This window comes from Klebsiella sp. 1SOBk5mer (assembly GCF_046603115.1).
Lineage (GTDB): Bacteria > Pseudomonadota > Gammaproteobacteria > Enterobacterales > Enterobacteriaceae > Klebsiella > Klebsiella quasipneumoniae.
This window is the reverse complement of record NZ_JBKIUU010000003.1, coordinates 113,894-169,768: the sequence shown is the minus strand read 5'-3', so window position 1 is coordinate 169,768 and position 55,875 is coordinate 113,894. Positions and strand designations below refer to the sequence as shown.

The following is a 55,875-nucleotide window of genomic DNA, read 5'->3' as shown; positions in this document are numbered from 1 at the left end:
TCATCGACTTTGACATGAAGCGTTTTGGCCTGGTGCCGAAAGTTGCTGTTGGGATGAATTACAGCCTGCTTGGCAGCCCCGTTTTTCAGCGAGTGTTAGATGTTCAGGAGGCTATTCATGGCAACTCAATTTGAAAACGGATTAACACTGAGTCAGCTTGCAGAACGTAACGCTGAGTTGGTTACGGAAGTCGAAAAATTACGTGCCGAACGCGACGCGTCATTGAATGAAGAGCGCGTATGGGAAAAAACCATGATGGAAGTCTGCGGCGAGGATGGCCCGGCGTCGTTCGCGGCGGTGATTAAGGCGCTGGCTGTTGAGAATGTGGCGCTGAAGAATGTTTTTATCCAGAAGAAAATCCCATCCGAAGCAGTCGATGCATTCTGGGAAACCGCAGTAATGGATCATGACTGGAATGAAACCTCCGAGTGGTCATGGGTTGAAAACGAAACAGAGGTTATCCACGCCGTTCTGGATGCCCTTAAGCCTGAAACCCCCGCCACCGATGCCTACCTGGCCGGGATTAAGGCTGATGCGATTACCGCTTCTTTGGATGCTTGCTCTGACTATCTTGAAACTGACTGTGTTATGGACAGGCTTGATATCAGCTACGAAGAAGCCGAAAAACGTACGTCAGGAGCAATTGAGTTTCATGATGCGATCGTCGCTTTTGTCAATCGGCTGCGCGAGGGTGCCAAATGACCGAGCAAACCATTCTCGACATGTGCTGTGGCTCTCGCATGTTCTGGTTCGACAAACAGGACCCGCGTGCATTGTTCGCCGACATTCGCTCCGAGCAGCACACCCTGTGCGACGGGCGCAGCCTGGTTATCAGCCCGGACATTATCGCCGACTTCCGCGCGCTGCCGTTCGCTGACGCCTCTTTCCCCATAGTCGTGTTTGACCCGCCGCATCTTGAACGAGTGGGCGAAAACGCCTGGATGAGTAAGAAATACGGTCGCCTGAACAAAGACACCTGGCGCGATGACCTGCGCGCAGGTTTTGAAGAGGCTTTTCGCGTGCTGCGGCCTCATGGCGTTTTAATTTTTAAGTGGAACGAAGTTCAGATCCCTGTGCGCGAAATTCTAGCTCTTACCGATGAGAAACCAGCAATTTCTCAGCGCACTGGAAGGAATGACAAAACCCACTGGATATTGTTCGTCAAAAGTGGACGCGAGATAAGAATGGCCGATCCACTTCTGGAATATACAACCAAGAGATTTCTGGAGTTGGAAAGCTTACTGCTGGTGGATATACCTGAAACAGTATGGCCAGCGGAAGTCAGTATGGTCTTCTCTCAGATCGAAAACGCCGGGACACTTCCGGCGCACCACCAGCGCCGACTGCAGCACCATATCAATCGTATGTGGCTGGAAAAAATGCCGGTACCGTCAATTATCGCCGCGGCTGGTTCGCTGGCCTGCGCCATGGAGAAATATGCGTGAGAGAGAGCGAAATCATCGTTGATAACTTTGCTGGCGGCGGCGGCGCCTCAACGGGCATCGAGCTGGCGATTGGGCGCAGTGTGGATATTGCGATTAATCATGACCCGAACGCTGTAGCGATGCATACTACTAATCACCCGGACACGCTGCACTATTGCGAGTCGGTTTACGAAGTCAGGCCAAAGGTCGCGACCGCTGGCCGCCGTGTTGGTTTGGCCTGGTTCTCACCGGACTGCCGCCACTTTTCCAAAGCGAAAGGGTCTAAACCAGTTGAAAAGGCGATTCGTGGGCTGGCGTGGATCGTTATCCGCTGGGCGCTGGATGTTGGTCCGCGGGTAATGATGCTGGAGAACGTTGAAGAGTTTAAAACGTGGGGTCCACTACTGGCATCGGAAATGCGTCCGGATCCGGACCGTGTTGGCGAAACGTTCCTGGCATTCGTCGGCATGCTGACATCCGGAGTTCCTGCGGATCACCCTGCGTTGTTGGAATGCTGCGAGTTTCTGGAGTTGTCGCCGGATAGCGAACAGGCGAGGCGCTTGATTACCGGGCTGGGCTATGACGTCGATTATCGCGAGCTGCGCGCCTGCGACTATGGTGCACCAACTATTCGTAAGCGCTTTTTCATGGTGATGCGAAGGGACGGGAAACCGATAGTCTGGCCAGAAGCTACTCACGGGGATCCGAAATCACCGGCGGTGCAGGCTGGAAAATTGACGCCATGGCGGACAGCTGCTGAATGCATCGACTGGTCCATTCCTGCACCATCGATATTTGACCGCAAAAAGCCGCTTGCAGTTAACACGTTGAAGCGTATAGCACGGGGTATCCAGAGATTTGTGGTCGATAGCGATAACCCATTCATCGTTAAATGCAACCACACTACGACACGCGGTAAATATTATTGTTTCCGTGGGCAGGGGTTGTATTCACCAATACAGACAATCACCAAAACTCATGGTTACGCGTTGGCAGTACCTACTCTGGCACCATTTATGGCTGGAAATGGTGGTAGCCAGTATCAAGCTAAACCGCGTCCACTCAACAAACCAGTTCATACCATCCTAAAACACTCCCGAGCATGTGTGGTTGCCCCGGTTATCGCCCGCCAGTTCGGCACCAGCATTGGCCACCGGGCAGATGAGCCTTGCGCCACGATTACCGCTGGTGGTGGGGGTAAGTCTCAGTTAGTCACGGCCACGCTTATTCAGATGGGGTATGGCGAACGGGTGGGGCAATCGCCGCGGGTTCTCAATCTTGGTAAACCGTTGGGTACTGTTACAGCTGGGGGCAATAAGTTTGCCGTAACAACTGCTTTCCTGGCGAAACACTATGGCGGGAACTACACCGGTCCGGGCGTTGCGCTTGATGAGCCAGCTCACTCAGTGACTACAGTAGATCATCACGCTCTTGTGACATCGCATCTGGTAAAACTACGCGGAACCTGCCGCGATGGCCAGCGAACCGATGAACCGATGCCGACAATCACTGCTGGAGGTCAGCATGTTGGAGAAGTTAGCGCGTTATTGGCGGCCAATGATTACGATGAGCTGCGTGCGGATCAAGTTAAAGAGTTCCTAAATTCTTTTGGCGTCAGCGAATTGGTGACGATTAAGGGCATCGTTTACCGCATTGTTGACATCGGAATGCGCATGCTGCAGCCACATGAACTTTATCGCGCTCAGGGATTCCCGGAGTGGTACATCATCGATCAGGATTACCGCGGTGTGAAGTATGCGAAGGATAAGCAGGTTGCACGCTGCGGCAATGCCGTTCCGCCCCCATTCGCTGAGGCGCTGGTGAGGGCTAATTTGCCGGAGATGTGCCTGAAAAAAGACATTGCAGCATGATAAAGCCCGCTTCGGCGGGTTTTATCTTTTATGGCGAAAAATTAATCCAACAGGAGAATGGGGGGGCGAAAAGTGAACTTAAGCCCACAAAAGGACAAATCGGAAAAATTATTTGTAATACAATTATACACTCATTAGTTATGAGGTTTTTGTATGAAGATTTACCAGGCTCAACCACATGATGTGGATACTATCCTTCCCCTGTATCTCGGGTACCGTCGTTTCTACGAGGTTGAAGAAAATGCCTCGCAGGCCAGAGATTTTATTCTCAAGCGCCTTCAGCTTAATGAGTCCGTGATCTTTTACGCCGAGGTTGATGGCAAAGCGGTAGGCTTTACGCAGCTCTATCCTTTATTTTGCTCTCTTGAGATGAAACGTATTTGGTTGCTTTATGACCTTTTCGTTGATGAGTCAGCTCGGAAGCATGGTGTGGCACACAAACTAATCTCACGTGCTGAGCAACTGGCGAAGGAGAGCGATTCGGCATTTATTATGCTTAGTACCGCTACAGATAACATCCGTGCACAGGCGTTGTATGAGCGTAATGGATTTGTGCGAGATACTGAGTTCTTCGTGTATAACAAGTTTCTGAAATAAATGTTCGATGTAGCCATAATAAAGTGGTTAGTTAATGCCTGGCGGGTTAGCTCACTACTTGAGTATGGCGTCAATGTAACTTACCCAGTGGTAGTCGTCTCTTCTAAACTGCCAGACTATACAACTGGATAGCCTTCTACTTTCAATTTTGCCAAAGTTGACAGAGAGAAATGGTAAGGCAGCATGAGAAAACCCGCTTCGGCGGGTTTTCTTTTTTGCACTGGTAAATAGGGGCTTATACGATACACAAAAAATGCCGTCGACAACCGCGCAAAACTTTTCACTCCGTTAGCCATGAAAGTTAAACAAAACTCCCAAACTTTCAATTGTGATAATCTCTTTTGAAAATAGTGGCTTGTAGGGTGATCTTCATCTGCCATCATATCCCTCATACCGTGTAATTTTCACATGTAAGTGATTCAACATTAATTTATACTGTATAAAAACACAGTATATGATTTTGCTTCCGGGAGGTAGGGATGCGCAGTGAGAGTGACGAGTATTACGATCTGGTTAAACGTTCTACAGGTGAAATTGTGGGCAGTATTAGGGCCGCTGGCCGAGCCCTGGTGTACACGGCTAGCGGGATTACTTCTATGCGACCGCTACTTGAGGACGAGGGAATATTTAATCTCAACACAATGACCAGTTTTCTGCATCGCCTCGGCTACCGAGTTATCCCACCTTCTGATAATATGAAATCAACGGCCTGAACAACCGTTAACCTACTGCGCCACGGAGAGAAACCATGGCGCAATTGCACTTAATAAAGCAGTCACAAGGTTTACTGATCCCTGCCACGCAGGAGACCAGCGAATTTCTACAATCAAAATGCAAGCTCGGCGCCGTTCTGGAGGCCGACTTTAAACTTGTCCGTAATCCGGCGTTTCATCGCCGTTACTTTGCTTTACTCAATCTCGGTTTTGAATATTGGGAACCTACCGGCGGGGCGATTTCGTCTAATGAGCGCAGGCTTATCACAGGTTACGCCAAATACCTTGCTGCATATGGCGGGAGTGAATCGGCGTTACTTGATGCCGCCGGGCAATATCTCGACCGAATAGCCGAGAAGCGATCCGGCTATATCAGTATTTGCAAATCTTTCGATGCTTACCGGGCGTGGGTCATCGTTGAAGCCGGCCACTATGACGCCATACAGCTGCCGGACGGCACGCTGAAAAAACACCCTCACAGCATTTCTTTCGCCAGTATGGACGAATGCGAGTTCCAGGAACTGTATAAAGCATCGCTGGATGTTCTCTGGCGGTGGATCCTCTCTCGTTCGTTCAACAGCCTGCAGGAAGCTGAGAACGCCGCCAACCAGCTTTTAAGCTTCGCGGGGGGAGGCCGATGAAACGCTCATGGTTTCACCATCTCGAATGCACAACGCAGCAGGCCGAAGAATTGGTAGCGAGATATCGTCAGCGGGGCGTAAAGGTTGAACGAAGCTTAAACCCTGACTTTATGACATGGACCGTCAGCGCGCAGCTGGTGGAGGACAAAAATCCGCCGCGCCCAGACTCTCGCTGGCGCAACAGGATGTGGGGGTGAGTATGGCGAACCTTCGCAAAGCGGCTCGAGGCCGCGAATGCACAGTGCGGATCCCTGGTTACTGCAACGGCAACCCGGAAACCAGTGTGCTGGCGCATTACCGACTGGCAGGGACGTGCGGTACTGGATGTAAGCCGGACGACACTCAGGGGGCAATTGCCTGCAGTGCTTGCCACGATCTCATCGATGGCAGAAAGAGAACCACCGATTACACACGCGACGAACTGCGCCTGATGCATGCTGAAGGTGTGATCAGAACATTGGCTATATGGAAAAAAGAGGGGTTACTGAAAGCATGAAACTCGAAGCATCCTTAAAACATTTCAGCCCCCAGGGTATGCACATCGGCGAAGATGTGAAAGGCACATCACCTGATCGCCTCAACGGTACGGATGTTATGGCTGGTATTGGTGTGACAAGCAGCAGGGCAAGGTTCGGGCTGGCAGCGTTCTTTGGAAAGACTGGCATTAGTAGGACAGATGAGCAATTGGCCGTCCAGGTGCTAGCGCGGTATGCGATTGAAACTGCACCGAAGAACGTACGCAAAACCGCGGGTAAAGAGCTGGGGCACTGCTGCCTGATTTTGGCGCAGTTTGCTTTTGCGGATTATTCCCGGTCCGCGGAAACAACGGGTGCCTGCCGGGTATGCAATGGCAACGGAAAGATTAAAACCACTACCACGGAACGCAAAGTTTCTAATCCGTGGGGCAAAGCACCATATTGGGCTAAAAAATCCCGTGCTGTCCGTCCTTCCGACTGGGATAAGTGGACTGAAGTAACAGCCAGCATAAGCGCTAAATGTGAAGCCTGTGACGGTAAGGGGAAAATAAATGCTCGCTGCCGCTGTGGTGGTTCTGGCCGGGTTCTGGACCGCAAAGCGACGAAAGAGCAGGGAGCACCGGTATATAAAATCTGTGAACGCTGTTCGGGGAATGGCTTTTCAGCGATGCCGTCTACTGCTGCTTATAAAGCGATTCTGACGCTTATCCCAGACCTGCACATCAGAACATGGACGCGCAACTGGAAACCTTTCTGCGATGCGCTGGTGGACCTATGCTGGAGGGAAGAGAAGAGGGCAGATGAAGAGTTTCAACGAGCAACAGCTGATTGAGTAAATGGGCGCATTATTTTGCATTTTAGGTGCAATGTGCTTGCTTTTGTCCGAAGTTGTCGTGTATATTTTAAATCGTGGAATAAAACGCCTGAACGAAACCATTCATATAAACCCTGCTACTGCAGGGTTTTGTGTTTCTGAAAACAAATGCCTGAAATCGGCTATAAAGTGTGATCTGAATCAAAATGCCATGCGCCAAACTTAAGGAATATTAAGGAACTGTAAATATTCTTTATAAGTGATGGTCTTATGGCGTTAAAAGATATTTTTGTGCGAACCGAACCTCGCAGACGGCATTATGGTGTTGCATTGTTTATCGGGCTTATTTCTGGGGTGGTTTCAGCATTTGTTAAATGGGGTGCTGAAGTACCATTACCACCGCGTAGTCCTGTCGATATGTTTACCAGTGCCTGTGGACCAGAGTCATTAATTCGAGCTGCCGGGCAGATTGATTGCTCCAGAAACTTCCTTAACCCTCCTTATATTTTTCTGCGTGATTGGTTAGGGCTGGCCGATCCAAATGCGGCTGTCTATACCTTCGCCGGACATGTGTTTAACTGGGTAGGCGTAACACATATCATATTCTCCATCGTGTTCGCGGTTGGGTATTGTGTAGTTGCCGAGGTGTTTCCAAAAATTAAGCTGTGGCAGGGTTTGCTTGCTGGTGCACTCGCACAACTGTTTGTCCATATGATTTCGTTTCCGCTTATGGGCCTAACCCCACCGTTGTTCGAACTACCATGGTATGAAAACGTTTCTGAAATATTTGGACACCTGGTGTGGTTCTGGTCCATTGAGATAATTCGCCGGGATCTGAGAAACAGAATTACGCACGAACCGGATGCTGAAGTTTCTCTGAATTCAGCATTCAGATAATCTAAGCTGCGAAGTCATAAACCCGCATAAACTGCGGGTTTTTTATGCCTGTGATTAGTCGCTCTTCGATAGCAATGTATGCAGAGTGTATTGACGCTAGCTACGTTTGCAACATAACGTATTGATGTGGTGAATCCCCCTGTGCGGAGGGGCGACCAGTCAGTTACAGAAACCTGTAAATGCAGCGCGGGCCATGCCGACTGGGGCATGCTCACCGGGAGGCACCCGGCACCACACTGCCACTAAACATATTTAAGATTCATGTTGGGTTTACTGTTTACAGTTACCCTTCTATGTTTAAAGAACGTAACGGTAAAAACAAATGCATCCTGGTAAATCGGTAGCTCGGACAATCAGGCGCGCTCTTACCGTTGCTCCTTGAAATGCCAACTTCAGCCCGCCTCTCTCAGCGGGCTTCTTTTTTTCCTCGTAACAGCTAAAAGAAAAAATCAAAAAAAGCTATACCTTCATCTGGCTGGCGAAGGGGTAAACACTAAGATGTGAATCCTCAGCGCGAGCCATGATGACTGACCGAAGAATTACCTGTCGTTATCTGGCACCCCACATGCAGCATAACCCCTTATGGCCTTCCATTACGGTAGGCCTGCTGTCTTCTGGGGCCCTGCACGTCAAAAGTTCAGTCTGTAGGCCTATACCAGTCTTGGCGGAATTTAGCTAACGGACTCACTTTTCTAATCAAGACGGGCACAACAGTGGATGGTTTACCGATACTATGATTACGTAAAGCCTAAGCTAGAGGGAGTTTGTCTTGAGTGAAAATCTTACTGCAGTGGGGGCACATCAGCGCAGAACCTTTTTGGACTCGGGTGTAACTATGTTCTGATTGGTTGATGCAGTTAGGGCAGGTACATTTGATGAGGTAGTTGCGATTGTTTTTTGAGTTTTTGCGTTGTTGCATATGACATTTCCTGATGAATGGTCCGCAACCATACACTATCCACTGATACATAGCTCGTATTGAATTTCCCAACCACCTCGCACAGGTGGTTTTTTTCTTTCAGGTACCCGGAATCACCATTGATGAGTATTCCTCCCGCCGGTCCTGATCCTTATCAAACTCACAGCACCCCGTTAACCCGGAGGTGAACCTATGGCAAAGCATATGCAAGACAAAGAGAGCATGGCCGGAATCACCTGGCTGGCTCTGCTGATCATTGCTGGTTGGGGCGGCCTTGTCCGATTCCTGATGGATGTAAAGCAGGGCAAAGCAAAATGGAGCTGGATAAATGCTTTTGCGCAGATTGTGGTTTCGGCTTTTACCGGGGTTATTGGTGGGCTCATCAGCATTGAAGGTGGCCTGAGTATTTACATGATATTGGCCACTGCCGGTATCAGTGGTGCTATGGGTTCCGTAGCGCTCACGTATTTCTGGGAACGAATCACCGGAGTGAAAGCATAATGACAGCAGACAAGACTATCGAGGGGATCCTCGGCAAAGAGGGTGGTTATGTCGATCATCCGTCGGATAAAGGCGGGCCGACCCGCTGGGGCATCACGCAGACCACAGCTCGAGCACATGGTTACACCGGTGATATGAGAAACCTGCCCAGGGAAACAGCAAAGCAAATTCTGCTCAGCGATTACTGGACCGGCCCCCGATTCGATCAGGTGGCAAGTTTATCTACGTTACTGGCAGATGAGCTTTGCGACACTGGCGTGAACATGGGGCCATCGGTTGCAAGTAAGTTTTTCCAGCGCTGGCTCACTGCCCTTAACATGCGTGGGAAGTTGTATCCCGATCTGATCCCGGATGGCGCAATTGGCCCCCGAACCATCACTGCGCTTAAGGGATATCTTTCAGCCCGCGGGAGAGAGGGGGAACAGGTTCTGTTACGTGCGCTGAACTGCAGCCAGGGCGCCAGATACCTCGAACTGGCGGAGGGCCGCGAAGCCAACGAGGATTTCCTCTACGGCTGGGTTAAGGAGCGCGTGCTATGAATATGATCATCTTCGCTTTGCTCGTGGTGGTGGCTGTGCTCGTTCTGTTACTGCTGCGCAAATATACCCGGCTGGAGTTCGTTGCCCATGCCAGCCTGCTGCTGAAAACGTGGTCTGTAAAGCTGGGGGCTATCGGTGCGCTGGTTGGCATGTGGGCGCAGTCGTTCCCGGATGCTGCGCTGCACGCCTGGGCGATGCTGCCGCCGGATATCAAAAACATTCTGCCTCCAAACATTGTTGCGTTGATTAGCCCTGCGCTGGTGGTGCTGGCGGTGCTTTCGCAATACGTACGCCAGCCAGCATTGAAAGCTAAGGCCGAAGAACTGAAGGAGCCGCAGCAGTGAGCTTCGAAATTATTGCTGGGCTGGTGGTCGTCATCCTGGGCGCTATAGCTGGCGCGTTCGGTATTGGTCATGCTCGCGGTACCAGTAAGGCAGAAGCCAAAGCCGATCTGCAGCGTACCGAAGAGAATGCCGCCGCCACCGTCGCCGCGGCAGAACGTAAGGCGGAAGTTGTGAAAGGGGCCATTGATGTACAGCAGACTGTTAGCCATATGCCTGATAACAATGTTGATCGGGAGCTGCGCGAGCACTTCACCCGCCCCGGTAGTCGTTGATACGGCGTGCAACTGGGTGAGGGTCATCTACTTGACCGACCACGATATCGACGTGCTGGATATGCAGACCAAGCGCGACATTCTGGCGCACAACAAAGCAGTGCAAGCCAACTGCCGTAGCATTACCTCTGCTCATTGAGTTAAATAAATGGCTTCATCCTTGAGGTCCACGGGTAAGTAAACGCAAGGTCTTTTATGTAATTTATCAGAGATAACACGGTTGGGCGCACTATTTATGGGGTTAGGAGCTCACCTGTGGAAATGGTGATTCCGGTAAATCCTCTCCTGTGTTTTGCTCATTGTGCGAGGGGCAGATACTCATAATCGAATGCCAAAAGGCTTTTATAAGAAAACCATTAAGGCTTGATGAACTCACCTTTGAATAGAACTACTTACGATACATTTCTCATATGTTCGAAGGATATAACATCTCTCAGGTATCCTGCTTCTGGATGCCGGGAATGTGTACCGCTGGTGGGCTGGATTCTTGGAGCCTTTGCCCAGCAGCTTCAGGTGATAAAAAAAACCGTGGAGTAAATCCGACAAATTGACGGGGCGCTGCAGGGGCAGCCAATGTCGGAGTTTAGTCAGATTTCGAGGTGTTTTTCTACTGGTTTTGAGAAAAAATGGATGGTCTGACACTATAGGAAGTGGCTCATCCCTGAGCTCACGGGTAGAACAGTGGACTTTGTCATGGCAGAGCAAAGTCATAAGTTAGTTTAGATAACATTTCGGATATAACAAGCGTAGCGAGTGTATGCTTCATGGATTGTACGTCTGTAACTTTCATAATATTTCTACCATTTCAAAATTAAGATATTAGGTAAAACCTTAGGGAATTTAGAGGGTAAGAGAAGCTGTGAACAAAAAAATCTCCTCGCGAAGCAATGTTTTTCACTTTAACGAAATATATTGTTTGCAATGTGGGTTTTTTAGTTCATCATGTATGCTACATTGAGTTCTTATAAAATGAGCTGCTAATTATGACTGAGTGCAAACTTCCACAACTTCCAGAGTATTATCGATATGGTACTGAACAAATTAACAAGTTGCCTGGGAGTGGGGATGTTTTTCCTCCTGCGGGTAGTATAATAAAGTCAGTAAGTTTAAATGAAGGTGTATTTGTTTGTGTTCCGGTGCAGCGTTATATACACGGCTTGAATATTTGGGTTGTAGTTGAATCTTCTTGGTAATGATTTTTTTGGGGAAGAGTGATTTTTCGTTGGTTTGATGGTTTCTATTTATTATAAATTCGCTGTCGGAATTTAAAATTAGCATCATTGCAATGCTTTCAAACACCGTAGAAGGATTATGATGCTAGTGCAAAATAATATTTATAATAATTCAGAGTCATATGCTATTCTTTTGTTTAGTATGTGGCCTGTCCTTATTGTACTTCTTGTCGTGATATCTTGCGCCTTTTACGGTGTATTGATGCATAAAACTGCAATTTGTTGTTTTCTGTCAGCTATGTTCCTTGGTGTCGCAGGCTGGTTTTATGGATGATCACCATTAGCTCTAATATGAGTCACTTTTTAGTATAAAGTCAGGGTGTCATTACTTTACCTGGCTTGTAGCGTTGGTTCCCTAAAGTTTGACGATAAAAGGCCCTGTTAATACAGGGTCTTTCTGTATGTATTATTTATCAAAGAGGTAAGACATGTCAGAGATCACCGCATCCGAGCAAATCCGCCTGGATATCATCAAGAAAGTGAATTACGACACCGCAGCGGCCAAGCTGGCCATTGACTGGGTAGGCGACAGTTATCTTAAGTCTGAGCTTTTCGCAGACTCCTTTGATCGTGTTTTCACAGAAAGTGAGATTGTCTCGAAGACCCGCAAGGCCATCCAGGAAGCGACCGAAGCGCTGGCGCTGTTTGATACCAGCGCTGAACAGGCAAGCTAAGGCATTACAGCAGGCATTCACGTAGTGCCTGTGATAATGTTAATGCTCCTGTATAAGGGGCAGTTGTATGATGTCATGCAACGAAGCAACCAAGCTATGGAAAGTCCGGGTAATAGTTTTGGAGTGAATGTGACGTTTAGCAGCGGTGGTATAGATGGCTACTTTTTCCTGTTGCTTAGTATGTGGCCAGTGCTAATGGTTTTATTCCTGGGATTGTCTCCTGCATTTTACGGTGTGTTAATGCCTAAAACGGCAATTGCTTGTCTGGTGATCGCTGCAGCCTTTGGCATTGGTGGGTGGTTCTATGGATTGTGATCTAAGTAACATTGGTCAGGTTTTAAGCTGGTCTCTGACCCCCATTATCACAGGCATTCACAGAGTGCCTATGCTAATGACCATCAGACAAATCGTCTTAGCTGACAGTTCAATTAATCACCAATTACCAGTTGCACGGGGTAACTGACATTATTGTCTGTTTATCTCGGTGAATTTTAAAATACTCACTACTCTCATAACGTCTCTGCCTGCCACACCAGAACGGCAGAGGTCAGTTAGCCGTATAGATGAACCTCTCCCGGGTGGCTCCTGAGAGATTCTTTATACGCTAGTTGGTAGTGACCAAAGGCCGCATAATTTTGCGGCCTTTTTCATCTTTGTAAAATTAAAGCCCTCAGGCGGTTAATGATGCTCTGGACCATGGTAGTGATCTCCACCAAGTCCGCTGCCATGTGGACCCGGGGGAAGGATACATCCTGAAAGAGACAGTGCACCACAGATCACAAAAACAGCAAGCATAATTCTTTTCATAATAACTCCTGAACTGAAGAGCCTTAATTCCAAAACATAAAAGTGAATATTTTATGGAGAATCAGTAATTCCTTTTTCTCCCTCACGTTAAATAGGAATAATCCATGGCAAAACCGGACTGGGGCGAGCTTCAGCAACGGTTCCTGTCCGATCATGCCGCAACCGGCGTATCACCGAAGGATTGGTGTGAAGCGCAGGGACTGAATTACGCTACAGCCCGCCGATACATCAAGAAACCCACTGCGCAGACTGCGCAAAAACCAGCGCAGAAGAAACTGCGCACTGCGCAAAAGGGAAAGTGCGCTGAAGAGCTGGTGGATAATGATGGCCTCACCGATCAACAACGTTTATTTGTCGCGGAATACCTGAAGGACAACAACGCCACGCAGGCCGCTATCCGTGCCGGGTACAGCAAGAAGACAGCGAATGAGCAGGGAGCAAGGCTGTTAGCAAAAGTTAGTATTGCGCAGGCCATTGCGCAGCAGCAGAAAGCATCCATTGTGCGCACGCTTGGCAGCGCTGATGAAGTGCTTGAGCAGATGTGGTGCCTGGCAACGTTCGACGCCAACCAGCTATCACAGTATCGCCGCGGGAGTTGTCGTTACTGCTGGGGCTTTGGTCATCAGTATCAATGGCGTGATGCCGTGGAGTACGAAGAGAAGCGACTCGAAGCGCTTGAGCGAAAACGTCGCGAGCCCGTCGATGTTGGTGGCTACGGTTACGACCATAACAGCGCGCCTAACCCGGAATGCCCTCGCTGTAATGGTGATGGCGTCGGCCAGCCATACTTCGCTGATACACGTAAGCTGGCACCGGATGCTGCGCTTGCCTATTCCGGTGTGAAGCTTGGGAAGAATGGCGTTGAGATAACCGCTATCAGCCGCGAGCGCATGTACGAGGCGGTGATGAAACGTCTCGGCCTGGCTGATAGTGAATTCGCCCAGCGTCTGCAGCAGATTGAAATTGAGCGCCGGCAGCTGGAGGTTGAAAAATTACGTAAAGAGCTGGCTGCTGACCCGGAGGATGACGAACCAACGCCAGTTGCAATCAATATCAACGTAGTCGATGCACGAGTGAGGGAAGAGGATGGCGATAGCACCGACGCTTAACATCCCTCAGGCCAAATTCCTTGCGATGCAGTACAAGTTTAAGGCCTACGTCGCCGGCTTCGGTTCTGGCAAGACGTGGGTCGGCTGCGGTGGTATCTGCAAAGGGATGTGGGAACACCCCAAAATCAACCAGGGTTACTTTGCGCCAACGTATCCGCAGATCCGAGACATCTTTTATCCCACTGTTGAGGAGGTAGCCTACGACTGGGGGCTGAATGTCAAAATCAACGAGGGGAACAAAGAGGTTCACTTCTACGCCGGGCGCCAGTATCGCGGAACGACGATCTGCCGCTCAATGGAAAAACCGCAAACCATCGTTGGTTTTAAAATCGGTAATGCGCTGATTGATGAGCTCGACATAATGCCCGCCAAAAAGGCGCAGTTAGCCTGGCGAAAAATCATTGCCCGTATGCGTTACAACGTGGACGGTCTTCGTAACGGGATCGACGTCACCACGACGCCGGAAGGGTTTAAATTCGTTTATCAGCAGTTCGCAAAGGCTGTACGCGATAAGCCTTCGCTCTCAACGCTCTACGGCCTGGTGCAGGCCTCGACGTTCGACAACGAAAAGAATCTGCCGCCGGACTATATCCCGTCGCTGATGGAGTCATACCCGCCGGAGCTGATCAAGGCTTATCTCCGTGGCCAGTTCACCAACCTGACCAGCGGGACGATTTACCATCAGTTTGACCGTAAGCTGAATAACTGCCGGGAGGAAGAACAACCCGGTGAGCCGCTGTATATCGGTATGGATTTCAACGTCGGGAAGATGGCCGGGGTTGTTCATGTGTTACGTCTGGGGCTTCCGTTTGCGGTGAATGAAATTGTGAAGGCTTACGACACCCCTGACATGATCCGCATCATCAAAGAACGGTTCTGGCTGTACGACGGGAACGATTATCGCAAGGTAAGGGAAATCTATATTTACCCGGACGCTTCCGGCGATTCCCGCAAATCCAGCAATGCCAGTGCCACTGATATCGCTCAGCTTAAGCAGGCTGGCTTCAATGTGGTAGTTAATGCATCAAACCCGCCAGTGAAAGACCGCATCAACGCGATGAATGCCATGTTCTGCAATGGTAACGGTGAACGTCGCTACAAAGTGAATGTAAAGCGGTGCCCGGTGTACACCGAGTCGCTTGAGCAACAGGTTTGGGGTGAAAACGGTGAGCCGGATAAAACGGCGGATAACGATCATCCCAACGATGCTGGTGGGTATTTCATTGTGAAGCAATTCCCGATCATTAAACCGACTGGAAAAGTCACCCAACTGCGGATGTAAAACCATGCCTGATATTTCAACGCCCAACCTCGACTATAACGACATGGTTGAGGCATGGGATATTAATGATGCGCTGATGGGCGGCACGCTGGAAATGCGCCGGCAGGGCAAGAAGTATCTCCCGAAATGGCCGAACGAAGATCCTGAAAGTTATAAGGAGCGTTTGGCTTCGGCAACGTTACTCCCTGCTTATGAAGAGGCCATTAAACAAAACATCGGGCGAGTGTTTGCGGAGCCGACGGTATTGAGTGAGGATTCTCCTGAACAAATACAGGAGCTGTCGCCAGATATTGATATGGAAGGAAACCGGCTCGATGTCTGGGCACAGCAATTTTTCAGCATCGGATTCCAGTATGGTCTGGTACATGCGCTGGTGGATTTCCCGAAAATTGACCCGGAGGCAGTAAAAACTAAAGCCGACGAAAAAGCCGCGGGATCCCGCCCATATGCCACGATGCTTAATCCTCGCCAGGTCATCGGCTGGAAATCGAAAGTGGTTAAAGGGAAAGTGGTGCTGACCGATCTGCGTATCAGAGAGGTCATCATTATTGATGGCGACGATTACGGGCAAACAAAAGTTGAGCAAATACGCCATATCATGCCGGGTAAGGTTGAAATTTATCGCCGAAATAAAGGTGATAACGGCGAAAGCCAGTGGCAGATTCACGACGAGTGGGAAACCAGTCGCGATGACATTCCCTTGGTGACGCTTTACACGAAACGCACAGGCTTTATGCGCGGTTCACCGCCACTGCTTAATCTCGCCTTACTGAATATCAAGCACTGGCAGAGTCAGAGTGAGCAGGACAATATCCTGCATGTCGCTCGCGTGCCGTTGCTGGTGGCTTACGGTCTGGCTGATGGCGAAACGTTGACGATAGGTTCTTCCTCTGCGACTCGTTTCGATGACCGCCAGCGGCAGGGACTGGAATATGTCGAGCATACCGGGGCTGCGATTGAAGCCGGTAAGATTTCCCTTGAGGATCTGGAAAACCAGATGCGTCAGGCCGGCGCAAAACTGCTGCGCGCGGAAAACACATCGACTAAATCCTTAGAGCAGACTCACGAAGAGCGGATGCAGGAGAATTCACCTCTCTACACCATGGCAAGCTCGCTTGAGGATGCGCTCGATAATATCCTGCAGATTATGGCGGAATGGCTGGGTGAGAAAGAAGGCGGCAATGTCGATGTACGCACCGAACTGGATGTTTCAGCCCAGACGTTTGATGCCGCAGCTGCAACAGCTGTTCAGTCGCTCCGTCAGGGTGGTGATATACGTCAGGTCGATGCTGTTCGCGTTTTGCAGGCCCTCAAATTTATCGATCCGGACGCGAAGCCCGAAGAGGTAATCGACGAGTTGCGGAATCAGCAGGTCACGCTGGCCGGCGGACTGAGTAACCCGGGTGGTGCAAATGGCAACGGCGAATGACAAGCTTCAGGATGAATCGATAGCGCATGCGATATGGATAGCGCGGTACAGCACCAGCGTTGCAAACAGGATGATAAAAATCCTGAATGACAGCGATGCGGAACTGATAGCCAGATTGCTGGTGGCGATGGATAGCCTGGATGCTGACAGCTTTACCGTGTCGCGACTGGAAGCGCTGCTCGTTAGTGTCAGAGCTCTCAATCGCGAGGCTGTACAGTCAATGTACGCGGGGCTATCTGATGAGCTGCAGCAACTCGCTCAGCACGAAGCAGGCTTTCAGCTGAGCCTGTTCCAGTTTGCGATCCCCGATGATGTGCTATCGCTGCACCCGCTGGTGGGCATTTCACCGGATGCCGTTTACGCAACTGCGATGGCACAGCCGTTTCAGGGGCGCCTGCTTTCGGAGTGGGCAGATAACCTTGAAGCTGACAGGATGGCAAGAATATCCAATACAGTGCGGCAGGGTTTTCTCCTGGGCGATACGCATGAGCAAATCGCCAGAAAGGTTCGTGGTCATGCTAACCGTGGTTATCAGGATGGCGCGTTGCAGATGAGCCGCACCAATGCCGGCAGTATTGCAAAAACGGCTGTGGGCCATCTTGCTTCGACGGCCAGGAAAAGCTTCGCAGATGCGAACGATGACATTTTGAAGGGTAAGCAGTGGTTATCTACATTGGATAACCGGACATCAAAAGACTGTCGTATTCGCGATCGTCTCAAGTACACCCTGGATAACAAGCCTATCGGCCATAAGGTGCCGTATCTGCAGGGACCCGGGAAAATCCACTTTTGCTGTCGGAGCACCGAAACTTACATCCTGAAATCGTCCGAGGAATTGGGTATCAAAGTCGGCGAAATCAAGGACAGCTCGCGTGCCAGCATGGATGGACAGGTTCCGGCTGACACAAATTACCAGGACTGGTTCTCCCGGCAGTCGTTCACGCGACAAGCTGAGATTGTCGGAGAAACGCGCGCCAGGCTGATTCGTGATGGCGGCATGTCTCCCGATGAGTTCTACAACGACAGGGGCGAGTGGCTGACGCTTGACCAATTGAGCAGCCGCGACGCGCAGGCGTTTAAGGATGCCAGAGTGTGATAGAGTAAATTCGTGGTGAATGCAGGATGCTGACCTGCGCGCCAAAGCGTCCCGTGAGAAACGGGCAAGCCGGAAACCAGACTCACCTCGGTGAGTCCCCGCCGTTCTCAAGAATCAGAATGCCGTGGCAGCACCGGCCACCACACTTGCTTATGATCGCTCAGGAGACCTTTAGCATGAAGATTTTCTTAAAAGGTGGGCCTCGAGATGGTGAGTCCGTATCCCTTCACACGGATGACTACGGAGTGCCATTAGAACGAGTGCAATTTCCTCAGCCTGTTTCTGATGCATCCCCATTGTTTAATAACGGATTTGATGCCTGTGATCTCGAACAGGATATTCTGATATATACGCTAGAAAGGATAGTAATAGACGGGAAACTGCATCACTACGAATACCACTATCAAGGTCGCTAAGGCGGCCTTTTTTATTATCTAAATTTCACAACAGGCTGCCTCCGGGCGGCTTTTTTTATTGCCGTGATCCGGATGGTGAGCGGCGCAACGGTCGGATGGCCCACAAAAAGGTAACCACATGAAACTGAAAACAGTCGAAGTTAACGGCAAAAGCTATGCAGAAGTCGATTCCAGCGGTTTACCCGTCTACGTCCACGATGACGGCCAGGAAGTTGGGTTTGATGCTGTGCAGGCCGTTGGAAAAATCTCTTCTCTGAACGGTGAGGCGAAATCTCATCGTGAAGCCAAAGAAGCAGCTGAAGCCAGCCTGGCTAAGTTTGCCAAAATCGGTGATCCGGCTAAGGCGCTCGAAGCGCTGGAGATGATGACTAAAATCGACCGGAAAAAACTGATCGACGCAGGCGCGGTTGATCAGGTTAAAGCGGATATCACCAAATCCTTCCAGGCGCAGCTTGATGAAGCTACTCAGCGTGCGACGACTCTTGAAGGCCAGCTTTATCAGGAAATGATCGGCGGCCGTTTCTCTGGCTCGAAATTCATCGCAGATAAAGTGGCAATCCCGGCAGATATGCTTCAGGCGCGGTTCGGTCAGTCCTTCAAAGTCGAGGACGGGAAAGTCGTTGCCTATGACGGCTCCGGCAACAAAATTTATTCCCGCTCTAAACCGGGCGAGCTAGCGGCCTTTGATGAGGCGCTGGAGTTCCTGGTGGAGCAGTACCCACAGAAAGACCACATTCTGAAGGCCAGCGGCAACCAGGGAGGCGGCTCACGGCAGTCTCAGCATTCACTCGGGCAGAAAACGATGAAACGCGATGCGTTTACCAGTTTGAGTCCAACAGATCAGCAATCAACTCTCAAAGACGGTATCACCATCGTCGATTAATTCTTTGCCCGCCGCCGGATGGCTGCTGGTGCCAGAGCTGGATAGCTCAACCAACCCTATATTTTAATCTCCAAGGAATCTATACACATGGCTAATACGCTTACCGGGTTGATCCCGACTATCTTCACGGCTCTGGATACCGTATCTCGCGAACAGGTCGGTTTTATCCCGGCTGTATCGCGCAATGCTAAAGCTGATGCGGCGGCGAAAGACCAGACTGTTACTGCGCCGGTTGCGCCACCGGCAACCACTGTTGATATTACCCCGGGGGCTACTGCGCCAAATGACGGCGACCAAACGATCGGCACCGTTGATGTCAAAATCACCAAATCCAAAATGGCCCCGGTCAAATGGAACGGTGAGGAACAACTGGCGCTGGGGCCCGCAGGGACATACAACACCATCCTTGCCGATCAGTTTAAACAGGCTTTTCGCGCGCTGGCTAATGAGATGGATGCAGATCTCGCGGCTTTGTATTTCGCATCCTCTCGTGCTGTTGGTACGGCCGGCACCGCTCCTTTCGGAATTGCAGGTGATTTGTCGGATGCGGCAAATGCGCGCCAGGTTCTCTCTGACAATGGTTCGCCAACAACTGATCTGCAGATGGTTCTCGGTTCTTCGGCTATCGCAAACCTCCGCGGTAAACAGTCTGTTCTGTTCAAAGTAAACGAATCCGGTACTGATGCGCTTCTGCGCGAAGGTATCGTGGGGCGACTGGAAGGTTTCAATATCCACGAATCCGCACATGTTAAGAAACGCGCTGCATCTCCGGCTGCCGGATACCTGGTGAATGGAGCAAAAGCTGAAGGCGATATTCTGATTGCCATTGATACCGGCACAGGTGCTTTTGCAGCAGGTGACATCGTGACGTTTGACGGGGACAGCAATAAATACCTTGTTGCTGCTGCGACGGCCACAGCAATCACCCTGGCTGCTCCTGGCTTACGTCAGGCACTGGCCGACAACACCGCTATTACCGCTGGTGGCGCCTACACCGCAAACATGGCGTTTGATCGCAATGCATTCCTGCTTGCATCCCGAACCCCGGCAATGCCGCAGGGCGGCGATACAGCGGATGATGTGATGAACGTTACTGACCCGGTATCTGGCATCACTTATCAGGTAGCACTGTACCGCCAGTATCGCCAGGTGCGTTACGAAGTCGGTTTGTCCTGGGGCGTAGCGGCAGTTAAGTCGGCGCACTCAGCGTTGTTGCTGGGCTGATAAACAGGGGCTTCGGCCCCTTTTTTTAGTGGAGGGCTTATGGCCGGATTAACCAAAGAGCAGCGTGCTGAACGTGCTGCAGCAAAACTTGCGACCGCGCAGGTTGATGCCAATGCTCCTGAACAGCAGGAACAGCAGGAACAGCAGGAACAGCAGGAACAGCAGGAACAGCAGGAACAGCAGGAACAGCAGGAACAGCAGGAACAGCAGGAACAGCAGGAACAGCAGGAACAGCAGCTGGTGGCGATGATTACCGATTTCCCGGCATTCCCCGGCGGCCCCAATACCGCCAACGTTCACCCTGATGAAGTGGAGAACTGGAAGGCGCACGGCTGGAAAGAAATGGAGTGATGCATGATCACTTACATCACCGTTGAAGATGTCAATTCGATTCTCGGTGCCACCTGGACAGATGAAAGCAAAAAAGCCAAATCTGTGCTGATGGCTAATACCTGGATGAATGGACTTAACCTGAAAATGCCGTGCGATAAGGCAACTCACGAAATCATCATTCCTGACGATGTGAAGCAGGCTGGCGCCTATGCAGCGCTAGCGGCCTCGAATGGTGGCCTTTATCAGCAGAAAACCGATTCTGGTGTGTTGCTGAGTAAGACGGTAGATGCCGATGATGTCAGCGTTTCAAAGACCTTCGCGGAACTCGCTACCAACAGCTCGGCATTGCTTGATTCTGATCTGCAGCTGGCGCTTGCAATGCTAAAGCCCTATGGCGTTAGTCAGTCTCAGGTACGCCTGGTAAGGGGGTGATATGCAAAACACTGATGTGCATTATGCCGGTGACGGGCTCGGCCCTCGCGATGTGTTTGTGAATGGAAACCCGATCAATTATGTCGTTTACGCAAACCCGGCAAAGGACGTTGTTGAGTTTGCTCCGCTCCCGCTGCGGGTTAAGCGCAACGGCGAAATTTATACCCGCAAACTCCACGGTACTGTGATCGTTAAACCTCAGCAGCCTATTGGTGGGTGCAATGGGCATTCGTGACGAACTCCAAACTGAAGTCGCCGCAGCCTTCGATACAGACCTGCAGGATGCCGTTAAGGATTTCACTGGGTCATACACCGTTCGGGGTGCATGGGACCCGGTAACGGAAACCGGCACTGAAACACAGGTGACTTACTCGGGGCGCGGAGTGCTGGCGCGCTATAAGCTCCGCCGTATCGATGGCGTTAGTATTCTGCATGGTGATGTGAAGCTAACCGCCCTGGTTAACGAGGTGACTGATAAGCCGGCAGTCGGGCATATCATCATCGCACCGGATCCGATTACGGGTGAGCTTCAGCGGTACGAGGTCATCACCGCTTCTGCTGACTCTGCTGGCGCTGCGTACTCCATTCAACTGCGGAGGGCGTGATATGGCTAAGGGCTGGAACATTGACCCGGCGGCATTCGCCGGACTGGTGGCCGAAGATGTCAAACTACGCCAGCGGACAATCGCCATTCAACTGCTGAATGAAATCGTTCAGCGATCGCCTGTAGGTAACCCGGAGTTATGGGCCATAAACGCCACCGCGGTTCAGTACAACAAAGCGGTAGGTGAGTGGAACGAATCTCTTTATGCCGATCCCGCTAACCTGACCAAAACCGGAAGGCTCAGGAAGAAAGTCCGTGTTAATGACAGCATGGATATCAGGCGGCCGGCTGAGTATCGCGCAGGAACCTTCAGGGCATCGCATTTTGTCAGCATCGGCGAACCCGATCACTCCGTCCCGACCGAACCGGATCCGCGTGGAACAATGACGTTTCTTAATGGCAAAAATATCATTGACCAGGCGCCAGCCTACTCGGTGATTTACATCCAGTCGAACCTGCCTTACTCCGTGCCTCTGGAGAATGGTCACTCAACGCAGGCGCCAACAGGCGTCTATGCCGTCTCGTTTAATGGTGTGATTCAGGCCTACAAATGACCCTTACAGAAATCAGAAACGCTGTCATTTCCCGAATGGCGGCACAGACCGCTATTGCCTCTGATGCGGTGGATTATCCCAATGGTCCGGTATTTGACCCCAGTAACCGCGATATCTGGGCCCGCCTCACCAACATTGCAGGGCAGGCAGGCGCAACCGAGATCGGGAATGGGCCGATCGTGCACAGGACAGGTTTACTCATCATTCAGCTGTTTGTTCCGGTCGGCGCCGGGACGCTGCTTATCTCCCGGACGGCCGATCAGCTAACGGAGCTATTTGAGTTCAAGGACGACGGAAAACTGAGTTATTTCGCCGTTTCTGCTGTGCCGGCAGGCGAGACCGATGGCTGGTTACAGCTCAATCTTCAAATTCCTTATCGCGCTCTGTAGCGCACATAAAAACAGGAGGCTCCTGTGAGCTCAGGTGCAAAAGTAGTAGCCGCGTTTATTCGCGAGACAACGCCAGGAATCACGCCAACAGCAGGGGCGTGGAACCTGCTGCGTCGTTCTTCATTTGGTCTGAAACCAACGCAGAACACCAATGATAATGACGAAATCGCTGGTGACCGCATGGCGCAGGGCGTTTCACGTGGCACAGTGGATGTCGGCGGCGATGTCGGCACACGGTTTCGCTGGAATCAGCATGACGATTTTCTTGCCAGCTGTTTCGGTGCCGAATGGATAAATAACGTGCTGACGATGGGTAACGGTCGTATTACGTTCTCCGTGGCGACCTTTGCCAGTGATGTGGGGATTGCCCAGATTGCCCGCGGTTGCCAGGTTGGCACCTTCCAGATGGAAATCCCGGCCGATGGTGATATCACTGCAACCATTACGTTTGCAGGGCTGGACTGGGAGACGAAGGGGGACGATACCAGCTATTTCACCACGCCGGTGGATTTGGCGGGGGCGCTGCGTTACTCCTTTAAGGAGGTCACCAATATCCGGCTAAATGGTGTTGATGGCGGGACAGGCTTCTGCGTCGACACCTTCAACATCCAGTTCAACAACAATATGCAGACCCAGCGCTGCATCGGTACCGGTTCGGCATTCGCCGGCGCAAACATTCCGACAACCTTTACCCCGTCAGGTCAAATCACGCTGTCATGGTCAAAGGCTGCCTGGGAGGTTTACAAAAAAACGTTCACAGGCGAAACGGTGCCGCTTAGCTTCACGCTGGAGAATGCTGAAGGCGCCTATACCTTCGATTTCCCGGAAGTGCAGATCTCCGGCGACTGGCCGGATGCGGGGAGCACTGACATTGTTCAGGTTCAGCTGGATATCACCGCGGCCAATACTCCGCCAACTATTACCCGCGTTCCTGCCACTACTGGCGGTGGTGATTAACATTGGCCCTCTTTGGAGGGTTTTTTTATGGAGTTTTTATGCTGATTGTTACCCCGAAAATTGATTTAAATGGCGAGCGCTGGTTTTATCCTTACAAAAAGCCAGCAGGCAGCAAAAAGGAATTCTCGCCGGAGGAAGAATCGCTGTTCAAACTTCGCCTGCTGGTGGCCAGCAGCGAGAATCCGCAATATCGCTCACGTAACGCGCTGGTGCGCCGCCACATCGATAAGATGGACGCAGGTTATAAGGTGGGGACAACGGATTTTAATCTCGCCAGTGTGGACGATATCGACTCTGTTGATGACCTGCTGATCGATAACGCCGCTCGGTTCCTGCTGAAAGGCTGGGAGGGAGTAGGTCAGTTAGTCGACGGCATAGAGGTTGCACTCGACTATACCCCAGAGCTCGGGATCGCCATGCTGAAACAGTACCCTGATTTGTACTGGCGGGTACTGGCCGAGGCCGCAAGCATTGCTCAGGGTAAGGAGCAGCAGACTCAGGAAACCGTAAAAAAGCCATAGAGGCCCAAAAGTGGCTAAAGGAATTCGCCGGCGAACAGGGCGAGAAAGCAAAGTGGCGCAGGGAGAAACTAAATCTCCCGCCCATTCCAGAGCCTGAAATAGATGCAGTCACTGGGGAGATCCTCAACGCTTACGCTATGATATCGCGCGGCAGGAAGTATGCCGGCATGGCCGGCGTACCGCTCCCTCTATCCCTGAACGATATTGAGCGTTACCTGGCATCGCGCACCATCCTGATCGACCGCATTGAGTTTGACGCGGCGATACTGGCTCTCGATGATGCCTGGAGGGCTGAGTGGGCAGAAGCACTGAAACGTGCAGCGGATAAGAAAGGAAGTAACTGACCTACCATTAATAGTGGTCCATGCTCCTGAAAGTCGATGATAGGATGTTTCCGATTGCAATCAAAGGAAACATATAATGAAAAAAGTCATCGCTTTGGCGCTTGGAGCGCTGTTACTTTCTGGTTGTACAGTACGTGTTGCAGATTTGACTGTGGCAAGTACTAAAAATTACAACCTCAATGGGGGTAAGTTCTACAAAGGGAAACGTGTAATAGCAGAAGATAGCTATCCGGTTATCATCTTCCCTCTTGGCATCCCGAACGTTAAAACAGCCGCTGATCGAGCGATTGAAAAAGATCGCTGTGCAGTTGGTCTGTCTGACGTAGTTGTCACTCAACTTAACCACTCCTTCCTGTTCGGTAAGATTGGTCTGCGTGTTGAGGGTAATCTTGTGATTGACCGCAGCCTGCCGGGTTGTGAGAACGCAAGCTGATTGATAAAGCCACCATCGGGTGGCTTTTTAATTGATGGGGTAGACAAGTGAAGATTATTGGATACTTAGCGATTGTAATAGGGGTGATCTTTGCTGTATCGGCGCTATTTATGGATGTGACAGTAGCGACAAGCGGTGGCTATAGGTTAACAATCTTGGATTAATGTCATCGCGCCAAAATTACATGGTATTTGGAGGTTTCGTAGCCATCGCAGGTATCATTATTGCTCTGGTGGGAGATAAGCTAAAAGCGTCCGGAACTTCAGTCAAATGCCCTTACTGCGCAGAATTAATAAACTCCGAAGCGGTGAAGTGCAAGCATTGCGGGAGTGATGTAACTCCTTCGAAGATAATAGCTAACACTGACAATACTGGAGCTAGTGATAGGCTGGCTGATGTCAATGTAAAGTTAATCGCTGGAATTGCAATTACTGTCTTTGCGGTGATTATCGTAGCAATAATGTTTTACCGCCAATGAAGTAAAGACCCGACAGTTTCAAAAAGTTCCAACCTCGCTTTGGCGGGGTTTTTTATTGCCCGGAGAAAAGCACGTGACAGAACAAACCTCCCGCCTGGCCATTATTATTGACAGCTCTGGGGCAGAAAAGCAGGCTGACAATCTCGCAACTGCACTTGTAAAAATGACGCAGGCAGGTGAACGTGCTGCCACCAGTGCAGGGAAAGTGACAAAGGCTACTGATGAAGGAAAACAGTCTCTTTCTGAACTCTTAGATCGAATTGACCCGGTAAACGCAGCTCTGAATAAACTGGATAAACAACAGCAAGATCTTGCGAAATTCAAATCAAAGGGGATGCTAGATACCGATACATTTGAGCTTTATTCAAAGAAAATCGAGGAAACACGAAACAGGCTAACTGGATTTCGCGACGACCTTGGCAAAACCGGACAATCTGCCGCACAGACTGCCTTTGCCATGCGCATGATCCCGGCGCAGATGACTGACATTATCGTCGGCTTATCTACGGGTCAGTCGCCGTTTATGGTGCTTATGCAGCAGGGCGGGCAGTTGAAAGATATGTTCGGCGGTATTGGCCCCGCGATTAAAGGTGTTGGCGGGTATGTGCTGGGGTTGATTAATCCTGTCACTCTGGCTGCCGCGGCTGTCGGTGTTCTTGGGCTGGCCTATTACAAAGGCTCTCAGGAGCAGGACGAGTTCTATAAGTCATTGACCCTTAGCGGTAATCTGGTTGGTAAAACCACCGGGCAACTAGCAGATATTGCCGCTCGGGTTTCAGTAGTTGCCAACTCAACTACTGGCGTGACCGCAGCCACACTTAACCAGATAGTTTCATCCGGGAAAGTGGCTGCAGAGTCATTGGAACGAGTAACAACTGCCGTGGTTGAAATCAGTGAAGCCACAGGCATCGCCACTGAAAAGCTGGTGGGTGATTTCAACGACATTGCTGCTGACCCGGTTGCGGCCATTACCAAACTTAACGACCAGTACCACTTTCTGACACTGGCAACCTACAACCAGATTAAAGCACTACAGGATGAAGGTAATCAGCAGGATGCTGCACGGGTGGCTACTGATGCTTACGCCAATGCCATGCAGCAGCGTGCGAACGATATTCATCAGAATTTGGGTATTCTTGAAAGTGCATGGAAATCGCTGGGTAAAACGGCCAAAGGCGCCTGGGATGCGATGCTCAATATTGGGCGTGAACAAACACTAACGGATAAACTTGCCACCTTAAACGAAAATATTGCTGAAGCCCAAAGAGGGCAAAAAGATGGTGGGTTCTGGAACAGTTTTAGCGCGAGGTTTACCAACCTCCCAGAGATGATAAAACAGAGAGATTTGCTTGAATCAGTTGCCAATCTTCAGGGGGATGTAACCAAAGGACAGGCGAAGGCTAAGGAAGCCGAACAGCAAAGAATTAAAACGCAGCAGGAAGCAGATCGCGTTAACCAGCAATATCTGAGCAATGCGGATAAGCGCAATAAAGCTATTAAGCAGCAAAGCGAGTTCCTGAAGGCTGGTGCAATTACTGCAGAGCAATACGCAAAAAACGTCTCACGTATTAACGAGATGTATAAGGACCCAAAGGCACCTAAGCAAAAGGCCTATACAGAGGACGCAGCAACCCGGCTGCTTGATCAGATAAACCAGCAGACTGCTGCCATGCAGTCCCAGCTGGATGCCAGTGACAAGCTTAACAGCGCAACCCAGGCGCGGGTTAAGTTCGAACAGCAAATTGCTGACCTCAAGTCTAAAACGCAGCTCACAGCGGACCAGAAGTCGATTCTTTCCCGTTCAGATGAAATCCTCCAGGCGTATAAGCAGCAGGAGGCACTGCAAAATTCCGTAAAAATCCTGGACGATTATCGGAAGATGCAGGAACAGGTAAAGACGAAGGATGAGCGGACCAACGATCTGCTTAAAACCCGTCTTGAACTGCTGGAGAAGGCCAAAGCAACCGGGCAACTAAAACCCGGTGAATATGAAAAAACGCGGGCAGATATTTATCAAAACACCGATATGCAACTGCCCTCGACGGTTCGTAATGTTGTAGGAAACCTGACACCCACAGGAGGGCGACTCTCAGGAACTTTTGAGGGGATGCAGGGGCAAATCAACGAATATGACCAGGCTCAGCAAGAGCTCCAGCGCTGGCTGGCAGCTCAGGAGGAAGCTTATGCGAAGGCCGGTGAAATAACTGCCGAGGGTGAGGCCAGAATGACCTCTATTCGTCAACGTGCGGCGGATGCAAATCAGGTCATAGAGGCTCAGAAAAACACCATCATATCTGCGGCCACGCAGTCCTTGTTTGATAGCACCGCCGAAATCATGCGAACGGGGTTTGGTGAGCAATCGGCAATCTACAAGGTCGCTTTTGCTGCGAGCAAGGCATTCGCTATCGCGGACTCGATGGTGAAAATCCAGCAGGCTATAGCAAGCGGTGCAGTAAGCGCGCCTTATCCGGCCAACATCATCGCTATGGCCTCAATCGCTGCGCAGACTGCCAGTATCGTCTCAAATATCCAGGCTGTTTCAGGAGTTGGCTTCGCCTCCGGCGGTTACACCGGCCCCGGTGGTAAGTATCAGCCCGCGGGTATTGTTCACAAAGGTGAGTACGTCTTCGACCAGGCTTCAACGAACCGGATCGGCGTGTCTCAGCTTGAGGCACTTCGAAATGGCCAACCGCTTGATGCAACTCTGGGGCGTACAGGGTTTGGTACTGGTGTTCAGAACGTTAACAGCGATAACCGTAGGCAAACAACTGTACACGCGCCGATTAATCAGGAGTTTCATCTCCAGGGTATTACTCCGGAGCAGTTGAGCGCTACACTCAATCAGAATAATCGACTGCTTTCCAGGCAGTTAAAAGGTGAACTCACAAAGGAGGTTACCATGCCACAAGGGGCTTTTGGCAACGCTCTAAAAGGAAACTATACACGACACGGTCCTAGGTAAGCTAAACTGCATTAGCTGAGACTTGATTAGGTAGGTAAGTCTAACAATCTGAGTAGGTGCAAGAAAACACAAGGATCTTATTAATGGAAGCGTTGTTAATATTTACATTTAAAGACTTTATAGCTTTTATAATTCCTCTTTTTATTGGCGGACTTATCTTCAATAGGAGACGTAAACGTAAGGAGGTCCGAGTGAAGTTTTCATTTCTTTGGCTTGTTTTGATAGTCGGTGGAATTCTTGAAATATGCGATGATATCTACACAACTTATTCCTATAGGCATAATCACTTATATAATAATGATACGCTTACAACCGTGTTTAACTATGATTTTGCAAAAATTGTTTTTTGTGGGGTTTTGATTTTTGTTTCTATTGCGCTTCTTCTTCAGGAGTTGCTTTTAAATAAGCAGTCACATTGACGAATATTGCCTGTCGGCACATTGCCCTTTTTTATTTTGATATGGGGCTGTGCCGAAACAATGTAAGCTCAAATTAAAGTCAATAAAATTAGTGTATTGATAATGCTGTGTTTTTGATTTCTTTTAGCTCTTGAGATGAGTTGATAAATATATCGCCTTGTGTGTTTGTGTCGGTTTAAAAAGATTTTTATCTTCGTTAATCTGAACCAAAAAATCAGAGTTTTCTTCGATTCCATAGTGCTTTATTCTGAAATGAATACCCTCCTGAGGTTAATGGTGAAATTTTATTCGAGATACTTTACCGGGAGACTGCATGACTGATATCTACTACCCACATGACAGCCTCCCTATGCCATTACAGGAAGGATACGGATTTCAGCCTGTAAGCCCGTTAAAACGAACCCAGTTAACCACCGGTCGCGCGAGGCAAAGGCGAGCTTTTACGTCCACGCCGACGCAGGCCAGCATCACCTGGTTTATGGAAACCGATGCGCAGGGCCTGGCGTTTGAGTCCTGGTTCCGTGATGCGTTATCTGACGGGGCTGCATGGTTCATGATGAAGTTGCAGACGCCGTCAGACATTAAGTTTTACAAATGCCGCTTCACAGATATTTATCAGGGACCGGTGCTAGTGGCCCCGATTTACTGGAAGTACACGGCGACGCTTGAATTATGGGAACGCCCCCTTGCTCCTGCCCCATGGGGTAACTACCCGGAATGGATCGTCGGCAGCTCACTGCTGGATATTGCGCTGAATAAGGAGTGGCCAAAGCATGACGCAGATTAAACGCCTCTACGCCAGCAGCGGGCCGGAGGTGATCATTGAGACGCTGCAGATCACCATTGGTTCTAATGTCCATTACCTGTGCCAGGGTTACGAGGATATTACGGCAATGACGGAGAACGGCGATACCGTAACGTTTACCGCCTGTGCGATAGACATTGCTCTGCCGGCGCGCAATGCGGACGGCACGCAGGACCTCAAATTTGCCTTGTGCAATATCGATGGTGTTGTGTCCACGGCGATCCGCTATGCGCTGGCTAACCGTCTGTCTGCATTGCTGACGTACCGGCGTTATATCTCCACGGATTTAGCGGCCCCTGCGGAAGTGCCGTATACGCTGAAAATCAAGTCTGGTTACTGGACGGCGACAGAGGCGCAGATTACCGCGGGTTATATGAATATCCTTGATACAGCCTGGCCACGTTACCGCTACACGCTACCTGTATTCCCCGGACTGCGTTATATCAGCTAAGGAATCCCAATGTTCAACCCTGATAAATACCGTTCAGTCACCTGGCTGAAGGGCGGGCGCGTATACCCGCAACTCGACTGTTTCGGCATTGTGAACGAGATACGCCGCGATCTGAATTTACCCGTCTGGCCCGATTTTGCAGGGGTCACCAAAGACGACGGCGGCCTCGACCGGGAAGCGCGCAGGATGATGCTTACCCTTGAGCGCTGCGGACCCTGCGAAGGGGCCGGGGTGGCCTGTTATTCCGGATCAACCGTCACCCACGTTGGGATCGTGGTCAGTATCGGTGGCCTGCTGCACGTGGCGGAATGCAATCCGGGAACGAACGTCACCTTTCTGCCGTTGCCGCGGTTTAAGCGCCGATTTGTCAAAGTGGAGTTCTGGCAATGACCATTCGTTTTTACCCGTCCCGGCTTCCCGGTGAACCACTCGAAACGCATGTGCATGGTGTAACCAGTATTCGCAGCTGGCTGGTGGAAAATGTTGAAGGCTACGAGGATCGGGATGTCCCACCGCTGACCGTTGAGGTTGAGGGGCTGTTAATTCCGCCAGGCGAGTGGGCTAAGTGTGTGATTCACCCTGATAGTGATGTCAGGCTTTATCCGGTTCCCTTCGGGCTTGAGGCCGCTACGATTGCCTGGATAGGAGTGGGTATCGCCGTCGCATCAGCGGCTTATTCACTGTTCATGATGAGTAACATTGATGCCGGCGGCTACACGTCATCCACAGGGCGAAGCCTCGACCTGAACCCGGCAAAGGCGAATACCGCAAAACTCGGGGATGCCATACGTGAGGTGTTTGGCCGGGTGCGTATCTACCCTGATTATGTGGTGCAGCCGGTTACCCGGTTTGATGCCGCCGATCCTACGAAAATGCGCGTCAAGATGCTCTTATGCCTCGGTGTCGGTGATCTGATTTATACCAATGGCGATATCCGGGTTGGCAGTACGCCAGCTTCAACGCTACCGGGATTCAGCAGCACCCATTACCCGCCAGGCGCGGACGTTTCCGGTGATGAGCGCAGTGAAAACTGGGTCAACAGTACAGAGGTCGGCGGGACGTCATCCGGCACCGGGCTGGATATGGCCCAGACGTCGCCGGATGCCGACGACATTATCGCAGACAGCATGACCGTATTCGGTTCGAGCGTAACGTTTACCGGGCTGGATACGGATTATGATGACGATAATGACGAGAACGATAACGCACTGCCGCCCAGCTGGGTCGCTGGCGCCGTGGTCGAACTGAAAGCCCCGGCGAACTACCAGATCACCACGGCGGCCGGATACAGCGTTATCGCAAGCCCGCTGCTGACGGAGATCGCGCCGGTAGTAGGTATGCCGGTGACGCTGGGGTTTAACTCTGTCGATTACGATCTGTTTATCGCGTCATATACCCCCGGTCAGGCTGCAGTGCCCGGCACCGGGGGGAGTGCGGCAAAACTCCAGTCCAGTGCGGCCCCGACCACCTACGATTTTTCGACCAGCTCCAGCACGTTCACGATCACCTGGCAGGGGATTACCTACCCGGTGTCGCTGGTGGCTAACTACGTCTCGATGTCGGGACTGCTGGCGGCAATCACCGAAGGACTCACTGGCTCCGGTCTGGTTGCACAGGACAACGGCGGCACCGTACTGATAACGGAGTCGGCCAGTCCATTCGCGGGTGGGGCGATCACATCTTCTGCGCTGCCTGCAGCTGTTTTCGGTGATGCCCCGGTTTACACCTCCGGCACGGCATCAACCGGCGGCAGCCCGGCGGTAACGGCGAATGTGACACTCGCCTATAACTCTGCCACGGGAACGGCCTTTTCCGGCATGCCGGAGGGGGTGCAACGGCTTTCACTTGCTCACCGCGGGAATGAGTACCGCATTGTCTCTGCCGACGGCACGACGGCGACGGTGGCGCGCCTGGTTTCCGGTGCCGTTGATGAGTCATGGCCGGGATTCTCCGCCCGGACGATGATCGACTATGAGGCCACTGGTCTTAACGACACGCTGAGCTGGCTGGGGCCGTTCCTGGTTTGCCCTGAGAATGAAGTGGTGGATGCATTCGAGGTGAATTTCTCCTTCCCGAACGGCATCTGTGGCTTTGACAGTAAGGGCAAAAAACGGATCCGCCACGTGGAGTGGGAGATACAGTATCGCGTCTACGGTTCCGGATCGGGGTGGGTGAGTCACCAGGGCGAGTATGCGCTGAAAAACGTCAACGGGTTAGGTTTCACTGAGCGGATCACTCTCAGCTCTCCGGGGCTGGTAGAAGTTCGCTGCCGTCGGCGCAATGAGCAGGGAAGTAATAACGCGCGCGATTCGATGTACTGGCAGGCACTGCGCGGGCGACTGCTGACGCGCCCTTCATCCTATCCCGGCGTGTCGCTGATGGCGGTGACCGTCGAGACTGGCGGGAAGCTGGCGGCGCAGTCGGACCGCCGTGTAAACGTTGTGGCCACCCGCGCCTATGAAACCGGAACGGCCAGAACTATCTCGGGTGCTCTGCTGCATGTCGGAAACTCGCTGGGGCTGGAGATGGATGTCGACACCATCAACGTGCTGGAGTCTGCATACTGGACGCCACGCAGCGAGTATTTCGACTTTGCTACCGACGACAGTATCTCAGCGCTGGAAATGCTGCAGAAGATAGCCAACGCCGGGAAGTCACGTTTTCTGCTGAGCGATGGCCTGGCGACGGTAAACAGGGATGGGATTAAGCCCTGGACTGGCGTGATCACTCCGCATGAGATGGTGGAGGAGCTGCAGAGCGGATTTACCGTACCGTCCGACGATGATTTTGATGGTGTCGACGTGACGTACATCAACGGGACTACCTGGGCAGAGGAGACCGTTAAATGCCGGACGCCGGACAATCCCACGCCGGTGAAAATCGAGAACTACAAAATTGATGGGGTACTGAATCAGGATCACGCCTACCAAATCGGGATGCGCCGCCTGATGAAATACCTGCAGCAGCGGGTGACATTCCAGACCACTACCGAGCTGGACGCGCTGTGCTACAACCTGGGCGATCGCATTGTGCTCACGGATGATATTCCGGGTAACAACACGATTTCCTGTCTGGTGGAGGCGATGACAACGGCTGGTGGCGTGACAACGTTCACCGTCACGGAGCCGCTGGACTGGTCGTTTGAAAACCCCCGCGCGCTGATCCGCTATCAGGATGGCTCTGCATCCGGGCTGATGGTGGCAAGCAGGGTGGGTGATTTTCAGCTGTCAGTCCCGCACCTGAGCGAGTTTGATGACCCGATGAAGGTTGACCTGTCGTCAGCCACCATCGAGCCGATCCGCATGGTGTTCTGCGGCTCAACGCGCCATATCTACGACGCCATTGTAGAGGAGATCGCCCCGCAGTCTGACGGCACCTGTCAGGTCACCGCAAAAGAATACCTCGAATCGTTCTACCAGTACGACGACGCCACATACCCCGGCGACGCTGCTTAATACCAAAAAAATCCCTTTCAACTTTTCTTTCGCTCAAACCCTCGTTTGGGCGAAGCCTCGTTTTGGAGCAAAAAAATGGCCGAACTTAACCCGCCACTGGGCACGACGACGCCTGAAATTTTCCTGGATAACGTCAAGCGCGCTGACGAACTGGTGAACGGTCCGGCCGGAACGGTTAGCGACCGCGGCGGTGAACCGCTCGATACCTGGCGCCAGATGATGGCAAAAAACGATGAGATACGGCAGAACCTGATCCCCCTCAGTAAGCAGTACCAGACGCTGGCAGCGGCGCAGGCGGATATCGCTAATATTCCGCCAGGCTCGACGACGTATTACCGCAGCCCGGATGACAGCGCGCTCGCAGTAGAGGTTATCAATAACGCCGGGACACTGGAGCCTACCGGGCGCCGCATGCCATCGCAGGAATACACCGATGATATTTTCGAAGGAATGAAAACCTCCGGCTTGATCCCTGACGTTATGAATCCGGAAACCGGTTATGTACTGGCATTCCGGGATCCTGTCACGAAGCGAGCCTGCATTCTCGTGACCGTAACGGGTCAAGTTGAAATCCCTCTTCTGCAGTACAGAAATGGCTCGGTTGGTCGCGAGGCTCTGGATCAGGAAGTTCAGCAGTTAGTCCCGGTCAGCCTCGATCCTGCTACAGGTTATGTCATGGCATGGATTGACCCGGTAACACGTCGCATGGCGCTTCGGGTTTCCGTAACCGGCCAGGTCGACATTCCCCTGCTGAAAATCGCAGATGGGGCTGTTGAAAAAAATATGCTGTCAGAAAACCTTCAGGGATTAATTCCGGTCACACTGTCACCGGAAAGCGGCTATGTGCTTGCATGGGTGGATCCTGTCACGCGTCGATGTGCATTGCGGGTCAGTGTATCCGGGCAGGTTGAAATACCGATGCTGACCATCGGGAAAAATATCATTACGGTTGAAAATCTGACGGATGAATTACAGGGTGCAATCCTGCCTGTAGCACAGGATGTTGTCAGCGTTTATCCGGATGCTGTCCGCTCCCGAATAGCGGATATTACCGCCAGAACAAACGATAAAGACGGGTCCGCCTGGTCGCCGTTATCATCCCATATCTGTCGGGCGCTGTACGGCGTGAATAACACCGGGACACCGCTTGAATATCGGCGCTCGTTCGGGCTCAAAATTGCCGGCAAGGCGCAGGGCGTTCCATTTTCACCCGGTTCCGTAGCCTCCATTACCCGCCGTGGAAGGCTGACCAGCCCGACTATTTCTACGCCATCTGGTTCTTTTTCTGCCGGCGACTATTACAGCTATGAGGCATATAACACCAACTCCAGCGTTTCGGAAACTGCACCGGGTACCTGGAACGGACAGCCCGTCTATCTTGGCGATCTGCTGGTCTATGATGGCACCAGCTGGAGTATTCAGCGCTCCCCTGGCTCAGGAGCAGCCCGCAAGAATGGTACCTGGCATCTGGTCACTTCATCAGGAACATTTGCCGGAATGACGCTTGTTCCTGGTGACGCGGTGTTATTCCTGACGTTGCAAACCGCTGGAGGTGGGTTCCTGCAGCCACAGTTTGCCGTTCTGAACACCACCAGTGATCTCCTGCTGTATGGAGGCGAATTTTCACCTACAGCAGGCTATCCGGCTTCAGACCGTTCGAATGTGGTTTACCAGGCATCTTCCAGCGGGAATACAGGCGGTGAAAGTTATATGGCTGGTGACTACGCCATGTTTGACGGCATCAGTTGGGTACGAATCGCGAATGATGAAGCGGTGACGGTACCAGTCGGGCAGAGTATCAGCTTACGGTGTACAGCTAACTCAGACGAATGGGAGTTCCGGCGCGCGGATAAATCAGCAACCATGGTCGGCATACGCCTCAAAACACAGGCTGCCTCGGCGATGCGTAAGGGACTGTGCAAGAAATTGCTGCTGATCGGTGATTCGATGTTTGGGAGCGGTTCTTCCGGAGCAACGATAATCGCTGCTACAGGCAGAAGTGGAGAAGTCAGGTCGTATGGTGGATCAACGACCGATCAGGTCGTCGGCATGCTGAAACAGGAAATTCTTTCCTGGGGGGATCGATGGGCAGGCCAGATGATGGCCGCATGGCATGGACAGAACAACCAACCGAAAACCGATGCTCAGGCCGCGCAGATCCGTGAAGGCTCACTGGAGATACACAGGCTTGCCGGCGCGCTGTTCATTCGTGTTCTGTTTCTGACAATTATGGGTCAGCGTGAGGCGACATGGAACGGGGTCAGGCTGGTTTACTCACAGCACGAAAATCAATTTGCGAAGACCGGCTATCTCTATGAGCTCACCGAATGGTATCGCCGGGTCTTTCCGGGGCAGCACGCTGTTGTGTATGAAATCATGCTGTCAGCAGCCACAGACGCTATCGATCCGACATTCCCTGGAATGACGGAGAAACAGGTTGCAGGAAAATATGGAGTGTTGCCCTGGTCCTTTTTCGCCAATGCCCTGATGCCCTCCGGACTGACAACTAACATGCTGAACTACCAGGGAACATGGAGCAATGCGGGCGTGCCATCCGGTGGCTCACATGCTGATTACTATCTGCGAATTGCAGCCGGAACGGTGGGAAATGTCATCGTGAATAACAACGGATCCTGGTCAGAAATTGCCATTGATATTACCCATATGAGTCCGGCAGGCGGTCACGCGCTGGCATATGGCGGAAATGGTTTTAACCTGGGCAACGGCTATACCAACATCCCGGCCCGCGAGGGAATCGCGGACATTCTGCTTAATAACTTTTTCTTTAAATGAGGTGACATATGGGACAGATGGTTAGTCTTAACGGTGCAAATTTCACAGATACCCGCCTTCCTGTTTTATACAATTATCCCGGACTCTGCGCCGGATCGCTGACGCTGCTCGACGCTGAAAAAATAGCGGCAGATTTTAATTTCTCCGCCACGGCAGTTACGACCTATACAGATAATCTTGCTGCTGAAGTGGCAGCGGAGCTGACAGGTAAAACGGCAATGGACCTGCGCTTAGCGTGGAGTAACTCACTGGTCACTACTGGCACCACACCTGAGGCCTTGTTTGAAAGGACGGCTAAGGGGGGAATTCACGGTATCGTATCGCTGAGCAATCAACAGGTAGGACACCGCGGCCGCTTCCAGTGTCCCGGAATCATGGAATATATTGCTGCGCATCAGAATGACCATCAGTTTGCATTATTTATGCATTACCGTGTAACGCGGGTTGGCGGCGGAACAGGCGCGCAGCAGGCAGTAGAATCCATTATTTCAACGCAGGTATCACCATCAGCAAACCGGCTGATTATCGCCCGGCTGCCGAATGCGGTTTCAGAAAATCCTGGTTTGCACAGCCAGCTTTCAGATAAAGCAGGAACAGACCTGACTGCGACCGTTTATTATCAGGAACTCCCTGTTTTCGGTGCCGCTTCCGGGTTTGGTTCCCTGGTGAATAACGCCTGTAAATCCTGGGTTCTTTACCGATGCCATCTGGTTGATGTTACGGCTTCCGGGATGACCTTTGCGGAGCTTACTGCGGCAGAACAGCAGTTGTTTAATGTCAATTTCGGCACTGGCGGGAAATATGCGGGTGATACTATCCCTACCAGTCCATCGGCGCTGGCGTAGTATTTATATCTGGCCGAGAGAGTGAGAAAGTCCCCCGGTTCAACTCCGGGGGATGAATGAAAAGGTAACGTTATTAACTGAATCTGTTGGCGCACAGGTTGTAATCGGCAGTCAGTATATCGGTGGCTGTCAGGCCGGACGCACCGAGATCATCAACCCGTGCGCGATACAGCATACCAGTCCAGGACAACGGAAACGGATTGCTCGTTCCAACCCGTCGCGTCGTGGGCTCTCCGGGTGGTGTCGCCGCCAGCGCAGATGTTGAGGTAAACACCACTACCTTATCGATATAGGCGCGAACAGTATGCTGTGTGCCATCCGCGCTGAACTCGCATTCAACGGCGAACTGATGCCGCCCTCCATCAAACAGGGGGAGCAAATTGCTGGTCACCACGTAATTTTTTCCACGCACGGCCAGCTCAATTTTAGTCGGTTGTCCGGCTGCATCGGTCGTCGGCACAACTGATAACAGCGCATTAGCGTAGCCATTCGTCTCGACCGTGGAAAAATGCAGGAGCTGGTTGTTGAAGGTGGATAGTGATCCGGCTTTGGTAACCTTAACCCACCCCGTAAACATCCAGTGCGTATCGCTGACTTTCATGCAGCCTGCGGCATCCAGATCAAACCCGTCGTTTTTTACGCCAGCGAACACTATGCCTTTGTTTGCTGCGCTGTAGTTTTTAGCCAGGGAAAACGCCCCGGTGTGATCGTTATACGTTAGATCGTGGATTATCGCTCCAGCAGCTAAATCTTTACCTCCTCCCATTGCGTCGACGGCCATATCAAATACGCTACGGGTACCTTTGTTAATGCTTTTATCTCGATAAAATTTCTTCCCGGTATCGTTAACCACTCCCTTTAACACCTCAATTCTTCCGCTCATTACAATACCCACCCTTTTAATTTCATAAAGTTGTAAACGAACTCGGCATTAACATCTGCTCCGGCATACAGCGCATACTCTGGTGTGACTGAACCCGATATACTCTGGCTGGGGTGCAAATTGTCGTAACGTAACGATCTCGGTGTTACGCCATTATTGATATCTTCGACATCTCCTGGCGACGTCGGGTTATAATGATTCATAAAGTTTTGCAGCAGATCGACACCATTAATCTGGCAATAATTACTTGGAAAATTCTGCTTATATAAGTTATTTAAAATACGCACGTAATTATTATTGGTTGAACCCGTTGGCTCAGTCCCACCAGGAAAATCAGGCAATATTACAAAGCGTTTTCCTACCGATTTAAGCCATGACACCATCGCCTGCGCATTGCTGATTATCAAATCAATCTCAGAAATATTATTTCGACCCAGCCAGAAAATATTAATACACTCATCATGCTGATCGTACCGGGTTCCGCCCGGAGCGCCGTTTGTTACTGAAAACCCTGTTATCGGATAAACGATCACCGGAGTGGGCACACTGACTGTCACCGCAGCGCCTGCAGCAGTCCTGGTAAACGTCGCTTTCGTCCCGTCCCAGCCAAACATCCCGTCAATACCCGCAAAGGAGCAGGCAATACTGGTGGCGGCAGCATTACCAAAAATGCGATTTGGGCCGGGTTTAGCGGGGCTTAACGTCACTGCACCAGATGCGGGGATGACACCGCCAGCAGGAGTGTAAAGCGTTCGGGCCGCTCCCTGGCGGCTGGCGATACCTTCAGATGTCAGTCCAGACTTGCCAAAGTTGTAGGTATAAAGTCCTGTCAGCTGGGCGAGCCGTGAAAGAAAGCGGCCGTTCTCCATGAAGCTGTGACCCCATCCAACCAGTTTTGGCCTGGCGATATAGGGATATTCTTTAAAGCCAGGGCCCTCGGCATAAAACAACCCGCCGGGGGCATTGTCGGCTCTGTCTGACGTCCATACGATCCGGTCCAGAATATCCGGCCGGGGGTTCGTTTCGTTGCTGCTCCCTGACGTTACGGCGATTTCTTTCTTATTCTCAGTATCATAAACGCGAACCTGTGATTTCCCGCTGGCGTCGATCTGCGTGAAGGGTGCATAGGGGTTAACTTTTGGCGGTTGTAAAGAAAACAGATAAGCCTGTTGCCATCCGATGGAACGCTGTATGTACTCATCCAGATCAAACTGAATGTTTTTATCTTCGTCCAGGATGACATATCTCGCGGGGTTCAGCTCATACTCACCCGATGCGGAGCTGAATTCCGTTGTGCCGCTGAGCACTTCGAGGTTTGTTTTATCCATCGTTCCCAGGATACCAGCAGGATTAATACTCTTCCCGTTAACGGACAGGCCACAGAAATCAAATAAGCCGTTTTTCAGCGCGATCAGAATGTTGTATTCGCTGTCCACCACAACAGAATCGTATTCATCGTTTAATTCTGTCATCGTCCTGAACGTCGTGGTTTCAGACAATGCCATCAGCGGGATCAGTTTACTGACCACAATATCGGATGGCATACGCCTGCCTGTCGCGGTGAGTGTGCCGCTGATATTGATGTATTCATCTGCGAGAGCATCGTCGGCTGTGCTACGAACGAACGTTGCAGAGCCAACCGGAATGTTCGCGATATCAGCCTGCGCTTCCGGGAGGGTCATATACTGACGGCTCAACGGAACCAGGTTGCGCCGGATATCGTCCAGCGTATTCGAAATCCGCGACATGATACCTCGCCAGGTATCCAGATCAGCCCCGGAGCGGTCAGGGAAGACCAGTGCCAGACTATTCAGCAAATTATCCAGGCGAGTGGCGTTATCGAGCAGCACCGCGGGCGAAGTGCTCCCAAGAGGCGGATCAAAGGCCATGTTTTTTGCTCCAAAAAAGGCGTTCGCCCAAACGAGGGTTTGAGCGAATTGTCGCGGCTTTTTACAATCAACTATTTCAAGGAGTTAGATAGTGCTGATTGGCTATGCGAGGGTATCAACCGGGGATCAAAACCTCGATTTACAGAAAAACGCGCTGATCCGCGCAGAATGTGAGCTGGTTTTTGAGGATATGGCCAGCGGGAAAAATGCCCGGCGGCCAGGGTTAAAGCGCGCCTTACGGCGGCTGCGATCGGGTGATGTGCTGGTGGTGTGGAAGCTGGACAGGCTTGGCCGCAGCGTGCGTGATCTGATTACGCTCGTGTCTGAGCTGCAGGCGCGTGGGGTGAATTTCCGCAGTCTTACAGACAGCATCGACACCTCGACGCCTGCGGGACGTTTTTTCTTCCACGTCATGAGCGCCCTGGCGGAAATGGAGCGCGAGCTGATCGTCGAGCGTACCCGCGCCGGTTTAGCCGCTGCGAGGGAGCAGGGGAGAGTCGGCGGCCGCCGCCGGGTAATGACCACTGAGGTTGTGGAGAGATGCCGCAGGATGCTGGAGAACGGTGCTACCAGGCAACAGGTAGCCGATGTGATAGGTGTGGATGTGAAGACGATCTATAAGTATTTACCAGCATCAAATTGAAATTAAATGCGATATTAATCTGATTTCTATGCGATTTGACACTATAAATGTGTTATGGATGATCACCAATATAAAAATTATCGACCTTCTTATCCTTAAAATTGATGCCGCAAATGTTCACAGTTGTGGCATATTAAAGTTAAGATTCAATGCTCTAAGTGAGCGTGTTTTAAACGGTTTCTACCTGATTTCTTGGCTTCGTATAGTTTCGAGTCTGTAATTTTGAATATGTCGTCAAATGAAATGTTACAATCTGACTTCGGAAATATAGTTACAGCGCCAATGCTGACAGTGATTTTTCTTTGAAGGGTTGAAATATCTTCGATGGATTTTCTTAATTTTTCGCATGCCGTTAAGCATTCGCTGTCAGTTGTGCCTGGGATAAGAGCAATGAACTCTTCACCACCGAATCGCGCAACAATTCCTTTTTTATTCAATGTATCGGTTAAATTGAGTGCTACATACTTTAACGCTTTATCACCCTCCTGATGGCCAAAGTCGTCATTATATGATTTAAAATAATCTATATCGATAATGGCTAGAGAGAAAGGTTCAAGGTTACATTCTGCCTTCATTTTTACTTCGCTGAAGAAAATCATGAACTTTCTTCGGTTGTAAATACCAGTTAATGAATCAAAAGTTGCCATTTTTTCTAACTCTTCATTTGCTCTTTTGAGTTCCTTTTGTTTTTGTATAACATCTAATTCCATTTTTTTACGATCGTCAATGTTTTGGATTTGAGATATATAATATATGGAATTGTTAACTTCATTTTTCATCATTGACACGCTCAAAAGACACCAAATACACTCATGATTGGATTTGATGTATCTTTTTTCGAGTTCGTAATGTGGTATTTCACCATTTTTTAAGGATTCTAAAAGCTTGAGATCAAGGTCAAGATCGTCTTTATACGTTATCATTTGGAAGTTTGTTGACAGTAAATATTCCTTTGTATATCCAAGCATATTAGTAAGGGCTTGATTGACTTTTATCCATCGTCCTTCTTCTGAAACGATAGCCGTCCCAATTGTGGAATTGTTAAATATCTTTTCAAGTATCTGATTTGATTCTACTAAAGATTGAATTATACTCTCTTTTTCTTTTGTTAAAATATCTATTTCTAAAAGTGATGCTATTCCTTCAGCCATTAGACCTATGAATTCATGATCTTCACTGTTAAAATTTTCTAATTTGACATTTTTTGATGAGAAATTAATAGTTCCCCAAATGTTATTTCTCACAAATATTGGGGCTGCAATATATGATTCGAGTGACATGGATAAATAAACAGGATGTTTTTTTAGTAATGGGTGATGCCCTGCATTATTCACGCTTATGATTTTTTTCTCTGCCACTACAGCTTGGCAATAAGTATTTTCGAGATTAAATATCATTCCTGGATGAATATCTTTATGACCGCTAGAGCCAATTATTGTATATTTGTTGTTTTCTATCCTGCTTATAATCCCTATCTCTAAATCAAATGCTTTAATTCCTTCATTAATTATCCTGATAAGAATATCTTCCAGGTGGAAATCTCGGTGAACGAGCGAGTCATAAAGAGAGTGTATTCTGCCGCTATGTCTTTTTTGCTTCATTTTATCCTCCTTGAGTTTTTTATTATGGGAACGATATGATTATAGCACTAATTTTTAAGTTTGCTAAAATGTATATTTTATCTTTCTTAGGGAATGAGGGGGAAGGTTGTTGAGTTCAGTATGATTGTGAGGGGGGATTGTAATTTCCTGTAGGGAGAGAGGGAAGAAATCATTCTGTTTGTGATTTATAGTTATTGCCATGAAAATGATGCCCATGATATTTTCACATAGGCATCTATGAGCATGTTAAATATCAAATTTATCCACTATACTAACATGAAGACGAACATCAATATTTCCTCTGGTTGCGTTTGAATATGGACAAACCTCGTGACCTTTCTTTACAAGTTCAATTGCAGCTGTCTTGTCCAGTCCACGTACTTCAACATCTAAATCAATATCCAGGGAAAAACCGCCATTCGCATTTTGTCCAATCCCAACAGCACAAGACGTTTTGGTCGAAATACCCTCGAGTTTTTGTTGCTGTGCGATATGAATCAGAGCGTTATCAAAACAGGCTGCATAACCCATAGCAAACAATTGCTCCGGATTGGCGCCAGTTTTACCACTGTCATTAGTGAAGCTGACTAAATCGAGGCCAAACGAACCGTCATCTAAGTCTACTCTGCCATCACGACCACCGACTGACGTTGCACTTGTTTTATAAAAAATCTTCATAGTCATTGCCCTTCTAAATTTGTTTGTGTGCGATTGAATCGTGTTGTAATGATATCCAAAGATTGAGTCTTGTCAATGTGCTTTTCAGAAAAAATCGTATGCGATATACTTGGCTTAAAGTATATGGGGTCAGTTATGAACGAAAACGTAAGCCTTTTTGAACAAGGGGATTTTCCGAAGCTTGAGGATTTTCTCTGCTTTGCCACTTACACTGCTAACCTTGCCTTCGGTAAGGCTTACCAGCCTTATCTGTCAGAGCTGGGGTTAACATATTCTCAATGGATTACATTGTTGGCATTGGCGGAAGAAGATGGACTAACCGTTAATCAGTTAGGCGAGAGATTATTCTTAGCGTCAAGCACCCTCACGCCAATGTTAAAAATTCTTGAGAAAAAAGGAATCGTGATCAGACAGCGCTCAGTCGAAGATGAGCGTAAGGTTCACATCTTTCTTACGGATGAGGGCAGAGAATTGCACAAAGCAAGCCATCGGTGCATGAAAGTGTTTTATTCACTAGGACTGACACTTGAAGAGGTGCAACTCTTGCAGAAGACAATTATCAAGGTAAGAAATAATTTACTGCAATCTTGACCTTCTTAACTAGCAAGCTGTTTGAGGTATAAAGGTTCCAGCTTGGGCTCTGGTTCCGACTATGGGGTACTGTGACCTGCTCAAAGTCATGTGACTCAGCCTTAGCATTTATTGGTTGTTCTGCTGCTACAGTCCGCGTAGAGCGAGAAGCGGACGCCGGTATGAAGTTAACAGACGCCCGTTAATATTACGCGGAAAGATTACTTAACCCGTTTCCCTGTATCATCAATGACCTTTTCGCCATCTTCTTTGGTAAAAGCGCTTTTCTGGCCTTCAGGCAGAATGTCCAGCACAATTTCTGAGGGACGACAAAGACGTGTGCCAAGCGGCGTCACGACCACCGGTCGATTAATCAGGATCGGATGTTGAAGCATAAAATCAACCAACTGCTCATCAGAAAATTTGTCTTCATCAAGCCCCAGTTGCTCATAAGGTTCGACGTTCTTACGCAGCAATGCACGTACTGAAATACCCATATCAGAAATTAGTTTGCTAAGCTCATCACGAGTCGGGGGCGTATCGAGATAATAAATAATGGTTGGTTCGTTACCGCTGTTACGGATCATCTCCAGCGTGTTACGTGAGGTGCCACAGGCCGGGTTGTGATAGATGGTAATATTGCTCATATCAATATCTCGCTACAAGGTGACAGAGAGCCGCCACGCCAGCACGGCCAGAGTGACGAAAAGCACGGGCAGGGTCATGATTATGCCGGTGCGGAAGTAATATCCCCAGGTGATGGTCATGTTTTTCTGTGCCAGCACATGTAACCACAGCAGGGTTGCCAGACTGCCAATCGGAGTGATTTTCGGGCCTAAATCGCAGCCAATCACGTTGGCATAAATCATTGCCTCTTTGACGACGCCAGTCGCCGTACTTCCGTCAATCGACAGCGCACCAATCAGCACCGTCGGCATGTTATTCATTACCGACGACAGGAACGCGGTCAGGAAGCCGGTGCCGAACGTTGCTGCCCATAACCCCTTTTCTGCCAGCAGGTTTAGCACGTCAGATAGAGACTCCGTGAGCCCTGCATTGCGCAGGCCATAGACCACCAGGTACATGCCCAGTGAAAAAATAACTATCTGCCATGGTGCATCGCGCAGGACTTTTCCTGTGTTGATGGCGTGACCTCTTTTCGCCACTATGAACAGTACTGCTGCGCCAGTAGCGGCTATTGCACTTATCGGGATCCCAAGAGGTTCCAGAACAAAGAAACCGACAAGTAGCAAAAACAGGACAATCCAGCCCGCCCTGAACGTTGTCGGATCCTTTATCGCACTGGCAGGCGTCTTCAGCAGCGAAACGTCATACGTCACCGGAATATCCCTGCGGAAGAAGAGATGCAGCATGACCAGCGTGGCCGTAATTGCGGCCACATCTACGGGGATCATCACGGAGGCATACTGCGTAAAGCCCAGACCGAAAAAGTCCGCCGAGACGATATTCACTAGGTTAGAAACAATGAGCGGCAGGCTGGCCGTATCTGCAATAAATCCTGCGGCCATGACAAAGGCTAGTGTCGTGCCCTGACTGAATCCCAGTGCGAGCAGCATCGCAATTACAATCGGCGTCAGGATCAGTGCGGCTCCATCATTGGCAAAGAGTGCAGCAACAGCAGCCCCAAGCAAGACTATCCAGCTAAACAAAAGGCGGCCACGTCCGTTACCCCAGCGGGAGACGTGCAGAGCGGCCCATTCAAAGAAGCCGGACTCATCGAGCAGCAGGCTGATGATGATGACCGCAATAAATGCCGCTGTCGCGTTCCAGACGATATTCCAGACAACGGGAATATCAGCGATATGGATGACTCCGGTTACCAGCGCCAGCACAGCCCCGATACTCGCACTCCAGCCAATACTCAGGCCTCCGGGTTGCCAGATCACCAGTATCAACGTCAGTAAAAATATACTCCCCGCCAAAAGCATCTCAGACTCCGTTATATATGATTATGTGAATTTGTTTTCTTTTCTCAGCAGGAGGTGCAGGCTGATTTATCCAGCCATTTACGCAAATCCTCCCGCATACACTGCCAGGACGTCGTAATTGTCTCAGCTGCCCATGCCGGTATGTGGGGTGACAGACGATAGTGGATCCATTTGCCTTCACGACGGTCCAGAACCAGCCCAGCCTCACGAAGGATAGCCATATGTCGCGAGACTTTGGGCTGTGATTCGGAAATGGTTGCGCAGATATCACAAACGCACAGTTCTCCTGACTCCCGGAGAATCATGACGATGGCGAGCCGAGTTTCATCCGACAGGATTTTGAAAAGCTGAACAGGTTGTAGCATTTTTCACTCCGTTCCCTTTAGAATATATATGATAAATCATATGTATTAAATCTGAAACCATCTGCTCTCTCCGGAGGAGAAAAATGGAACAATTTCCTGCCCTGAATATTGAATTCTTTGATCAAGACATCGCTGAACGCCTGAACCTGCAAGAGCCGCCACGGATTCTTATCCTGTATGGCTCAGTAAGAGAGCGCTCCTACAGCCGCTTTGCTGCGGAAGAAGCTGGTCGCCTGCTGACGGCGATGGGCGCGGAGGTAAAACTGTTTAATCCATCCGGTCTACCCCTGCCGGATGATGCGCCGGACACGCATCCTAAAGTCACCGAGCTGCGTGGTCTGGTCAGATGGTGTGACGGGATGGTGTGGAGTTCTCCGGAACGGCACGGGGCTATGAGCGCAGTTATGAAGGCGCAAATTGACTGGATACCATTAAGTGAAGGCGCGGTTCGTCCTTCGCAGGGCAAAACACTTGCGGTAATGCAGGTCTGCGGCGGTTCACAGTCCTTCAATGCAGTAAATCAGATGCGTATCCTGGGCCGCTGGATGCGGATGTTTACGATCCCCAACCAGTCCTCCGTAGCCAAAGCGTGGCAGGAGTTTGACGAAAACGGACGAATGAAACCTTCGTCATGGTATGACCGCATCGTCGATGTAGCCGAGGAGCTGTTTAAAATCACGCTGCTGCTTAAGGGACAAACCGGCTATCTTGCTCATCGTTACAGCGAGCGAAAAGAGAGCCATCAGGAGCTGTCATCCCGTGTCAATCAGGACAAAATATAACTTCTGTTCTTCGTTAATCCATAATGCATGAGCTTAACAACGTCCGCTCCTGGCACATTGCGGACGTTATGAATTTATAGCCGCTCAATAATTAGTTCTGGCCCTTGTTTTTTCACGTCACTCATGGCACGCGAGACCGTGTTCAAGAAGAAATACTCAGCGGGCAGTACTCCGTCTTCGGTAGTCTCAACTGCCTGCAGCCGGGGACATCCTGCCTCATCTATTCGCGCGCTGCTTCCGGCACTAACACTAACGGCCGGCGGTCGTGAATATCGACGAGGCCCTGATCGGCCGCAGCGGTCACTATCAAAAATCCTTCAGCTTCATCGCCGCGTTCAAAAGGTGCGCTGCCGATCGCCGCCAAAAAAATGGGGTTGCCGTCTTTTCTATGGATGAAATAGGGCTGTTTCTTGCCACCTTCACGCTTCCACTCAAACCAGCCATACGCAAAACAGATCGCCCGGCCGTGCTGCCAGAGAAGCTTAAACATCCTGCTGCTGGCTGCGGTCTCAACCCGGGCATTAATCAATGGCGGTTTATCCCACCACCCTGGCGCGTAACCCCAGTGCACCGGATCGAGGTGGAGTTCTTCGTTGCGTTCGCTCAGCAACAGAACTTTGGTACCGGGCGCCATGTTGTAACGTCCAATCGGATCAGGGTCGTATGCGATGTCGCGCTCGGCTTCATCCGCTAGGTATGCCAGATATTCTTCACGGGTTTGTGATTGAGCAAAGCGTCCGCACATGGATACCTTCAGTCTTCAGACTGAAAGTATAGAAGTTGTGGAGGAAACGTAGGAAGGGAACTCCGACAGCCATCTAACTGATGACTGTCGGAGATGACGTCAAAAACAATGTGTACAAAATTGTGTATTAAAATCAGAAAAATCGCACAGTTTGAAAATCTAACTCATTGTTTTTAATTGACAAAAATATTTATCTTGTAGGCGCTATCGTAGGGCATACCATTCCTTATGTTTCAGTGGGTTAGCCATGGCACCGAGAATATCGGAAATCACGTTGACAATAATCACCAGCGCGCCAATCACCATCACTCCGGCGGAGATCGCCGCGTAGTCCTGCTGACGAATGGCGTTGATAAGCCACCGGCCCAGCCCTGGCCAGCTGAACACCATCTCCGTGATCATCGCCAGGGTGAGCATGGTGGAAAACTGCAGGCCGAGGCGCGGGATCACCGGCGGCAGGGCGTTGTGCAGCACGTGGCGCAGTAAAATTTTGCGTCGCGAGACGCCGCGGGTGGCGGCCGCCTTGACGTAGTTGGTGTCATAGACCTCGCTGGTGCTAATGCGCATCAGGCGGATCACTTCGGTAGTGGGGGCTACCGCCAGGGTCAGCACCGGCAGCACCATATGCCGGGCGGCGCTGACGATCATCTCATGGCGCCACGGCGAGTCCGAAAGCCAGGCGTCAATCAGCGCGAAACCGGTGACGTTTTTCACCTCATACAGCAGGTCGAAGCGGCCGGAGACCGGAAGCCAGCCGAGGGTCAGGGAGAAGAAGAGGGTCAGGAGCAGCGCCAGCCAGAAGACCGGGATCGAGAAACCGACCAGCGCGACGGCGCTGATCAGGGTATCGGGCCATTTGTTGCGCATCACGCCGGCGATCATCCCCACCGGAATGCCAATCAGCAGGGCAAAGCCGAAGGCGAGGATGCACAGCTCCATGGTCGCCGGGAACACCTCGCGCAGCTGCTCGGAAATCAGCTGGCCGTTAATGCTGGAGACGCCAAAATCCCAGTGCAGCACCCCTTCAAACCAGAACAGCCATGCATTCCACAGGGTCGCGCCCTGCAGTGGGGCATGGGGAGTGAAGTAGCTCAGGCTGAAGCCGACAAAGGTCAGAAAAAAGAGGGTGACCAGCAACAGCAGCAGACGGCGCAGGGTAAAAATAATCATGGTTTTTTCACCTCTTCGGTTTTCTCCCGCGATACGCCAGCGAACGAAGCGTTACCGAAGGGGCTAAGCACCAGGCCTTTCATATCATAGCGATAGGCCTGCAACCGCAGCGATGAGGCCAGCGGCAGGACCGGCAGTTCACGAGCGAGGATGCGCTGGGCCTCTTTGTAAGCGTCCATCCGCGAGGAGAGCTGCTGCGAGAGCAGCGCTTTTTGCAGCACGTCATCAAATTCCCGGTTACACCAGTGGGCGAAGTTGGTTTGCGAGGCGATCGCCGCGCAGCTCAGCAGCGGCCGGAAGAAGCTGTCCGGATCGTTACTGTCCGTCGCCCAGCCGGAGAGCGTCAGGTCATGGTTCATGTCCATCAGCCGCGCCTCCTGGAAGCGCCCCTCCACCGGCATGATGATCACCTTGACGCCGATCTGCGCCATATCCGCCTGGATCAGCTCTGCTGTTTTCAACGGGCTGGGGTTCCACGCCTGCGAGCTGGTGGGAACCCACAGTTTGAGGGTCAGATTTTCCAGCCCCAGGGCCTTCAGGCGGGTGCGGGCCTCCTGGGGATTATATTCGGTAATCTTAGCGTCGTTATCGTAGGCCCACGAGGCGCGCGGCAGCATCGACGCCGCCGTCTCCGCGGTGCCATAGTAGATAGACTGCATCAGGCGCTGGTTGTTAATGGCCAGCGCCAGCGCGTGGCGCACCTCCGGGTTGTCCAGCGGCGGCTTGGCGGTGTTGAAGGCCAGCCAGGCAATGTTCATCCCCGGACGCAGCGTCAGGCGCAGGCGCGGGTCGTCACGCAGGATCGTCAACTGGCTGGCGGCCGGCCAGGCCAGCACGTCGCATTCGCCGGTCAGCAGTTTCGACAGGCGGCCGGTTCCACCGGAGCCGAGGTCAACCACCACCTGCGGCATCAACGGCTTGCCGCGCCAGTAGCCGGGGTGGCGCTGCAGGCGAACATACTGCCCGGAGCGGTACTCAGACAGCTGGAACGGGCCGGTGCCCACCGGCTGGCGATCGAGCTGTTCCTGACGATCGTCCTGCGTTAAGCGGGCGGCATATTCGGCGGAGGTAATCGACGCATAGTGGGTGGCCAGATGCCAGAGGAATGATGCATCCGGCCGCTTGAGGCGAAACTCCACGGTCTGATTATCGAGCTTGCGGACGCTCTCCACGCTGTCAGCAAACTGCAGGCTGTCGAAGTAGGGGAAGCTGCTGCCGTTGACGTTGTGCCAGGGGTGATCGCGGTTAAAAATGCGGCCAAAGGTGAAAATCACGTCATCGGCGTTGAAATCCCGCGTCGGGGAGAACCATGCCGTGCGTTGAAACGGGACGTGGCGGCGCAGGTGAAAGCGGTAGGTGGCGCCGTTATCGAGGACTTCCCAGCTCTCCGCCAGCTCGGGGACCAGCCGATAGGTATAAGGGTCGACGTCAAGCAGGCGATCGTAGATCTGCGCGGCCAGCGTATCGACGATCAGTCCGCTGCTCACTTTCTGCGGATTAAAGGTATTAACCTGGCCGCTGACGCAATAGACGAAACCGCTGTCGCGAATATCGGCGCGGTCGGGGAGCGCAGGGGCGGCAAAAGCCTGCCCACACAGCAGGGAAACCGCTGCCAGGAGAGATGACAATTTCAGGCGCATATTTTCTGTTTGATTATAGAGTTGAACTCTATCTTATTAAGATTCATAGACATTCACCACCGCCTTCAACAAGCCTGAGGGATAATGCGGTTACCGGGTGCGTATAGTATTCAGTCAATTGATTAAAATAGTCGCGGAACCGAGTCTGTATAATGAAACATGGTAACTTTTTATCGCCGATATCGCCAGTCAGCTCTGTTTGGCCGCGGTTGACCGGACGGTGGAAGCGACGCTAACGCCGGGGATAAATTCAGTATAGCGGGGAGAAAGCAGAGGGTTCGACGGGCGGGTAACCCTACCCGTCGGATGTCATACAGGGGGGGACGTTTTTGTTTATCGTGACAACGTCACTTTTTGATAATCCATATTCCGTAAATCCTCCAGCAGCCCGGGGCCGACCGGCTGCCACTGCAATCGCTCGCGAGTCCATGCCGAGCTGGCGCGCAGGTCAAGGGCGGTAAAGGGGGCAAACCAGCCGAACCAGGCGTCAGCCTGCTCCTCATCCAGCTGGGTCAGCGGCAGATTTAAGCCCCGGGCGATGACTGCGGCAATCTCCCGTAATGCGATCCCCTCTTCAGCCACCGCATGGTAGCGCTCGCCCGCAGCGCCCTGCAGCAGGGCGCTGACGTACAGGCGCGCGACGTCATCGACATGGGCGGCGGACCAGCGGTGGTTCCCCTCGCCGCGCAAGGCCACCGCGCCGCTGGCGACCGCGCGTTCGATATAGCTGGTCAGCAGCCCCTGGCGCACGGTGTCATGCACCTGCGGCAGGCGAACGACCCGGACGTCCACTCCCGCCTCCAGCAGCTGCTGGCCGGCAAGTTCTGAGGCGGTCCGCGGGCTGGGGTGCGCGGCGTTAAAGCACGACTCGCGGGCCGGGGCGCCGCTCCCGTCGTCGCCCATCAGCGTGCCGGAGGTGATGACCAGCGGCCGCGCGCTGCCCCGCAGCGCCTGGCCCATGGTGAGGATCGCCTGGCGGTCTTTCTCGCAGTTGGCGGCAAAGCGGCTGAAGTCGTGGTCGAAAGCGGTATGGATCACCGCGTCGGCGCTCTCGACGCCCGCCAGCAGCGAATCGGGGGCGTCCAGCGTGCCGCGGCGCACCTCGACCCCTGCCGCTTCCAGGGCCTGCGCCGTGGCGTCGCTGCGCGCGAGGCCGATAACCTGATGGCCCGACGCCTGCAGCGCCGGAAGAATACGCGAGCCGATAAATCCGCTCGCGCCGGTAAGAAATATACGCATTATGAACCTCCTGGACGGGTTATCAGGCGTATCCTACCCGCGATGTCATACTATAAAAGTAGAGACATTATCGGGGTATAAATTCTAACAGGCAGACTTACAGGCAGATGATGAACACTTCTGACAATCATGCTTTAGGTGATTTTCTCCGCGCCAGGCGCCAGCGTCTCGACCCGGCAACGTTTGGCTTCCCGGCGGGACGCCGGCGCACGCCGGGCCTGCGCCGTGAAGAGGTCGCCCAGCTCGCCAGCATCAGCCCGACCTGGTATACCTGGCTTGAACAGGGGCGCGGCGGGGCGCCTTCCCGCGAGGTGCTGGAGCGGATCGCCCGCGGTCTTCGGCTGACCACCCCGGAGCGCGAACATCTGTTTATACTCGCCTTCGGCCATCCGCCGCAGACCCGTTTGACGATCACGGATGATATGACGCCGCGGCTACAGCGGGTGCTTGATGCCTTCGCCATTCCGGCGATTATCCGTACCGCCAGCTGGGACGTGATCGCCTGGAACGCGGCGGCGGCCAGGGTGCTGACCGACTACGGCCAGCTGCCGCTGGCGGAGCGCAACGTGCTGCGGCGCCTGTTTACCCGGCCTGAGGCCCGCTGCACCCTGGAGGACTGGCAGACGGTGGGGCAGCTTATCGTTAATGCCTTTCGCGCCGACGTCACGCGGATGGGCGCCACGAGGGAAACTGACCAGCTGATCGCGGAGCTCAGCCAGCAGAGCGTCGAGTTCGCCCGTTTCTGGCAAAGCCACGACGTCGCCGGCCACGGCGAGGGCTATAAGCGCATTCACCACCCGCAGATGGGCCCGCTCGATCTGGAGTTCACCTCTTTTGCCGTGGAGGGCCGCCCCGATCTGTCGCTACTGGTTTTCAACCCGGCGACGACGGAGAGCCAGCGCAAAATTCACGGTTTGCTTCAGGCGTCGGGATCCTCATCGGGGGAGTACTGAGGGGTAAATTCGTACAGGGCCAGGGCGTTGCTCTCCAGCGAGTCGACCCGCAGCCAGTGGCCGTCGAGTCGGGCTTCCTCCACGCTGAGCGCCGGACGGGCCTGATGCATCAGCCACTGATAATCTTCGGCGTCGGGGCCGCTGCGGCTGCGAAAGGCGTCCACCAGCGGGAACAGCGCGCCGTGGTGCTGATCGAAGAGGTGCTGTTTGATGCGCCAGCGGCCCTTGAGCCCCTGCAGCCGCACATTGTACGGCTGGCTGAAGCGTTGAATAAAAGCCGCTTCGCTGGAGAGCCAGGGGTTGTAGACCACCGTATTGCGCAGCAGCAGCTGGTAGTGCCCCTGGTGATGGAGCAGCAGCAGGTTTTTGTCGTGAAACAGGATCTCGCCGCGCAGCCGTCGCCAGAGCCACAGCACCCAGTAAACCGGGCGTGGCAGCCCGTGCAGATAGTGCAGCGCCAGGCTGGAGGTATCCAGCTTGCCGTTGGCGCGGGCTTCGCCCTGGAGGCCGGAGTTTAACCAGAAGCCCGCCAGCCAGACCTGGTCCGCGACCCCCAGCAGATTATCCATCAACAGCGCGCCGCGAAAAAAGCGCCCGTTGGTGTCCCGCGTATCGCCGGTCAGCGTATTCCACGAGAGCAGCCATAGCGGCAGGTTAAGCTGCCGTTGACGCAGGGCGCTGTGGATCTGTCGCAGCTTATGCGCCGGATAGTGCTCGCTGGAGGCCAGACTGCTGCTGTCCGCCTGAGCCAGATCCAGCCGTTCGTTGGCATCCGCCTGGCAGGCGAGAAAATCGGCTTCCGCCAGCAGCGGCGAGTGGAACAGCGGATCCTCCCCGGGCGCGCTGGCGGCAAAGCGGTGCCAGATCCCCAGCTGCGGCTGCGGCAGCAGACGGTGAAGAACCTCGCGCTGCTGCCGCCAGGCCGCCTGGCGGGCCGCTTCGCTGGCCTGCGGCGACCAGTGCCAGACAAAGCGCCAGCTGCTGAGCGTCGTCGGTGGAAAATGGTTGGCGGCGAGTTGCAGGAAGCGCTGCAGCAGATCGCTGCGGGTGGTGACCCCGGTATGCAGGATCACCTGCCAGCCCATCGCCGCCAGCCAGCTGAAGATCTGCTGCAGGTTGTACCAGCAGGCGTAGCCAGCCATCTGCGGATCGTCCCAGCCGGTGCCGAACAGGCGGCTGCTGAGAAAGGCATCGTTGATATCAATGGCATACACCGGCAGGGCGCGGTGCAACTGCTCCAGTTCGCGGCGCACGTCCTCCCGCAGCAGATCGTCCAGCTCGCGCACGGTCACCACCATCCGGGTATGGCGCAGCACCGCGGCGCGCGCCGGTCGCTGGTGCAGGTTGATCTCCCGGGTTTGCGGCGGATTGATCAACAGCGGCTGACTCTCCCGGTCGCGTTGTTCCGGCTCATTAAGGCGGGCGTAGAGCCGGTCCACGGCCACCGGCTGCCAGCGATCGCCCTGCGGCGGGCGCGGTCGGCCCGGCTCCCGGGGGGACCGCTCGCGATACTGGCGCGGCGTCACCCCATGGTGGCGCTTAAACAGGTCGCTCATCATCCGCGTGCTGGCGAACCCCTGCTCGCGGGCAATTTGCTGAACGGGTTTGCGGGTGGTTAACAGCTGATCGGCAGCGTGGCGCAGGCGCAGCGCGGTGAGGTACTGAACAAAACTGACGCCAACCTCCTTGTGAAACAGGCGTGACAGCCAGGCCTCGGAGACAAACTCGGCGGCCGCCACCTCCTGTAAAGAGAGACGGCGCTGATAGTTGGCGTCGATCCGCGCCACTACGCTGGCTATCCTCCGGCTCCATTTTTCAGCATCGCGCCGTGGCGTGAAGGCAATGGGCTGGCTGAAGCGCGTGGCCAGCAGCAGCGCTATCTCACTCAGCCAACGGTTGGCCTCCAGCCGGTAATGGCCGGGATGATTGACCAGGCCGCTCACCAGCAGCTGGCGCATCAGGCGGCGCAGGCCGTCATCGGCATCGCGGGTGCGCGGCGATATCTGGTAGTCGACGGCAAAAAAGGCGTTGTCGAGGCGGGCCAGCCAGCTGGCGGAGAGGGTGAGGACCATCACCGCGTTGCCCCCGGCGCTGTGCAGGCTCCAGCGACGGTTGCGGTTAACGATCGCCAGCCCGTCGACGGCAAGCTGCTGCGGCGCACCTTCCGCCTCCGCCAGATTTACGCTCCCCTCCAGCACCCACAGCAGCGTCAGCAGATCGCTCTCCGGCTGGCTTAGCTGACGCACATCGCGCACGGTGACGCTAAAGTCGCCTGAATGCTGCTCCACATGGTTCTCCTCTGTAGACAAAAAGCAACCGGTTGTTTTTTGTCATAACCGATATGTATGAAAAACACTCATTCATTTCTCGTCAATATAAAACAAAAAAGCGCGCCTGAAAGCTGTTTCACCCGCATAAACTCGAAAGTGTCGTGCAAACACAACACAGGAATAACAAAAATGACACATCCGTTGCTTGAAGCCTTGCAGGTCAACGAGGCGCAATTTATTGCCTTACGTCGCCGGTTCCACCAGCAGCCGGAGATCGGCTTTGAAGAGCATCAGACCAGCAGCGAGGTCGCCCGACTGCTTGGCGAATGGGGATACGAGGTTCATCGCGGCCTGGCGGGCACCGGGGTGGTGGGTACGCTGCGCGTCGGCCAAGGAAAAAAACGCCTCGGCCTGCGGGCGGATATGGATGCCCTGCCGATGCAGGAGCGGAGCGGGAAGCCGTGGGCAAGCCAGGTTGAAGGGCGCTTTCACGGCTGCGGCCATGACGGTCACACCACCACGCTGCTCTACGCGGCTGAATATCTGGCGCGCACCCGCCAGTTTAACGGGACGCTGCAGCTGATTTTCCAGCCCGCGGAAGAGTTGCTGTACGGCGGGCGGGTGATGGTCGAGGACGGTCTGTTTGACCAGTTCCCCTGCGACGCCATCTTCGGCCTGCACAATATGCCGGGTCAGCCGCTGGGTAAAATCGGTCTGCGCGACGGGGCGATGATGGCCTCCTCCGATACGCTGCATATTGAAGTGAAGGGCGTTGGCGGCCACGGCGCGGTACCGGAGCATACGGTGGATGCCACGCTAGTGGCCTGCCATATTACCCTCGCGCTGCAGTCCATCGTCTCGCGCAATATCACCCCGTTTGAGCCAGCGGTCGTGACCGTCGGCAGCATCCAGGCCGGACATGCGCCCAATATCATTAACGATCACGTGTTGATGAAGCTCACGGTGCGCACCCTCAATGAGCAGGTACGCGAGACCGTGCTGCAGCGGATCCATGATATTGCCGTGGCTCAGGCGGAGAGCTTTAACGCCACGGCTACGCTGACCCACGTCAACGGCAGCCCGGTATTACGTAACGATCCGGCGGCCAACGCCATGGTGCGGGAGGTGGCCACAGCGCTGTTTGGCGCAGAGCAGGTGGGCGAGGTGAAGCCGTTTATGGGCAGTGAAGATTTCGCCTTCATGCTGGAGCAGCACCCCCACGGCAGTTATTTCACTATCGGCGCTGGCGACGAGCCGGATCGCTGCATGGTGCATAACCCGGGCTATGACTTCAACGACGCGCTGTTGCTTAGCGGCGCGGCGCTGTGGTGCGGCCTGACGGAACACTATCTGCGTTAATCACCGGAAACGGGAGGGCCATGCAATGAGCACTGTCACCGTAAGCGACACCCCCTATGTCGGCAGCGATCGTCTGCTGGTGGGGATTGTGCTGAGCGTTTTAACCTTCTGGCTGTTTGCCCAGTCGGTGATTAACGTCGTGCCGGCGATGAAAAGCAGTCTTGATATTTCCCTTGAGACCTTAACCCTGGCCGTCAGCCTCAG

Annotated in this window: 58 protein-coding genes and 4 pseudogenes (2 of these 62 only partly in view); 48 read left to right on the top strand and 14 right to left on the bottom strand. The window is 52.3% G+C overall.

Going from position 1 to position 55,875, the window contains the following annotated elements:
* From ACLH1U_RS09630 to ACLH1U_RS09610, 5 genes and pseudogenes are all read left to right on the top strand, one after another.
* On the top strand, positions 1-134 hold the 3' end of the coding sequence (locus tag ACLH1U_RS09630) for a DUF977 family protein (RefSeq protein WP_012967875.1). The gene continues 211 nt to the left of window position 1, outside the view; 134 of the gene's 345 nt are visible here — the last part of the coding sequence; the start codon falls outside the window, past its left edge; the stop codon is at positions 132-134.
* Positions 118-702 (top strand): hypothetical protein, encoded by a 585-nt coding sequence (locus tag ACLH1U_RS09625; protein WP_258314971.1) that lies wholly within the window; start codon positions 118-120, stop codon positions 700-702. The genes ACLH1U_RS09630 and ACLH1U_RS09625 overlap by 17 nt, the downstream gene beginning before the upstream one ends.
* A pseudogene (locus ACLH1U_RS09620) lies at positions 699-1,166 on the top strand (class I SAM-dependent methyltransferase); the annotation flags it as partial. The gene ACLH1U_RS09625 and the pseudogene ACLH1U_RS09620, both read left to right, overlap by 4 nt.
* A gap of 275 nt (positions 1,167-1,441) precedes the next feature.
* On the top strand, positions 1,442-3,295 hold the full coding sequence (locus tag ACLH1U_RS09615) for a DNA cytosine methyltransferase (protein ID WP_411299217.1): 1,854 nt from the start codon (positions 1,442-1,444) through the stop codon (positions 3,293-3,295).
* Positions 3,296-3,448: 153 nt separating this feature from the next.
* On the top strand, positions 3,449-3,892 hold the full coding sequence (locus ACLH1U_RS09610; RefSeq protein ID WP_004179624.1) for a GNAT family N-acetyltransferase: 444 nt from the start codon (positions 3,449-3,451) through the stop codon (positions 3,890-3,892).
* 116 nt (positions 3,893-4,008) lie between these two features.
* Here ACLH1U_RS09610 and ACLH1U_RS09605 read toward each other — a convergent pair whose 3' ends face one another.
* A complete protein-coding gene (locus tag ACLH1U_RS09605) occupies positions 4,009-4,275 on the bottom strand; it encodes a hypothetical protein (protein WP_142670079.1) in 267 nt (88 codons plus the stop codon).
* A gap of 365 nt (positions 4,276-4,640) precedes the next feature.
* On the opposite strand from ACLH1U_RS09605, the gene ACLH1U_RS09600 reads away from it, so the two are divergent.
* From ACLH1U_RS09600 to ACLH1U_RS09580, 5 genes are all read left to right on the top strand, one after another.
* Positions 4,641-5,246: a DUF1367 family protein gene (locus tag ACLH1U_RS09600; protein WP_072413049.1), complete on the top strand. Its 606-nt coding sequence runs from the start codon at positions 4,641-4,643 to the stop codon at positions 5,244-5,246.
* Entirely contained in the window at positions 5,243-5,443 is a 201-nt protein-coding gene (locus ACLH1U_RS09595; RefSeq protein WP_040212056.1) for a hypothetical protein, read from the top strand. The genes ACLH1U_RS09600 and ACLH1U_RS09595 overlap by 4 nt, the downstream gene beginning before the upstream one ends.
* 2 nt (positions 5,444-5,445) lie before the next feature.
* The gene (locus ACLH1U_RS09590; RefSeq protein WP_072413051.1) at positions 5,446-5,742 is read left to right on the top strand and encodes a DUF1364 domain-containing protein; all 297 of its coding nucleotides are present in this window, start codon (positions 5,446-5,448) and stop codon (positions 5,740-5,742) included.
* Positions 5,739-6,554 (top strand): antitermination protein, encoded by an 816-nt coding sequence (locus tag ACLH1U_RS09585; RefSeq protein WP_110237552.1) that lies wholly within the window; start codon positions 5,739-5,741, stop codon positions 6,552-6,554. The genes ACLH1U_RS09590 and ACLH1U_RS09585 overlap by 4 nt, the downstream gene beginning before the upstream one ends.
* Positions 6,555-6,806: 252 nt before the next feature.
* Positions 6,807-7,433 (top strand): YagU family protein, encoded by a 627-nt coding sequence (locus ACLH1U_RS09580; protein WP_038421387.1) that lies wholly within the window; start codon positions 6,807-6,809, stop codon positions 7,431-7,433.
* A 748-nt stretch (positions 7,434-8,181) separates the two neighbouring features.
* Here ACLH1U_RS09580 and ACLH1U_RS09575 read toward each other — a convergent pair.
* Positions 8,182-8,352, bottom strand: coding sequence for a YnfU family zinc-binding protein (locus tag ACLH1U_RS09575; protein ID WP_004184492.1), 171 nt, complete (start codon positions 8,350-8,352; stop codon positions 8,182-8,184).
* A gap of 204 nt (positions 8,353-8,556) precedes the next feature.
* Between ACLH1U_RS09575 and ACLH1U_RS09570 the strand changes: the two genes are divergently transcribed.
* The 32 genes and pseudogenes from ACLH1U_RS09570 (at position 8,557) to ACLH1U_RS09415 (ending at position 36,935) form a co-directional block, all read left to right on the top strand.
* Positions 8,557-8,853 (top strand): phage holin family protein, encoded by a 297-nt coding sequence (locus ACLH1U_RS09570; protein WP_142670082.1) that lies wholly within the window; start codon positions 8,557-8,559, stop codon positions 8,851-8,853.
* Positions 8,853-9,392 carry a glycoside hydrolase family 108 protein gene (locus ACLH1U_RS09565; RefSeq protein WP_110237553.1) on the top strand — a complete coding sequence of 180 codons (540 nt, stop codon included), beginning with the start codon at positions 8,853-8,855 and terminating at the stop codon, positions 9,390-9,392. The genes ACLH1U_RS09570 and ACLH1U_RS09565 overlap by 1 nt, the downstream gene beginning before the upstream one ends.
* Complete coding sequence (locus tag ACLH1U_RS09560) at positions 9,389-9,736, top strand: hypothetical protein (protein ID WP_004206698.1); 348 nt, start codon at positions 9,389-9,391, stop codon at positions 9,734-9,736. Before ACLH1U_RS09565 ends, ACLH1U_RS09560 begins: the two co-directional genes overlap by 4 nt.
* On the top strand, positions 9,733-10,008 hold the full coding sequence (locus ACLH1U_RS09555; protein ID WP_004206697.1) for a hypothetical protein: 276 nt from the start codon (positions 9,733-9,735) through the stop codon (positions 10,006-10,008). The genes ACLH1U_RS09560 and ACLH1U_RS09555 overlap by 4 nt, the downstream gene beginning before the upstream one ends.
* On the top strand, positions 9,959-10,147 hold the full coding sequence (locus tag ACLH1U_RS09550) for a hypothetical protein (RefSeq protein WP_071787613.1): 189 nt from the start codon (positions 9,959-9,961) through the stop codon (positions 10,145-10,147). The genes ACLH1U_RS09555 and ACLH1U_RS09550 overlap by 50 nt, the downstream gene beginning before the upstream one ends.
* A 1,521-nt stretch (positions 10,148-11,668) precedes the next feature.
* Positions 11,669-11,914, top strand: coding sequence for a DUF2560 family protein (locus ACLH1U_RS09545; RefSeq protein ID WP_040206326.1), 246 nt, complete (start codon positions 11,669-11,671; stop codon positions 11,912-11,914).
* Positions 11,915-12,010: 96 nt separating this feature from the next.
* Positions 12,011-12,229 (top strand): hypothetical protein, encoded by a 219-nt coding sequence (locus ACLH1U_RS09540; RefSeq protein WP_110228745.1) that lies wholly within the window; start codon positions 12,011-12,013, stop codon positions 12,227-12,229.
* Between the two features lie 596 nt (positions 12,230-12,825).
* Entirely contained in the window at positions 12,826-13,830 is a 1,005-nt protein-coding gene (locus ACLH1U_RS09535; RefSeq protein ID WP_110237554.1) for a terminase small subunit, read from the top strand.
* The gene (locus tag ACLH1U_RS09530) at positions 13,808-15,112 is read left to right on the top strand and encodes a terminase large subunit domain-containing protein (protein ID WP_110237555.1); all 1,305 of its coding nucleotides are present in this window, start codon (positions 13,808-13,810) and stop codon (positions 15,110-15,112) included. The genes ACLH1U_RS09535 and ACLH1U_RS09530 overlap by 23 nt, the downstream gene beginning before the upstream one ends.
* Positions 15,113-15,116: 4 nt before the next feature.
* Positions 15,117-16,541, top strand: coding sequence for a DUF4055 domain-containing protein (locus ACLH1U_RS09525; protein WP_110237556.1), 1,425 nt, complete (start codon positions 15,117-15,119; stop codon positions 16,539-16,541).
* Entirely contained in the window at positions 16,525-17,637 is a 1,113-nt protein-coding gene (locus ACLH1U_RS09520) for a phage minor head protein (RefSeq protein ID WP_411299216.1), read from the top strand. Before ACLH1U_RS09525 ends, ACLH1U_RS09520 begins: the two co-directional genes overlap by 17 nt.
* A gap of 534 nt (positions 17,638-18,171) precedes the next feature.
* On the top strand, positions 18,172-18,936 hold the full coding sequence (locus ACLH1U_RS09515) for a DUF6651 domain-containing protein (protein ID WP_110237558.1): 765 nt from the start codon (positions 18,172-18,174) through the stop codon (positions 18,934-18,936).
* Between the two features lie 87 nt (positions 18,937-19,023).
* Complete coding sequence (locus ACLH1U_RS09510) at positions 19,024-20,160, top strand: P22 phage major capsid protein family protein (protein WP_004184463.1); 1,137 nt, start codon at positions 19,024-19,026, stop codon at positions 20,158-20,160.
* Between the two features lie 39 nt (positions 20,161-20,199).
* Positions 20,200-20,511 (top strand): hypothetical protein, encoded by a 312-nt coding sequence (locus ACLH1U_RS09505; protein ID WP_411299215.1) that lies wholly within the window; start codon positions 20,200-20,202, stop codon positions 20,509-20,511.
* Positions 20,512-20,514: 3 nt separating this feature from the next.
* Positions 20,515-20,925 (top strand): hypothetical protein, encoded by a 411-nt coding sequence (locus ACLH1U_RS09500; protein WP_040146365.1) that lies wholly within the window; start codon positions 20,515-20,517, stop codon positions 20,923-20,925.
* A gap of 1 nt (position 20,926) precedes the next feature.
* A complete protein-coding gene (locus tag ACLH1U_RS09495) occupies positions 20,927-21,160 on the top strand; it encodes a hypothetical protein (protein ID WP_110237560.1) in 234 nt (77 codons plus the stop codon).
* Entirely contained in the window at positions 21,147-21,530 is a 384-nt protein-coding gene (locus tag ACLH1U_RS09490; RefSeq protein ID WP_110237561.1) for a glutamate 5-kinase, read from the top strand. The genes ACLH1U_RS09495 and ACLH1U_RS09490 overlap by 14 nt, the downstream gene beginning before the upstream one ends.
* A gap of 1 nt (position 21,531) precedes the next feature.
* A complete protein-coding gene (locus ACLH1U_RS09485; RefSeq protein ID WP_012967909.1) occupies positions 21,532-22,083 on the top strand; it encodes a hypothetical protein in 552 nt (183 codons plus the stop codon).
* The gene (locus tag ACLH1U_RS09480; protein ID WP_110237562.1) at positions 22,080-22,472 is read left to right on the top strand and encodes a phage tail terminator-like protein; all 393 of its coding nucleotides are present in this window, start codon (positions 22,080-22,082) and stop codon (positions 22,470-22,472) included. Before ACLH1U_RS09485 ends, ACLH1U_RS09480 begins: the two co-directional genes overlap by 4 nt.
* Before the next feature lie 24 nt (positions 22,473-22,496).
* Positions 22,497-23,429: a phage tail tube protein gene (locus ACLH1U_RS09475; protein ID WP_110237563.1), complete on the top strand. Its 933-nt coding sequence runs from the start codon at positions 22,497-22,499 to the stop codon at positions 23,427-23,429.
* Between the two features lie 38 nt (positions 23,430-23,467).
* The gene (locus tag ACLH1U_RS09470) at positions 23,468-23,950 is read left to right on the top strand and encodes a hypothetical protein (RefSeq protein ID WP_110237564.1); all 483 of its coding nucleotides are present in this window, start codon (positions 23,468-23,470) and stop codon (positions 23,948-23,950) included.
* 167 nt (positions 23,951-24,117) lie between these two features.
* Positions 24,118-24,294, top strand: coding sequence for a hypothetical protein (locus ACLH1U_RS09465; RefSeq protein WP_110237565.1), 177 nt, complete (start codon positions 24,118-24,120; stop codon positions 24,292-24,294).
* A 76-nt stretch (positions 24,295-24,370) separates the two neighbouring features.
* Positions 24,371-24,727, top strand: a complete 357-nt coding sequence (locus tag ACLH1U_RS09460) for a hypothetical protein (RefSeq protein WP_110237566.1) — start codon at positions 24,371-24,373, stop codon at positions 24,725-24,727.
* A 208-nt stretch (positions 24,728-24,935) separates the two neighbouring features.
* Positions 24,936-25,094, top strand: a pseudogene (locus ACLH1U_RS09455) (zinc ribbon domain-containing protein); the annotation flags it as partial.
* A gap of 184 nt (positions 25,095-25,278) precedes the next feature.
* A complete protein-coding gene (locus ACLH1U_RS09450; RefSeq protein WP_110237567.1) occupies positions 25,279-28,167 on the top strand; it encodes a phage tail length tape measure family protein in 2,889 nt (962 codons plus the stop codon).
* An 83-nt stretch (positions 28,168-28,250) separates the two neighbouring features.
* Entirely contained in the window at positions 28,251-28,586 is a 336-nt protein-coding gene (locus ACLH1U_RS09445; RefSeq protein WP_110237568.1) for a hypothetical protein, read from the top strand.
* A gap of 313 nt (positions 28,587-28,899) precedes the next feature.
* The gene (locus ACLH1U_RS09440; RefSeq protein WP_072413063.1) at positions 28,900-29,373 is read left to right on the top strand and encodes a hypothetical protein; all 474 of its coding nucleotides are present in this window, start codon (positions 28,900-28,902) and stop codon (positions 29,371-29,373) included.
* Entirely contained in the window at positions 29,360-29,842 is a 483-nt protein-coding gene (locus ACLH1U_RS09435; RefSeq protein WP_072413064.1) for a DUF1833 family protein, read from the top strand. The genes ACLH1U_RS09440 and ACLH1U_RS09435 overlap by 14 nt, the downstream gene beginning before the upstream one ends.
* A 9-nt stretch (positions 29,843-29,851) precedes the next feature.
* Positions 29,852-30,232, top strand: a complete 381-nt coding sequence (locus tag ACLH1U_RS09430; RefSeq protein WP_110237569.1) for a nitrite transporter — start codon at positions 29,852-29,854, stop codon at positions 30,230-30,232.
* Positions 30,229-33,297 (top strand): host specificity factor TipJ family phage tail protein, encoded by a 3,069-nt coding sequence (locus ACLH1U_RS09425; protein WP_110237570.1) that lies wholly within the window; start codon positions 30,229-30,231, stop codon positions 33,295-33,297. The genes ACLH1U_RS09430 and ACLH1U_RS09425 overlap by 4 nt, the downstream gene beginning before the upstream one ends.
* 75 nt (positions 33,298-33,372) lie before the next feature.
* A pseudogene (locus tag ACLH1U_RS09420) lies at positions 33,373-33,730 on the top strand (hypothetical protein); the annotation flags it as partial.
* Between the two features lie 2,368 nt (positions 33,731-36,098).
* The gene (locus ACLH1U_RS09415) at positions 36,099-36,935 is read left to right on the top strand and encodes a hypothetical protein (RefSeq protein ID WP_110237571.1); all 837 of its coding nucleotides are present in this window, start codon (positions 36,099-36,101) and stop codon (positions 36,933-36,935) included.
* 73 nt (positions 36,936-37,008) lie between these two features.
* Here the strand turns inward: ACLH1U_RS09415 and ACLH1U_RS09410 are convergent, their stop codons facing one another.
* Positions 37,009-37,818, bottom strand: a complete 810-nt coding sequence (locus ACLH1U_RS09410) for a hypothetical protein (protein ID WP_323079772.1) — start codon at positions 37,816-37,818, stop codon at positions 37,009-37,011.
* Positions 37,818-39,707, bottom strand: a complete 1,890-nt coding sequence (locus ACLH1U_RS09405; RefSeq protein ID WP_411299214.1) for a hypothetical protein — start codon at positions 39,705-39,707, stop codon at positions 37,818-37,820. Before ACLH1U_RS09405 ends, ACLH1U_RS09410 begins: the two co-directional genes overlap by 1 nt.
* A 91-nt stretch (positions 39,708-39,798) precedes the next feature.
* Here ACLH1U_RS09405 and ACLH1U_RS09400 point away from each other — a divergent pair, with 91 nt between their 5' ends.
* Positions 39,799-40,350: a recombinase family protein gene (locus tag ACLH1U_RS09400; RefSeq protein WP_110237574.1), complete on the top strand. Its 552-nt coding sequence runs from the start codon at positions 39,799-39,801 to the stop codon at positions 40,348-40,350.
* Positions 40,351-40,496: 146 nt separating this feature from the next.
* Here the strand turns inward: ACLH1U_RS09400 and ACLH1U_RS09395 are convergent, their stop codons facing one another.
* Positions 40,497-41,951, bottom strand: coding sequence for a sensor domain-containing diguanylate cyclase (locus ACLH1U_RS09395; RefSeq protein ID WP_110237575.1), 1,455 nt, complete (start codon positions 41,949-41,951; stop codon positions 40,497-40,499).
* Positions 41,952-42,197: 246 nt separating this feature from the next.
* The gene (locus ACLH1U_RS09390) at positions 42,198-42,629 is read right to left on the bottom strand and encodes an organic hydroperoxide resistance protein (RefSeq protein WP_063942102.1); all 432 of its coding nucleotides are present in this window, start codon (positions 42,627-42,629) and stop codon (positions 42,198-42,200) included.
* 135 nt (positions 42,630-42,764) lie between these two features.
* Between ACLH1U_RS09390 and ACLH1U_RS09385 the strand changes: the two genes are divergently transcribed.
* Positions 42,765-43,220: a MarR family winged helix-turn-helix transcriptional regulator gene (locus ACLH1U_RS09385; protein WP_110237622.1), complete on the top strand. Its 456-nt coding sequence runs from the start codon at positions 42,765-42,767 to the stop codon at positions 43,218-43,220.
* Positions 43,221-43,420: 200 nt separating this feature from the next.
* On the opposite strand, the gene arsC is transcribed toward ACLH1U_RS09385, so the two are convergent.
* From arsC to ACLH1U_RS09370, 3 genes are read right to left on the bottom strand one after another with little or no spacing between them, the layout of a single operon-like run.
* Complete coding sequence (gene arsC / locus ACLH1U_RS09380; protein WP_072421969.1) at positions 43,421-43,846, bottom strand: glutaredoxin-dependent arsenate reductase; 426 nt, start codon at positions 43,844-43,846, stop codon at positions 43,421-43,423.
* Between the two features lie 12 nt (positions 43,847-43,858).
* Positions 43,859-45,148: an arsenic transporter gene (locus tag ACLH1U_RS09375; protein WP_411299213.1), complete on the bottom strand. Its 1,290-nt coding sequence runs from the start codon at positions 45,146-45,148 to the stop codon at positions 43,859-43,861.
* A 44-nt stretch (positions 45,149-45,192) separates the two neighbouring features.
* Positions 45,193-45,513, bottom strand: a complete 321-nt coding sequence (locus tag ACLH1U_RS09370; RefSeq protein ID WP_072421967.1) for a transcriptional regulator — start codon at positions 45,511-45,513, stop codon at positions 45,193-45,195.
* A gap of 83 nt (positions 45,514-45,596) precedes the next feature.
* Between ACLH1U_RS09370 and arsH the strand changes: the two genes are divergently transcribed.
* Positions 45,597-46,295 (top strand): arsenical resistance protein ArsH, encoded by a 699-nt coding sequence (gene arsH, locus ACLH1U_RS09365; RefSeq protein WP_072421966.1) that lies wholly within the window; start codon positions 45,597-45,599, stop codon positions 46,293-46,295.
* Positions 46,296-46,369: 74 nt separating this feature from the next.
* Here arsH and ACLH1U_RS09360 read toward each other — a convergent pair.
* From ACLH1U_RS09360 to ACLH1U_RS09345, 4 genes and pseudogenes are all read right to left on the bottom strand, one after another.
* Positions 46,370-47,040, bottom strand: a pseudogene (locus ACLH1U_RS09360) (SOS response-associated peptidase).
* A gap of 204 nt (positions 47,041-47,244) precedes the next feature.
* Positions 47,245-48,210 carry a putrescine export ABC transporter permease SapB gene (gene sapB / locus ACLH1U_RS09355; RefSeq protein WP_017900865.1) on the bottom strand — a complete coding sequence of 322 codons (966 nt, stop codon included), beginning with the start codon at positions 48,208-48,210 and terminating at the stop codon, positions 47,245-47,247.
* Positions 48,207-49,850 (bottom strand): ABC transporter substrate-binding protein SapA, encoded by a 1,644-nt coding sequence (sapA, locus tag ACLH1U_RS09350; RefSeq protein ID WP_023289350.1) that lies wholly within the window; start codon positions 49,848-49,850, stop codon positions 48,207-48,209. The genes sapB and sapA overlap by 4 nt, the downstream gene beginning before the upstream one ends.
* Positions 49,851-50,183: 333 nt before the next feature.
* Positions 50,184-51,092: an SDR family oxidoreductase gene (locus ACLH1U_RS09345; RefSeq protein WP_162923962.1), complete on the bottom strand. Its 909-nt coding sequence runs from the start codon at positions 51,090-51,092 to the stop codon at positions 50,184-50,186.
* A 107-nt stretch (positions 51,093-51,199) separates the two neighbouring features.
* Here ACLH1U_RS09345 and ACLH1U_RS09340 point away from each other — a divergent pair, with 107 nt between their 5' ends.
* Complete coding sequence (locus tag ACLH1U_RS09340; RefSeq protein WP_065806153.1) at positions 51,200-52,042, top strand: helix-turn-helix transcriptional regulator; 843 nt, start codon at positions 51,200-51,202, stop codon at positions 52,040-52,042.
* Here ACLH1U_RS09340 and ACLH1U_RS09335 read toward each other — a convergent pair.
* Positions 52,009-54,330 carry a helix-turn-helix domain-containing protein gene (locus tag ACLH1U_RS09335; RefSeq protein WP_065806152.1) on the bottom strand — a complete coding sequence of 774 codons (2,322 nt, stop codon included), beginning with the start codon at positions 54,328-54,330 and terminating at the stop codon, positions 52,009-52,011. The two genes, ACLH1U_RS09340 and ACLH1U_RS09335, sit on opposite strands and share 34 nt — an antisense overlap.
* A gap of 171 nt (positions 54,331-54,501) precedes the next feature.
* Here ACLH1U_RS09335 and ACLH1U_RS09330 point away from each other — a divergent pair, with 171 nt between their 5' ends.
* A complete protein-coding gene (locus ACLH1U_RS09330) occupies positions 54,502-55,671 on the top strand; it encodes a M20 aminoacylase family protein (RefSeq protein WP_065806151.1) in 1,170 nt (389 codons plus the stop codon).
* Positions 55,672-55,696: 25 nt separating this feature from the next.
* Positions 55,697-55,875, top strand: the start of a protein-coding gene (locus ACLH1U_RS09325) for an MFS transporter (protein ID WP_023289355.1). Its footprint extends 1,213 nt past the window's final position; only the first 179 of its 1,392 coding nucleotides appear in the window; its start codon is at positions 55,697-55,699; its stop codon lies beyond the right edge, outside the window.

What these genes read in the sequence shown, in the direction of transcription:
- ACLH1U_RS09330 (WP_065806151.1), top strand. Translation starts at nt 54,502, where the DNA reads ATGACACATCCGTTGCTTGAAGCCTTGCAGGTCAACGAGGCGCAATTT.
- ACLH1U_RS09430 (WP_110237569.1), top strand. Translation starts at nt 29,852, where the DNA reads ATGTTCAACCCTGATAAATACCGTTCAGTCACCTGGCTGAAGGGCGGG.
- ACLH1U_RS09580 (WP_038421387.1), top strand. Translation starts at nt 6,807, where the DNA reads ATGGCGTTAAAAGATATTTTTGTGCGAACCGAACCTCGCAGACGGCAT.
- ACLH1U_RS09485 (WP_012967909.1), top strand. Translation starts at nt 21,532, where the DNA reads ATGGCTAAGGGCTGGAACATTGACCCGGCGGCATTCGCCGGACTGGTG.
- ACLH1U_RS09460 (WP_110237566.1), top strand. Translation starts at nt 24,371, where the DNA reads ATGAAAAAAGTCATCGCTTTGGCGCTTGGAGCGCTGTTACTTTCTGGT.
- ACLH1U_RS09505 (WP_411299215.1), top strand. Translation starts at nt 20,200, where the DNA reads ATGGCCGGATTAACCAAAGAGCAGCGTGCTGAACGTGCTGCAGCAAAA.
- ACLH1U_RS09560 (WP_004206698.1), top strand. Translation starts at nt 9,389, where the DNA reads ATGAATATGATCATCTTCGCTTTGCTCGTGGTGGTGGCTGTGCTCGTT.
- ACLH1U_RS09395 (WP_110237575.1), bottom strand. Translation starts at nt 41,951, where the DNA reads ATGAAGCAAAAAAGACATAGCGGCAGAATACACTCTCTTTATGACTCG.
- ACLH1U_RS09515 (WP_110237558.1), top strand. Translation starts at nt 18,172, where the DNA reads ATGAAACTGAAAACAGTCGAAGTTAACGGCAAAAGCTATGCAGAAGTC.
- ACLH1U_RS09445 (WP_110237568.1), top strand. Translation starts at nt 28,251, where the DNA reads ATGGAAGCGTTGTTAATATTTACATTTAAAGACTTTATAGCTTTTATA.
- ACLH1U_RS09410 (WP_323079772.1), bottom strand. Translation starts at nt 37,818, where the DNA reads ATGAGCGGAAGAATTGAGGTGTTAAAGGGAGTGGTTAACGATACCGGG.
- ACLH1U_RS09570 (WP_142670082.1), top strand. Translation starts at nt 8,557, where the DNA reads ATGCAAGACAAAGAGAGCATGGCCGGAATCACCTGGCTGGCTCTGCTG.
- ACLH1U_RS09465 (WP_110237565.1), top strand. Translation starts at nt 24,118, where the DNA reads ATGGCCGGCGTACCGCTCCCTCTATCCCTGAACGATATTGAGCGTTAC.
- ACLH1U_RS09590 (WP_072413051.1), top strand. Translation starts at nt 5,446, where the DNA reads ATGGCGAACCTTCGCAAAGCGGCTCGAGGCCGCGAATGCACAGTGCGG.
- ACLH1U_RS09470 (WP_110237564.1), top strand. Translation starts at nt 23,468, where the DNA reads ATGCTGATTGTTACCCCGAAAATTGATTTAAATGGCGAGCGCTGGTTT.
- ACLH1U_RS09525 (WP_110237556.1), top strand. Translation starts at nt 15,117, where the DNA reads ATGCCTGATATTTCAACGCCCAACCTCGACTATAACGACATGGTTGAG.
- ACLH1U_RS09390 (WP_063942102.1), bottom strand. Translation starts at nt 42,629, where the DNA reads ATGAAGATTTTTTATAAAACAAGTGCAACGTCAGTCGGTGGTCGTGAT.
- sapA (WP_023289350.1), bottom strand. Translation starts at nt 49,850, where the DNA reads ATGCGCCTGAAATTGTCATCTCTCCTGGCAGCGGTTTCCCTGCTGTGT.
- ACLH1U_RS09585 (WP_110237552.1), top strand. Translation starts at nt 5,739, where the DNA reads ATGAAACTCGAAGCATCCTTAAAACATTTCAGCCCCCAGGGTATGCAC.
- ACLH1U_RS09370 (WP_072421967.1), bottom strand. Translation starts at nt 45,513, where the DNA reads ATGCTACAACCTGTTCAGCTTTTCAAAATCCTGTCGGATGAAACTCGG.
- ACLH1U_RS09545 (WP_040206326.1), top strand. Translation starts at nt 11,669, where the DNA reads ATGTCAGAGATCACCGCATCCGAGCAAATCCGCCTGGATATCATCAAG.
- ACLH1U_RS09565 (WP_110237553.1), top strand. Translation starts at nt 8,853, where the DNA reads ATGACAGCAGACAAGACTATCGAGGGGATCCTCGGCAAAGAGGGTGGT.
- ACLH1U_RS09340 (WP_065806153.1), top strand. Translation starts at nt 51,200, where the DNA reads ATGAACACTTCTGACAATCATGCTTTAGGTGATTTTCTCCGCGCCAGG.
- ACLH1U_RS09375 (WP_411299213.1), bottom strand. Translation starts at nt 45,148, where the DNA reads ATGCTTTTGGCGGGGAGTATATTTTTACTGACGTTGATACTGGTGATC.
- ACLH1U_RS09530 (WP_110237555.1), top strand. Translation starts at nt 13,808, where the DNA reads ATGGCGATAGCACCGACGCTTAACATCCCTCAGGCCAAATTCCTTGCG.
- ACLH1U_RS09495 (WP_110237560.1), top strand. Translation starts at nt 20,927, where the DNA reads ATGCAAAACACTGATGTGCATTATGCCGGTGACGGGCTCGGCCCTCGC.
- arsC (WP_072421969.1), bottom strand. Translation starts at nt 43,846, where the DNA reads ATGAGCAATATTACCATCTATCACAACCCGGCCTGTGGCACCTCACGT.
- ACLH1U_RS09490 (WP_110237561.1), top strand. Translation starts at nt 21,147, where the DNA reads ATGGGCATTCGTGACGAACTCCAAACTGAAGTCGCCGCAGCCTTCGAT.
- ACLH1U_RS09415 (WP_110237571.1), top strand. Translation starts at nt 36,099, where the DNA reads ATGGGACAGATGGTTAGTCTTAACGGTGCAAATTTCACAGATACCCGC.
- ACLH1U_RS09550 (WP_071787613.1), top strand. Translation starts at nt 9,959, where the DNA reads ATGTTGATCGGGAGCTGCGCGAGCACTTCACCCGCCCCGGTAGTCGTT.
- ACLH1U_RS09520 (WP_411299216.1), top strand. Translation starts at nt 16,525, where the DNA reads ATGGCAACGGCGAATGACAAGCTTCAGGATGAATCGATAGCGCATGCG.
- ACLH1U_RS09605 (WP_142670079.1), bottom strand. Translation starts at nt 4,275, where the DNA reads ATGATGGCAGATGAAGATCACCCTACAAGCCACTATTTTCAAAAGAGA.
- ACLH1U_RS09425 (WP_110237570.1), top strand. Translation starts at nt 30,229, where the DNA reads ATGACCATTCGTTTTTACCCGTCCCGGCTTCCCGGTGAACCACTCGAA.
- ACLH1U_RS09535 (WP_110237554.1), top strand. Translation starts at nt 12,826, where the DNA reads ATGGCAAAACCGGACTGGGGCGAGCTTCAGCAACGGTTCCTGTCCGAT.
- ACLH1U_RS09385 (WP_110237622.1), top strand. Translation starts at nt 42,765, where the DNA reads ATGAACGAAAACGTAAGCCTTTTTGAACAAGGGGATTTTCCGAAGCTT.
- ACLH1U_RS09500 (WP_040146365.1), top strand. Translation starts at nt 20,515, where the DNA reads ATGATCACTTACATCACCGTTGAAGATGTCAATTCGATTCTCGGTGCC.
- ACLH1U_RS09405 (WP_411299214.1), bottom strand. Translation starts at nt 39,707, where the DNA reads ATGGCCTTTGATCCGCCTCTTGGGAGCACTTCGCCCGCGGTGCTGCTC.
- ACLH1U_RS09480 (WP_110237562.1), top strand. Translation starts at nt 22,080, where the DNA reads ATGACCCTTACAGAAATCAGAAACGCTGTCATTTCCCGAATGGCGGCA.
- ACLH1U_RS09610 (WP_004179624.1), top strand. Translation starts at nt 3,449, where the DNA reads ATGAAGATTTACCAGGCTCAACCACATGATGTGGATACTATCCTTCCC.
- ACLH1U_RS09435 (WP_072413064.1), top strand. Translation starts at nt 29,360, where the DNA reads ATGACGCAGATTAAACGCCTCTACGCCAGCAGCGGGCCGGAGGTGATC.
- ACLH1U_RS09600 (WP_072413049.1), top strand. Translation starts at nt 4,641, where the DNA reads ATGGCGCAATTGCACTTAATAAAGCAGTCACAAGGTTTACTGATCCCT.
- ACLH1U_RS09440 (WP_072413063.1), top strand. Translation starts at nt 28,900, where the DNA reads ATGACTGATATCTACTACCCACATGACAGCCTCCCTATGCCATTACAG.
- arsH (WP_072421966.1), top strand. Translation starts at nt 45,597, where the DNA reads ATGGAACAATTTCCTGCCCTGAATATTGAATTCTTTGATCAAGACATC.
- ACLH1U_RS09625 (WP_258314971.1), top strand. Translation starts at nt 118, where the DNA reads ATGGCAACTCAATTTGAAAACGGATTAACACTGAGTCAGCTTGCAGAA.
- sapB (WP_017900865.1), bottom strand. Translation starts at nt 48,210, where the DNA reads ATGATTATTTTTACCCTGCGCCGTCTGCTGCTGTTGCTGGTCACCCTC.
- ACLH1U_RS09595 (WP_040212056.1), top strand. Translation starts at nt 5,243, where the DNA reads ATGAAACGCTCATGGTTTCACCATCTCGAATGCACAACGCAGCAGGCC.
- ACLH1U_RS09510 (WP_004184463.1), top strand. Translation starts at nt 19,024, where the DNA reads ATGGCTAATACGCTTACCGGGTTGATCCCGACTATCTTCACGGCTCTG.
- ACLH1U_RS09575 (WP_004184492.1), bottom strand. Translation starts at nt 8,352, where the DNA reads ATGCAACAACGCAAAAACTCAAAAAACAATCGCAACTACCTCATCAAA.
- ACLH1U_RS09540 (WP_110228745.1), top strand. Translation starts at nt 12,011, where the DNA reads ATGGAAAGTCCGGGTAATAGTTTTGGAGTGAATGTGACGTTTAGCAGC.